Origin of the sequence: Abiotrophia sp. HMSC24B09 (assembly GCF_001815865.1) — a bacterium.
In the GTDB taxonomy this organism is placed as follows: Bacteria; Bacillota; Bacilli; order Lactobacillales; family Aerococcaceae; genus Abiotrophia.
This window is the reverse complement of record NZ_KV822211.1, coordinates 56,614-111,809: the sequence shown is the minus strand read 5'-3', so window position 1 is coordinate 111,809 and position 55,196 is coordinate 56,614. Positions and strand designations below refer to the sequence as shown.

Sequence of the window (55,196 nt, the reverse complement as noted above, 5' to 3'; positions counted from 1 at the left end):
TCACCACGTGACAACTTCTATATATTAGCATGAATCCTTCTCTTCGTCAATACTTTTCCTACATTTTTTTCGCCTTTTATTAACTTTTTCTCCACCTACTATATCTAGTAGTTTTAATTTTTAGTCTTCCCTAAATATAGTGCTATAATTCTTTTTTTCTTAACTACTTTGCCTTTGGCTCCGTATAGCTATTCTCTACATTTTATAGCTTAAGCCATTGTGTATTACCACAATATATTGCCTATTCAATATATTAAAGGGGAAGCCCTAAAGCTTCCCCTTCAAAATTAATTGAATAGTCTGGTAAAGAACTGCCGAATTCCTTCTGCTAGACCGCTGAAGAAACGGCCAAGCCCGCGCCAAAACTTGGTCATAAAACCTGCTTCCTTAATGTCATGGCTGAGCTTGACACTGACACGGTTGGTCTTACTTGTAGGAAGAAACTGCATAGCATGTTGCTTAATAACTGCCTGCACCTGTCCAATTGCTTGTCCACCCGCTTGCGGCGCCTGAATATTCCAACCATTGTCAATGGCTGTCACTAGGTTAGAATCTGGCTCAAAGAGATAATCAATGCGAGGCGTGGTATCAACAATAGGAATTGCGAGGTCTAAATTTTCGCCATAATAGGCCTGTACTTGCTCAGGTTCACCATCGTGAGCTAACAATTGAGTAATCTGCGTGACCGAATCTCCTGTAGAGATAACGCGTTTAAGCTGATAGGTCCCATATACATAATCTAACAGTTTCTTACTATCATGATAGCTTTGAGCTGACTCGCTATTTCCTAGTGTGAGAACAATAACGCGAAAATTATCGCGCGCCATGGTCTGGACCGTTCCATAGCCATCGTGAGCTGTCGAGGCACTGACTAGCCCATCAACTTGGTCATATTCATAGGCTTGGCCGGCTAACATTTGGTTGCTGTTATGCATCTCAAACTGATCATCAGTCCCTTGGCGGAAGAGCTTAGCACCTATTTTGGTATTGTCTAAGAGTTCAGGATGGCGACTGACTAATTGGTAGCTTATAGCTGCTAGAATGATAGCATTGAGCTTATTCTGCTGCTTGCTTGCCACACCTTCCTCTTGTTCTACAAGGCCCGTTAGATTAACAAGCTCAGGAACTAGGGCCTGCCACTCTCCTCGGTCAACCTCATCAATCTTTTCTGAATCCACTAGTATGGATTGAACCTTGGCTTGCATTAAGTCTTGGAAAGCTTCTTTGCTACCTGCTGTGTGCTCAGCTAGGGCTAGGAGAGCCCCGTTAGCAGAGCCAATTTCAACCGCCTCTAAAAGTTCGGCGACAGAGTAATCTAAGTCTTGTCGTAACGGTACATTGGACAATTCATAATTCTGACTCAGGGCATAAGCCTCATCAGATAGAGTCACACGATCATTCAAATGAATGCTCTCTTGGTCTAGCGCATCATAGATGATTAGCAAACTAAGCAGCTTGGTCAAATTCCCTACTTCTAATAGTGCCATTGGATTCTTCTGATATAAAATTTGTCCACTAGCAGCATCTACCGCAATCGCAGACTGAGCGTTGAGATTTGGCTCTGTCCCAACTGCTTGAATAGCAGTTGTGGCTATAGCCTGTAGACCTAGCCATAGACCTAAAAAGGCTAGGAAGAGATTACGTTTTTTCATAGTACACCTTATTGTTGGGGGGATTTTTGGGGGATTTCAATAGTAAAAATCGTTTCTTTGCCTTCTACCTCGGCATAAACACGGCCATGGTGAAGTTCAACGATATTACGGACGATGGCTAATCCTAAGCCTGTTCCAGGTTGGTTAGCACTGCGTGACTGATCAGCCCGATAGCTTCTTTGAAAAATGTCTTCTAATTCAGTCTTATCAAGCGCTTGTCCGTCGTTTTTAACTTTAAAATAAATATAGTCTTCCTCTTGATAAGCTAATAACTCAATATAATGTGCGCCAGCACCATATTTAAGTGCATTGGATAAAAGGTTATGGAAAACTCGCGCCATCTTATCGACATCAAAGCTAGCAAGCAAGTTCTGCGGCCGGATATCCAAGCGTAGTTCAATGGCTTTTTCTCTGGCGTTGAGTTCGAAGTCAGCCACTAACTGTTCCATGAAACGTAGTACCTGAACCTGAACTGGTTTGATTTCCGTTGTCGTCTGACGAGTAGCTGTATAAGTAAAGAGGTCCTGAACCAAGCTCTGCATCTGCTGGGCCTTCCGATAGGCAACGTGGGCATAACGGGCTAGTTCTTCCTGACTATGATATTGTTGGTTCTCAATCAAACCTAGGTAACCTATGACAGAAGTCAAAGGCGTACGGATATCATGTCCTATATTAGTAATAAGCTCATCCTTCGACTTTTCAATCTTCCGTTCTTCTTCAATGGCCTTGACCGTGCTATCTACCAAATGATTGATTGAGCTGACCACTTCATCCATCTCACCTAAGTCTGTCTGAGGAATACGAATCTCATAGTGGCCTTGCGCAATATATTTAAGATAGTCCAGAATGTGAGCTAACTTCATTTGATTAATGCGTCGCTTGACCCGCCAATTGGTGACAAGGATAGCAACCACACAGGAGGCAAGAGAAAAAATATAGACGGAGACAATAATTTGCTGGCGTGTTAAGCCTAGCATATGGCGTAGCGTGGTATCTAGGCCAAAGAAGTTTAATTTATAATCAATGGCTTGGCGATAGATCAAGAGAGCGCTGAGATAGAGTAAGAAGATTAAACTCATGGTAATAATGGCTTCTACAATGAGTTCGCTCCGCTCGCTGCGCGTCAAGCGCATGCTGAGTTGTTGAGGCGATTTTTTATCCTTATCCTTCAATCTTATAACCTACTCCCCATACGGTCTGAATGACACGTTCACCTTCTGTGGCCGCTTCAATCTTATCCCGCAAATGGCTGACATGGACCATAACCGTCTTGGCTGACACAATACTTTCTTGGTTCCAAACGGCTTCAAATATTTCTTCGGCACTAAAGACTTGGTTGGGATGGCTAGCTAGAAGATAAAGAATACCAAATTCTAAAGCCGTCAACTGAATGTCCTTATCCGTTAAGGTCTTTACTTCGTGGGAAGCGCGTCGAATAATTAAAGGACCAATCTCAATAACATCTGGCTCTGCCACTTCCTTCTGATAGGTAGACTGGCGACGCAAGATGGACTTGACCCGCGCAATAATTTCTAATGGGTTGAATGGCTTGGTGACATAGTCATCAGCCCCACTGGTCAGTCCTTGAATCTTGTCTTGATCTGAACTTTTGGCGCTCAACATTAAGACGGGTGTCTCATAATTTGCGGCACGTAACTTATCCAGGACCTGCATACCATCGACTTTTGGCATCATAATGTCCAAAATGATGAGGCCAATTTCATGGTCCACATCGTTTTTAATGTAACTTAAGGCTTGATGGCCGTTATAGGCCTTAATTACGTCGTAACCTTCATTATGAAGATAAATATTGAGTAATTCAACAATTTCGCGATCGTCATCTGCTACCAAAATTCGCATCTTGCTGTCCTCACTTTCTTATCAAGTCTCCTTCATTATACATCAAACCAGATGCCCTGTGTCTTAAGTTTTATTAAAAGTTATAGACAAAGAAAAGATGCCCCTAGAGGCATCTCATTTAAAATCTTTAGCTACGAGAGTAGTTAGGTGATTCCTTGGTGATTTGAACGTCGTGTGGGTGAGACTCAATCAAGCCTGCACCACTCATGCGGATAAATTGCGCATCTTCACGTAGGGATTGGAGATTTGGTGTTCCACAGTAGCCCATACCTGAGCGAAGGCCCCCAATCATTTGGAAGACAATATCCGCCACGCTTCCCTTGTAGGCAACGCGACCTTCAATCCCTTCAGGTACACGTTTGTTGGCTTCGTTGGTGGCTTGAAAGTAACGGTCGCTTGAACCTTTTTCCATTGAAGCTAAGCTACCCATACCACGATAAACCTTGAAACGACGGCCTTGGTAGATTTCAAATTCACCTGGTGACTCGTCCGTACCAGCCAACATGCTCCCTAGCATGACCGCATGGCCGCCAGCGGCAAGGGCTTTAACGATATCCCCTGAATATTTAATCCCACCATCTGCAATAATAGCCTTGCCGTATTCTTTGGCAGCTGTCGCACAGTCATAAATAGCAGTTAATTGAGGCACACCAACACCGGCTACAACCCGGGTAGTACAGATAGAACCTGGTCCAATCCCGACTTTAACGACATCTACCCCTACTTCAAAGAGGTCCCGAGTGGCTTGAGCAGTTGCCACGTTACCAGCGATGATGGTGACATCTGGGAAGGTCTCACGAATTTCCTTAATCTTACGGATAACCCCAGCACTGTGGCCATGGGCAGTATCAATGACCAAAGCATCTACTTGCTCAGCAATGAGGGCACTTGCACGATCGAAAGTATCACTGGTAATCCCTACAGCTGCCGCAACTAAAAGGCGACCGTGTTGATCCTTGGCAGAGTTAGGGAATTGAATGACTTTCTCAATATCTTTAATGGTGATTAAGCCGGATAGTCGACCTGATTCGTCGACAATTGGTAATTTTTCAATCCGGTGTTGATGAAGAATCTTTTCTGCCTCTTCTAGGGTCGTCCCAACCGGAGCAGTTACCAATTTTTCATGCGTCATATATTCCACAATCTTATGGCTATAATCTGGAATGAAACGGAGGTCACGGTTGGTAATAATCCCGACTAACTTACGGCTTTCAAGGCTCTCTACAATCGGTACCCCACTAATCCGATAACGGCTCATTAATTCTTCCGCATCCTCAATCGTATTGTCAGGTGTTAAATAGAAAGGATCGATGATGACGCCATTTTCTGAACGTTTTACCTTACGAACTTCTTCAGCCTGTTCTTGAATGGACATGTTTTTATGGATGACACCCAGTCCACCTTGACGGGCCATAGCGATTGCCATGGTCGAATCCGTAACAGTATCCATGCTAGCACTAATAATTGGAATATTCAATTTTAGATTAGGCGCTAACTCAACTCTTAAATCCACATCATTTGGCAATACCTCGCTGCGCGCTGGCACCAGCAAGACATCGTCAAATGTGTATCCTTCACGTACAAATTTTGTTTCCCAACCTGACATTCTATTTCCTCCTTTGACTTCTCAGCAACAGTTATTTTTAATAAAATACCACTTTCGCCCCTTAGGAGCAAGCCTAAAGGCTCATTCTTTGTAAATTCTAATCTTGTTGCTTTACTTTAATCTCCTAGATCTTGCATACTAAAAAACCGACTCAGCTTACGACTGAATCGGTCTTTCAATTTTGTTAGAAAAGGCCACCCTTGATATTCCACCGCTTTTTGAGATAGAAGCGCAAGAGGAAGGTTAAGCCCCCTATAATGAAGTAGATATCATATGGAAAGACTGGGTTGATAGCCGTTGGGAAGATGACGCTCGAGATGCTGACAGCAACAATCCACCCTAGCATAGCCAGAGAAGACACAGAGAAGTATTTAAAGTAGCCGCGCTTGCCTTTAGGCGCATCCATGTCTGGTAGCACCTTGGACACAATCAGCATGGCAATCCCTGCCACTAAGTAGTTAACGATTAAGGTGATTAAGCCCATATTGTTGATTGTTGCTTCACTATGTTCCCCTTGACGCATAAGCGAGAAGCCCGTAATCAAAGTAAAGACAGATCCTAATAGCAAGCCACCATCGAGGGCAATCTTCCAATCGGCCGAGCGCTCGCCTTCGTCATCACTAGGAAACTGTTGTTCTAAGATAACAGCCGTACATTCAGTCGGCGTGCCGTATAATTGACGGGCAGTCTGCCCGGTCTGTTGACCCTCTTCCAAGGTTTCGCACATTTCTTGGTAGATTTGTTGTCGAATAGACTCGGTTAGATTAGCAGCTGCTAAGTTTCTGTCCAGGGTCAACATATATTGTTGGTTGCGTTTGGTTAAACGGCCAAAAATTTCTGACTCTGTTAAGCTGGCAGAAGCCTCCTCAACTGCAACCTCTGCTTCCGTCTCTACTTGCTCTGTTTGTTTAATTTCTTCAGTCATGATTTTTCCTCCTATAGGCTATACGTTAAAGCGGAACAGCATAATGTCGCCGTCTTGTACAACGTATTCTTTACCTTCTGAACGTACACGACCTGCTTCTTTGGCGGCCTGCATACTTTGGTAAGTGACTAAATCTTGATAAGAAACCGTCTCAGCTCGGATAAAGCCACGTTCAAAGTCAGAGTGAATAATCCCAGCTGCTTGTGGCGCCTTCATACCTTGTTTGAAGGTCCAAGCTCGAACTTCTTGTTCCCCAGCCGTAAAGTAAGTGGCTAGTCCTAAGAGGCTATAGACATGTTGGATAAGACGGTCCAAACCAGATTCTTGCAAACCGAAGTCTTCCAAGAAGACAGCCTTCTCTTCATCATCCAATTCAGCAATTTCTTCTTCCAAACGCGCACAAATTGGTACGACATCTGCACCTTGGCTAGCCGCTAGCTCGCGCACCTGAGCTAAATATGGGTTATCCGAAGGATCCACCACTTCATCTTCACCAATATTGGCAACGTAAAGCATCTTTTTGCGTGTCAAGAGGAAGAGGTTGCGTACATAAGGTAGTTGTTCATCGTAGAAGTCAACAGAATTAGCCAGTTGATTGTCTTCTAGCGCAGCTTTTAACTTTTCTAGAACCTCTAATTCCGCTACTGCATCTTTATCTTTAGATTTAGCTAGTTTGGCTACACGTCCAATGCGCTTATCGATGGTTTCCAAATCGGCCAGAATCAATTCTAGGTTAATAGTCTCAATATCTGAAAGTGGGTCTACCTTACCTGAAACGTGCGTAATATTGCCATCGGCAAAACAACGGACCACGTGACAAATGGCGTCAACTTGGCGAATATGGCTTAAGAACTTGTTACCCAGCCCCTCACCACGGCTTGCACCTTTTACAATCCCTGCGATGTCAGTAAATTCAATCGCCGTTGGCACTGTCTTTTTAGGTTTAACAAGTTTGGTAATTTCAATCAGACGTTGATCAGGAACTTCAACAATCCCGACGTTTGGATCGATGGTAGCGAAGGGATAGTTAGCCGCTTCGACACCTGCTTTTGTAATTGCATTGAATAGGGTAGATTTCCCAACGTTAGGAAGACCTACAATACCGGCTGTTAATGCCAATGTCATTCACTCTTTCTTTAGCTAGATTTTTTCGGGCGCTTTTTCTTTGATTTTCTTAAGTCGTTTTTCAAAGTCGCGCCGGGTTAAGGTCACAATATGTCCGCAGTGACAGCATTTGATTCGGATGTCCATGCCCATACGGATAATCTGCCAACGGTTAGTTTGGCAAGCATGAGGCTTTTTCATCTCGATAATGTCATGAAGATCATAGTCTTTTTGCATATGGTTTCCTCCTAGGCTTGAATTTGTAGCAAATCTAGGATACGCATGAGGTCAGATTCATCCATGTATTCAATCTCAATCTTACCCTTGTCACCCCGCTGTTGAATCAAGGCCATGGTGCCAAAACGTTCTTGCAGTTTTTGCTCGCAAGCTAAGATATAAGATGGCTTTTTGTCTGCTTTCTTGGTCTTTTTGATTTGTTTGGCTTGGGACTTCTCATTGAGTTGTTGTACCAAGTCTTCTAACTGACGGACTGTTAGTTGTTCCTTGATGACACGTTGTGCTAGGGTCACCAACTGCTTCTTATCCTTAAGTGACAGCAGGGTTCTTGCTTGGCCCATAGATAGTGCTTCTTTTTGAACCAATTTCTTCACTTCATCTGGTAAAGTTAAGAGTCGTAGATAATTGGCAATATAAGGCCGACTCTTTCCCATACGTTCAGCCACTTCTGCCTGGGTCAAATTCAACTTGTTCATGAGCATGTCGTAGGCTTCCGCCTCTTCCAGTGGACTCAAGTCCTCCCGTTGCAAGTTTTCCAAAACGGCAATCTCAATCATAACCCGTTCATCAAGTTGACGGACAATGGCCGGAATGGTGGTGAGCCCCGCTAGACGACTAGCTCTAACCCGACGTTCGCCGGCTACTAGTTCATAGCCTTTGATGGCTGACTTACGGACGATGATAGGTTGGAAGACGCCATTATTCCGAATGGAGTCGGCCAATTCATTGAGGGCATCTTCATTGAAATGCTTACGCGGCTGATGAGGGTTAGGGCGAATAGCCTCTAAGCTGATTTCTTCAACTTGTTCGAACTCAGATGGCGTTTCTTCTAAAGGGGTAAATAAGGCATCCATGCCCCGACCCAAACCACTTCGTTTTTGCTTAGGTTTTGGTTTATTAGCCATTTGCAGCCACCTCCTTGGCTAAGTCCATATACATTTCAGCTCCACGAGATTTTGGATCATAGTCAATGACTGACTGACCATAGGATGGCGCTTCAGAGAGTCGGACATTACGTGTAATGATTGTCTGATAGACTTTTTCTTGGAAATATTTACGCACTTCTTCAACCACTTCATAACCCAAATTGGTTCGAGCATCCAACATGGTCAAGAGTACGCCTTCAATCCGAAAGTTCTTATTATAGGTACGTTGAACCAAGCGAATAGTGTTCAAGAGTTGGCTCAAACCTTCTAAGGCATAGTATTCGCACTGTACTGGAATCAAGATGGTATCACTCGCTGTAAATGCATTGAGCGATAACTGGCCGAGTGATGGTGGACAATCTACTAAAATATAATCGTAGTCAGCCTTAATAGGTTCAATAGCCTGTTTGAGCCTTGATTCGCGGTGGTCTGCTGTTGCCAGTTCAATCTCTGCCCCAGCTAATTGGAGGGTAGATGGTAAAATCCAGAGATTCTCGCGAGAAGTAGGCAAGATAGCTCCCGCTGCTTCAATTTGATCGACTAGGACTTCGTAGACGCTTTGCTTAACGTCAGCTCGTTCAATCCCTAAACCACTGGTTGCATTCCCCTGTGAGTCCATATCAATAATCAGGACTTTCTTGCCTTGGAAAGCCAGGGCAGCTCCCAAGTTGACGGTAGTCGTTGTTTTACCAACGCCACCCTTCTGATTTCCGATTGCAATCATTCTTCCCATAGCTTACCTCCTAGGCTTTTATTGGATTTTTGGCAGGTTTACCTGCCTTACGCGGATACTTATTAGGCGTCTCTTTTGTTTTTTGAATCAGAATATAACGACGGTCTGCTGACTCAACTGGCAACTGGTCTTCCGTTACCTTGATTAGCTTGGCACCTAGAACACGAATGGCTGCCCCTGCTTCTTCTAGCTCCTGGTCTGACTTCTGTGCTTTCAATGCCAAGAACTGGCCTCCAATCTTAACTAAAGGAAGGCAGTATTCTGCTAGAACATTGAGGCTTGCGACCGCCCGAGCTGTTACTAAATCAAACTGCCCTCGATAGACAGGATTTTGTCCTACATCTTCAGCACGTCCATGGACACAGGATACCCCTTCTAAGCCAAGTTCCTGAGCCAAATGATCAATAAAAGTCAGACGCTTCTGGAGTGAGTCGACGATTGTCACTTGCAATTCCGGATGAGCGATTTTTAATGGAATACTTGGAAATCCTGCGCCAGCCCCAACATCACAGAGTTGAAGAGCGTAATTATCCAAGGGCATATTCCATAGAGCCATTAAGCAGTCATAAAAATGCTTGAGGTAGACTTCTTCACGTTGGGTAATGGCCGTTAAATTCATTTTCTCATTCCACTCAACCAAGAGTTGAAAATAGCGCTCAAATTGGGCAATTTGCTGGTCATTCAGCACTAGTCCATGTGCGGCGCATTGGGCAATAAATGTCTCTGGATTCATGGATGAGAGCCTTCTTTCTTGTGAATAATCCGTGAAACAAAAAAGTTTCACAACCACTATTTACTTTACCGTATATCCGAAAAAATAGCAACTGATAGCTGCCCATTTTTGTCTCTAATTAGGTCGAATGTTTCACGTGAAACAATAAAGGGACTGACCTAGTCAGTCCCTTTAAGATGTACACTTAGGCTTCTACAACATGAACGTTAAGTTTGGCGGTCACATCATGATGTAACTTAGCTACTACATGGTGGTAGCCTAAGGAAGCTAAATTTTGTTCCAGCTGAATCTTGCGTTTATCAATACTGAGGTTATACTGTTTTTTAAGTTCTTCAGCGATTTGTTTCGATGGGATCGTCCCAAAGAGACGACCATCTGCGCCTGACTTTGCTTTAATTACAATCACAGTTTTTTCATCTTCGAGTTTTTCTTTAAGGTCTTTTGCTTGAGCCAATTCTTCAGCCTCTAAGCGAGTCTTAGCTTTATTTTCAGCATTTAATTGATTAACTGCAGCATTATCAGCAAGTTTAGCTAAGCCATTCTTGATTAAGAAGTTACGGCCATAGCCCTCCGATACTTCAATCAATTGACCCTTTTTTCCTTGTTTTTTTACGTCTTGTAGTAAGATTACTTTCATCAACTTTCCTCCTTATTACGTTGAATGGTCTCTACTAAGTCTTGATAGACTTGATCAAGACTTGATTCCTTTATTTGAGTTGCAGCAGTAGTCAAATGACCACCCCCACCCATTTCTTCCATCAAGGTCTGGACATTAAGCCCACCCATGGAACGGGCACTAATCCCGATTGTTTGATCAGGGCGCTCAAATATAACAAAAGAAGCTTCTACTTTTTTAAGTGTTAGCATGACATCCGCTGCTTGAGAGGCTGTCACATTGTCATAAACTTTTCCCTCTTGAGCCTTAGCTACAATAATATCTTCACCGATATAATGGGCCTGAGCTATAATCTCGTTGCGCTCTAACAATCGCTTAAGGTCTTCCTTAAGCAACTGCTGAATTAAGTGTTCATTAGCACCACGAGACTTAAGATAACTTGCTGCATCAAAAGTTCTCGACCCTGTGCGACTGGCAAAGTTATTAGTGTCCACAATAATACCAGCTAAGAGGGCTGTTGCCTCTGTTTTGTTCAGTGTTTCGTGACTGTTCCGCATATAGATGAAGAATTCCGTAACTAACTCTGATGTTGATGAGGCATAAGGCTCAATGAAGGTTAGGACTGGCTTAGTAGGGAAATCTTCACTTCGGCGGTGATGATCAATGATGACCACCTCATGCTCATTCACTAGTGGGCCAGCAGCAGATAAGCTAGGTCTGTGGTGATCCACCATGACAACGAGAGTACGATTATCAACAATCTCTTGAGCTTCCTCTAAACTAATGAATAGATTGGAGGCCTCATTCTTGATTGCAGGAAATTCAAGAAGCTGAGCCACATCATCAGATAACTCCTGGCGATCAAGGATAATTCTAGCAAATTTACCCTGTTGACTTACAATTTTATGAATCCCTAAGGCTGACGCAACAGCATCCATATCAGGATATTTATGGCCCGCAATAATCACACGGTTGGCTTGTTCGACAGAGGTCAGCAGGGCCTGATAAACCAATTTAGAACGTGTAATTGAGCGTTTTTGGTTAACGTTCAACTTACCACCATAAAAACGGGCTTGACCGTTGTGTGAGCGAACTACAGTCTGATCACCCCCACGCGCTAAAGCTAACTCTACATTAAGTTGAGCTTGATTGGCTAGTTCATCAAGCCCATAATAGGTGTCCTCTGAGTATGCAAGCCCTACACTTATCGATACAGGGATTGACTGTTTAGCTTCTGTTTCTTTTATGCTTTCTAGCGTTTTGAATTTATCCTTCTCCAACACATCTAGGGCTGCTTGATTAGCTAATATTAAAAACCGATCATCTTCTAAACGTTTGAGATAAAGGTTGAATTGATTAGCCCATTCTCGCAAACCATTTAATAGTTTAGCATCAAAGAGCGAAGTCTCACTGTCATCCATGGACTGTACTAATTCATCGTATTCGTCAATGAGCAAGTAGCCAAAGACTATACGATCATACGCTCTTTGAGCTACCATCTCATGTTCAGGTGTTTGATCAATAAAGTAAATCGCCTGATAGGACGGTTGATGTAGATAACGATAATACTTTTGATTTACCTCAATAGTTTGCCATTGTTTTTCTGGATTTTCTTGGTTTATTATTTCTCCTAAACCTTGATGTAACTTAGCAAGTGGCTGTCCCAGAAGTTGTAGATTCCCATAATGATGCTGAAACTCTGGGTTAACCCAGGCTACCTCGTGCTTATTATTGTAGATAAGCACCGCAATAGGAGCACGATACAAGGCATCTTCTTGCGCTAAGTGCAAGGTTGGTGCCACACTAGAGTACTGCTGTTCTAAATATTGCATGTAACCTTCAAAATGATTAAATCCAATCAGTATGAATAAGAACATTAACACTAGCATCAGAAGTGCTATCCAGGGCATATAAGCAAGCGTTGCTAGAATAATAGAGAGATAAAAGACGGTAAAAAACAATACTGGCCACTTCATTGAAGAGCGGTCCAACAGTTTTATAAACTGCCTTATTCTATCTTTTTTCACTGTCCACCTCCTAGTAGTTTTATTCTCCTCTATTTTACCACATTTATTCTAGTTTCTCTAGTTGACGAGGAATGTTTCACGTGAAACAAAAAAGACTAGAACCGAAGTTCTAGTCAGTAAAATTAGTCTTGTACAGTAAATGGTAAAAGACCCATAATCCGTGCACGTTTAATAGCAACGGTTAAAGCACGTTGGTGCTTCGCGCAAGTCCCAGTTACACGACGTGGTAAGATTTTCCCTTTTTCAGAAATGAAACGTTTGAGTAAATCTACGTCTTTGTAGTCAGGATGATCGATATGGTTTGCGCAGAAGAAACATACTTTTCTACGACGGCGACGGCCGCCACGGCGTTGTTGTTGTTCAGCCATATGTCATACTCCTTATTAATTCTTAGAATGGTAAATCATCTTCAGAAATATCAATTGGGTAACCTTCATCCATGAATGGAGAAGTACTTGATGAAGAAAATGATTGATTATAGTTATTTTGATTCATTTGTGGCTGTGATTGGTATCCGCCTCCACCACCTGCACCATAAGCACCTGCTTGATGATCAGTATTTGGACTAGAGACAGGGCGTTGTTCAGTCACAGAGCGAGATTCTAGCAAGTCGAAGTTGTTAACAACCACTTCGGTTACATATACTCGTTGACCTTGTTGGTTATCATATGAACGTGTTTGAAGACGTCCATCAATAGCAATCAAGGAACCTTTACGCGTGAAGTTAGCTAAGTTTTCAGCTGCCTTCCGCCAAATCACACACGAAATGAAGTCCGCTTCACGTTCACCTTGTTGGTTAGTAAAATTACGGTTAACCGCAATGGTAAAAGAACCGACTGCAGTGCCAGATGAGGTAAAACGTAATTCAACATCACGGGTTAAACGTCCGACTAATTGTACAGTATTCATGTTGGTTCCTCCCTCAAGATGTTTCACGTGAAACAATTAAGCTTCGACTTTGACGATCATGTGACGTAAGATGTCACGGTTGATTTTCGCAAGACGGTCGAATTCGTTAATGCCTTGTGCGTTTTCAGCGACAACATTCACGATATGGTAAATACCTTCTTTGTAGTCGTTGATTTCGTAAGCAAAACGTTTTTTCGCCCAGTCTTTCGATTCAACAACTTCAGTACCGTTCTCAGTTAAGATTGAATTGAAACGCTCGACCAATTCTTTCTTAGCATCATCTGTTAAATCAGGACGGATGATGTACAAGATTTCGTATTTAGTTGCTTGACTCATTGACTGCACCTCCTTTTGGACTATTGGCTCATAAAGAGCAAGGAGAGTATGGAAATAGTCACATACTCACATCTATTAATTATACGCGAGCCTAGCAAGAATTGCAAGCTATAATCAGAAGAATCTCCCATAAGTCTATTAACAAAAATATCCCCCAAAAAGGGGGATGGAGTTACTTAGCATTCCTGACGACACAACTTATAGCAAAAGTTCCCAATGATGGCCATGGCGATGGCACGCTGCAAGTATGGATTTCCTAAAATGGATAACCAAAGGCTGGTGCTTGATCCTATCGTGACTTCTATCAAAAGACTTAAGAGAAGGACAACAAGTAAAACCATATTGATTAGCCGATTAGGACGAGTACATGACATAAGAGTTTCCCCCTATTCTTTTTCTAATCCATTGTGACGATAGAGTAGAACGAAAACCAGACTAAGACCTAACAACCAAGCTAAAGCTACTAAGACTTCTCGCAGAGGTAAGCTAGCATCAGCAAAGTTACGCGCCCAACTGAAGAAGAAGTTAGTGTATAGATAGGGCGCAACCTTAGCCAAAGGTTCACTAAACATGGAATAGAAAGGAACTAAGATTAAAATCATCAAAGGGAAAATACTGTAGGCTGTAGCCTCAGATGAATTTTTAGCGAAAATTCCTGAAATAAAGCCAATAATAGATCCAGAAACAATGGTTGATAGGCTGACAATCCCATACTTAAGAAGAGATAAATCAGTAAAGCTCATACCTGATAAAGGAATCAAGAGGTAGCTGAGTAACATTAAGAGAACAACCGTTGGCAGTAGGGTAGCAATGAGAAATTCTAAGCTTGTTACCGTTGAAGTCATCAAGACCCGCAAGGTTTTCTTTTCCTTTTCCTCAACTAAGCTCATCATGCCAGTCATGGCACTTCCCATTCCTGCGATAAAGATGAAACCCATGGAAATAATCATGATACTACGTACATTTCCTTGAGCAAATTCATCCGTTCGAGGTAAGATAAAATTCATAGCAACCGGCATGATCATACCCATTAACAAAATAGGTAAAATCTGCATATTAACAACGATTTGGTAAATTTTGAATTTTGAAATAGTCCAGATTTTGTGTAAGTTCATCATAGTAATTCTCTCCCTGTCTTAGCAATAAATACTTCTTCTAACGTTGGTTCATTGGAATGGATGGTTTCGACTAAGTCTTGGCTTAACCATTCATTCAGTTGCGCAATCCCTGCCGGATCCTGATTAATAACTACCTGACTCTTGTCTTTTAAGCCTACTTCTAACTTGCGTTCTCGCTTAAAGTTTAAGCAAGTATTTCTTGGCGTATCGAGCGAAACAATCTTCCCATCATTGAGGAGAGCCACTCGATCACAGAGTTTAGTCGCTTCTTCCATATTATGTGTTGTGAGGAAGATGGTGGTCCCTTCAGCTTGCACTTCCTTCAGTAACTTATGAATGGCTTGAGCAGTTGCTGGATCCAAACCGGAAGTTGGTTCATCTAGGAAGAGCACCTTAGGCGAATGGAGAAGGGCACGGGCCAATACTAGACGCTGACGCATCCCTTTCGATAAACGGCGGGCAAGTTTCTTCTTATCTTGAGCCAATCCAACGCGTTCAAGTAAGAAGTCAATCCGCTTCTTATCAACCTTAAGTAGATCGGCGAAAAACTTCATATTATGATAGACAGAAACATTTTCGTAGAGACCTGAGTTATCCGTGACGATTCCGACTTCCTGATAGATATCTTGAGTCAGAGCATCAGTTGCTATTCCTAATAATTTAGTTTCACCTGAGCTAGCGAGTAGTTGACCAGTTAAGATTTTAATGGTGGTTGTTTTACCTGCACCTGATGGTCCTAAAAATCCAAAAATTTCTCCAGATTCAACTGAAAAATCTAAATGATTGAGCGCGGTTTGATTTTTAAATTGTTTGACGAGGTCGCGTACCTCGATAACAGATGTGTGTGACATGTGACTGCCTCCTTCTGGTATTTGCTTTGATGACTATAGTCTACACCGACTTTTGACTTTTGACGTAAAAAATCGCCCAAACGTACGGCCAAAAAGTCAAAAAGAGGCCCACTCGGCCCAAGTGTGGAAAAAACGGGCTGAGTGGTACCTCATAAATGGCTATAATTCAATTAATTGTCGCAAAGAGTCCAATCGACTACGCGACAGAGGTAAGAGTGTTTCTTTAGGCTTCTTGAGAATCAAAGTATAAGAATTCTTAGAATAGGACACCAATTCGTTAATTCGCTGGAGATTAACCAGGTAAGATCGATGACATCTGAAGAAGCCAAAGTGCTTCAACTTATCTTCTAAGTCAGACAAGGTCATGGCAGTCGGATAAGAATCACCATTAACTTGAACAGTCGATACGCTATTAATGCTTTCAATATAATCTATTTCATTTGGATTAAAGTAAACAGTCTTATCACTAAGTTTGCAGGCAACCTTAAAGACGCGGTTGAGCTCAGTCGCCGTTAATTCCTCTGCTTCCTTACCTTCTGAATCCGATTCTTCCTCTGAGACATCTACCAATTCTAATCCATTTTGAACCTGGTAACGATAGGTCACGATATTAAGGAGAACTAATTCTTCTAGCGAGGTAGCCGTAATCAAGAGGGTTAGGGAGAGAGACTTGATATAATCCAAAGCCTTAAGATATAGACCTACACCGTCATGACTTAATAGCGAAATGGGGCTTTCTAGGTAGAGCAAATCTGGTTGCTTAAGAGTGGCTCGTAGCAACTGCAAGCGATGACGCTGATCAGACGTCAAATCCTTGATACGATAATTTACTAAATCCGATAAGGCGAAGGCCTCATAGAGCTCTGACAAATTTCCAGCATAGCCAGTCAAACGACTAAAAAGAGTGACAGCTACTTTAACTGTCTGACCTTCATAGACTCCGTCATCTAAGCGACAGCTTGCCATCGACTTAAAACTACGGTTGATTTGACCGCTAGTTGGTCGCTCGCGCTCCACCAAAAGCTCATAGAATATTTGCCGTTCATCTTGCGTGAACTTAATTCCTAGATGCTGCCTTGCTTCAATACTAAAATTCAAATCCTTGAGTAACATGCCATTCTGCGACTGCTTCATCACATCTTGCCATTCACATAACTTCATGGCCTCATCCTCCTTTTATAGATAGAGTCGATTCCGTTTTTGTCGATAAGAAATTGTCAAAACAATCAGACTAGCTAGTAGCCAAACGCCATAAACCAACAAATCCATCCCCAAACCGCCATAATCTAAATGAAGTAACCAGGCATTGGCACGTCCAGTATAAAAATAAGGCATCAATCCTGCTAAATGGTCATTCATTCTACTAAATAAAGGAATAAAGGCTATGGCTAACATGGGGACTATACTTGCAGCATTTGCTGTTGCAGACCGATCAAAGATTAAACCAAAAATCAATCCCAAGATACTAGAAATTAGAAAGCACATACCAAAATGGAAAATCATGCCAAAAATAGAGCCTAAATACTGATAATCTAGGTTCATTAAAGGCAAGCTTATCATTACTGTCACCCACATAGTAATCTGTGTCATAATTACTAGGGACAGTAAATAAACCCAAGGCCTAACATGACTATCTAATAAAATACGTAAAGTTTTATGCTCCTTATCCTCAGTTAAATTCAACATAGCAAGCGTAATAGGAGACACGCTACCTAAAAAGGAAAAAAACATAATCATAACAAAGCCTTGTCGTTCTATAGAACTCACATCGTTTGGAAGAATAAAATTCATTATTACTGGATATAAAATCGTTATATATATCATAGGTGATATTTTGACAGACGCAAAACTCTGCTTAAATTTTACTCCAACCAGAGTCCAGACTTGTTGCCAAGTTTTCATGGGATAATCCCCCTCTCTCAAAACCTTTCTCTAAGTCTTAATCTTATCCCTTCTTAACTATCATGTCAAATTATGCTAAGACAACAAAAGAAGTTGGCTCCCAATAAAGGGACCCAACTTCTTGATTGAACTTCTTATTCTTCTTCAGAATCCGAGTCATCCTTGGCTTCTTCGGTATCTACTTCCGTTTCAGCCAGTTCTTGAGTTTCTTCACCTGTCTTCATGATCTTGGTAATAGAACTTACCTTAGCTCCATCATCTAGACGAATCATTTTGACCCCAAGGGTAGCGCGTGAAGTGACAGAGATGCTAGCAATATTGAAGCGGATTACAACCCCTTGATCGGTCATCACCATGAGGTCTTCATCACCTTCAGTCGCTACAATACCAGCCAGCTGACCAGATTTAGCAGAAATATTAGAGGTCTTAATCCCTTTACCGCCTCGGTTCTTAACAGCATACTCACTAGCTGGGGTTTGCTTACCATAACCACGCTCGGTTACAACTAAAACATTGGATTCAGGATTTAAGACGGCAGCCCCAACGACATAGTCACCCTCACGCAGTTTCATCCCACGTACACCAGTCGCTGTCCGGCCCATGATACGGGCATCTGTTTCTGAGAAAGTCATAGCATAACCATTGTGACTTCCGATAATAATGTTTTGCTGACCATTCGTCACTAGGACGTTGATTAATTCATCGTCTTCGCGCATGTTAAGGGCAATCAAACCATTATTGCGGATGTTGGCATAGGCGTTAACGTCAGAACGCTTCACAATCCCATTCTTGGTTACAAAGAAGAGGTATTGATCTTCTTGACTTGGATGAAGGGCAATGATTTCCTTAACGTATTCTTCCTTCTCGATATTGAGGAGGTTGACCACTGGAATCCCCTTGGCAGTCCGACCATATTCAGGAATATCATAACCTTTACTTTGGTAGACTTTCCCTTTATTGGTGAAGAAGAGTAGGCTGTCGTGAGTCGAGCAGGAAACGAGGGTTTGGATATTGTCGTTATCACTCATCCCCATGCCTTTGACCCCACGGCCACCACGATTTTGCACTTGGAATTCATCCTGGGTCATACGCTTGATATAACCATTAGAGGTCAAGGCAATCAAGACATCTTCTTCCTCAATCAAGTCTTCATCTTCGATGCTGGTCAATTCGCCAACACGTAATTCCGTCCGACGCTCACCTGGGAAGCGATTCTTGATATCTGCCAATTCGTCTTCAATAATAGCCATAATGTTGGCCTCTGAACTCAAAATTTCAGTTAAACGACGAATTAATTCCATCAAATCGTTATATTCTGCTTCAATCTTCTCACGTTCCAAACCAGTCAAGCGAGCTAGACGCATGTCTAGGATTGCTTGGGCCTGAATTGGCGAGAATTCAAAACGTTCAATTAACTGAGCCTTGGCTACTTCTGTATCGTGAGAGCCACGAATAATGGCAATAATCTCATCAATGAAGTCTAATGCCTTACGCAAACCTTCTAAGATGTGAGCACGATCTTCGGCTTTGCGTTTTTCAAACTCAGTCCGACGACGAATAACTTCGATTTGGTATTCCAAATATTTGGTCAAGATTTCCTTGAGGCTCATAATCTTTGGAACACCTTTGTCAATGGCTAACATATTGAAGCCAAACGTAACTTGAAGGGCAGTGTATTTATAGAGATTGTTGAGCACGACATTGGCACTGGTGTCGCGTCTTACTTCTACGACAATCCGCATACCTTCACGGCCTGATTCATCGGCTACATAGGTAATCCCTTCAATTTTCTTCTCTCGTGCTAATTCGGCAATCCGCTCTACTAACTTAGCCTTGTTGACCCCATAGGGAATCTCGGTCACAACAATTCGTTCCTTGTCATGGGCCATTTGTTCGATTTCGACGCGACTGCGAACAATAATCTTGCCTTTACCAGTTTGATAGGCCTTGCGGATACCTGATTTTCCCATGACAATCCCGCCTGTTGGAAAGTCAGGTCCAGGTAAAGCTTCCATCAGCTCATTAACTGACACCTCTGGATTTTTCATCAAAAGACTGAGGGCATCAATGGTTTCGCCTAAGTTATGAGGCGGAATATTGGTTGCCATCCCGACCGCAATCCCGGCTGCCCCGTTGACTAAGACGTTAGGGAAACGAGAGGGGAGGGTTACAGGTTCTTTTTCTTCTTGAGAATAGTTGTCCTTGAAATCAACGGTATCCTTATTGATATCCTTGAGCATTTCCATGGCAATCTTAGACATACGCGCTTCAGTATACCGCATTGCCGCTGCCCCGTCGCCATCGACAGAACCAAAGTTACCATGCCCATCAACTAGTAGTTCCCGATAACTAAAAGGTTGGGCCATCCGGACCATGGCTTCATAAATCGCCGAGTCCCCGTGTGGGTGATATTTACCCATAACGTCCCCGACGATACGAGCAGATTTCTTATAAGGTTTATCCGGAGTAACTCCCATTTCATTCATCCCGTAGAGAATACGGCGGTGAACCGGCTTAAGTCCGTCACGTACATCAGGCAAGGCCCGAGAAACAATGACGCTCATAGCATAATCTAGGAAGGAAGTCCGCATCTCGTTAGAGAGATTGACTACCTCATAATTATGCGGTGTATGATCAAAGCTTTCACTCATACTATTAGTTCCTTTCTCCTTGTCGCAGCCTGCTAGATATCAAGGTTTTCGACATAGACAGCATTATCTTCAATGAAGGCCCGCCGTGGTTCTACATCGTCACCCATCAACATTTCCAGGACGGCTTCCGCTTCAATAGCATCTTCCACCGTCACCTGTAACATACGGCGATTTTCTGGATTCATGGTTGTTTCCCATAATTGGTCTTCGTTCATTTCCCCAAGACCCTTATAACGCTGAATAGTGTAGCGCGCGTTAGGATTTTCTTCTTGCCACTCCTTGAGTTCTGCATCAGTATCTAGGTAAATAGCACGCTTACCTTGTTTAACTTGATAGAGCGGTGGTTTAGCAATATAAACATAACCTGCATCTAAAAGTGGACGCATATAGCGATAAATCAAGGTCAGGAGTAGGGTTCTGATGTGAGCCCCATCAACGTCCGCATCGGTCATGAGAATAAGCTTATGATAACGAGCTTTAGCGACATCGAATTCTCCCCCGAAGCCAGTCCCCATAGCAGTAAAGAGGGAACGAATTTCTTCGTTATTAAGGATTTTATCCATGGACGCTTTTTCAACGTTAAGGATTTTACCACGAATAGGTAGAATGGCTTGGTACATACGCGAACGACCCTGCTTAGCCGAACCGCCGGCTGAGTCCCCCTCAACGATAAATAATTCGCAGAGTTCCGCTTCACGGCTAGAACAGTCAGCTAATTTACCAGGTAGGTTACTAATTTCCATAACTGACTTACGTCTTGTCATTTCCCGCGCACGTTTGGCCGCCATACGAGCCTTAGCCGCTAAAATCCCTTTATCGACAATAATGCGTGCCACTTTAGGATTTTCCATAAGGTAAACATCAAACCCATTGGAGAAGAGTCGGTCTGTGATGGCTCTTACTTCGGAGTTACCTAATTTTGTCTTGGTTTGCCCCTCAAATTGAGGATCTGGGTGTTTGATAGAGAGAACCAAGGTTAAACCTTCACGGACATCTTCACCGGTTAGATTCTCGTCATTATCCTTGATTAAGTTCATCTTACGTGCATAATCATTGATAACCCGCGTTAAACCCGTCTTAAAGCCGGCTTCGTGAGAACCCCCTTCATGGGTGTGAATATTGTTGGCAAAGGACAAAATGGTTGTATGATAACTATCCGTATACTGCATGGAAATTTCGACTTGGATATCATCGACTTCGCCTTCAATGTAAATTGGTTCTTCAAAAATTGGCGTCTTATGTTGATTAAGATGTTGTACATAGCTCTTAATCCCACCTTCATAGTGGAAGCTATCTTTTTCTTCTTGATCCAGACGCTTATCTTCAATGGTAATCCGCAAACCCTTGTTAAGAAAGGCTAACTCGCGAATCCGTTTCTTCAAACGATCATATTCAAAGACCGTTGTTTCAGTAAAGATAGCAGGGTCTGGTAAAAAGTTGACCTTGGTCCCTGTTTCTGTAGCTTGACCGATAACTTCGAGGTCGCCTTCAACGGCTCCACGATGGTAACGTTGTTGATAGAGTTTCCCGTCACGCGAAACTTGAACGGTTAATTCAGTAGACAAGGCGTTTACGACAGATGCCCCCACACCGTGGAGACCACCCGACACCTTATAACCGCCACCGCCAAATTTACCACCGGCATGGAGGACCGTAAAGACTGTTTCAACCGCTGGACGGCCTGTTTGAGGTTGAATATCAACAGGAATCCCCCGCCCATTATCTTGAACGGTAATACTATTATTGGCTTCAATGGTTACTTCGATATGGTCACAATAACCAGCCAAGGCTTCGTCGATTGAGTTATCCACAATTTCCCAAACTAAATGGTGTAAACCAACAATCGAGGTAGACCCGATATACATACCGGGACGCTTGCGGACGGCTTCTAAACCTTCTAAGACCTGAATCTGACCCGCATCATACTGTTGGGGTGCTTGCATTTGTTCCGTCATAGTGTTCTCCTTTACTGATGTTACCTGCTGAGATATAGAAAATCTCGGCATAAGGCAACTGATGTAGTTTAAGGCCCTTAATCGTCGCAGTCGTCAGGATGGTTTGGACCTTATCTTTAATATAAGACATCAAAATATGTTGGCGATCGTCATCTAGCTCTGATAAGACATCATCTAAGAGTAGAACGGGATATTCGCCTCGTGCTTGTTTAATGAGCTCAATTTCAGCCAGTTTTAAACTCAAGACAATGGTACGTTGCTGACCCTGAGATCCGAAGAATTGGGCTTTTTTATCATTTACATAGGTCATAAAATCATCGCGGTGAGGCCCAAACAAGGTCGTTCCTTGATCACGCTCACGACTGGCATAAGTGCTAGCTTGATCGAGGAGTTGCTTGATTCTTTCCTCTAAGGTTAAAGGCTGATAAACTTGGCTACCATTGACATATTCAAGATGCAACTGGTCACGACCATTGGATAGATTCTGATGGATAGGACTAGCGATTTGCCCTAATTTTTCAAGAAATTCCATGCGATATTGAATCAAATGAGCACCTTCTTGGCATAGTTGCTCAGTCAAAATTTCAAAGAAGACTTGATCGAATTTCTTGCCCCGTCCCTCCTGCTTGAGATAGCTATTACGCTGTTTAAGCAAACGCTGATAGGTTAAGAGGTGATTAAGATAAATGGGATTGGCCTGACCTAACTCGATGTCTAGGAAACGACGCCGTAAATTAGGTGCCCCCTTGATTAGTTGCATATCTTCTGGCGCAAATAGCACCGTATTGAATTGCCCCACAAAATGGCTAAGCTTCGATTGATCCAGATAATTAACCTGAGCTACCTTGCCTTTTTTGGTCAAGGTTAAAGCCAGGGGAATTTCATAGTTCTTGGTTTCAATAACCGCTTCAATCCGTGCCTGTTCTTGGTCCCACTCAATCATTTCGCTGTCATGATTCGTTCGATGACTTTTAGCCAAGGACAAGAGAAAAATCGATTCTAAGAGGTTAGTCTTGCCCTGGGCATTTTCACCTGTCAGAATAGTTAAACCCGGTCCTAGGCAAAGCTCAATCCCTTGGTAATTACGAAAATGGCTTAACTTTAAGGTCTTAAGCTTCATCTGCAACCATCAAGGCATCAAAATCCAAAGCCGGAATGGTGACCTGATCCCCTGGATAGAGCTTGCGTCCTCGGCGTGTTTCTTGCTCCTGATTCACCAAGACCTTTTCTTCTGACAGAAACCATTTGGCTTGGCCACCTGTTGCAATGATGCCTTCATTTTTCAATACCTGTCCTAGGGTAATGAAATCTGACTCAATGCTTATTTCTTGTCTTGCCATTTTATCACCTTAACCTATCTTGATTTTAGACCTTTACCCTCTAATTATACTCTTTTTTCTCGATTTAAGCAATTTTTCTGGCAAATAAGCCCAATAGTTAGCTAAATAAAAAAACGCCTAAAAAGGCGCTTTTTTTTAGTTTTAGATTTTAAGCGTGGTGAGTACGGATTGGCGTTAAGAGTTGAATCAAGTCATTGTGACCTTCTTCAACTTTATCTTCGCGGAGCAATAATGGCCGTTCACCTGAGATAAAGCCTAATTTAATGGTGGTATCACCAAATGATTTGACGGCATCACGCATATAATCAGGGTTGAAGGCAATTGTTAAGTCGTCCCCTTCCAAGCTATCATAGCTTAACTCTTCGGTAGACTGACCAATTGAAATACCTTGTACTAGAAGCGCCACACTGCCTTGACTCATTTTGAGTTGAACCACATTAGACTTAGCCACATGAACTAAGAGCGCTGCCCGCTCCAAAGCCTGGCTGAAGGATTGGGTGTTGACGGTTAATTCTGTATTGTAAGTAGTTGGAATTAAGCGGCTAGTATCTGGGAAAGTTCCCTCTAGTAAACGAGAGTAAATGACTAGATTATCAAAATGGAAAACTAGTTGCTGAGCCATAACATAAAAAGTCACATTAGTTTCGTCATCTAAGATACGAGTCAACTCAATCACTGTTTTCTTAGGAATGGTAATATTCAGCCCCTTGAGACTTGGATTGAGATCCTTAATTGGAATATCGCGTTTACTCAAGCGATGACTATCAGTTGCGACCCCAGTCAAATAACCATCATGGAAAGAAAGATTCAAACCAGTTAAAATTGGACGGTTTTCTTGGTTAGAGGCAGAGAAGATAGTTTGGTTGATTAACTTCTTAAATAGTAGACCTGGTAAGGTGACAGGCTTATCTTCATCTGTTTCCGGTAAGACAGGGTATTGGCTACTGTCGACCCCTTGGATAGTAAAGACCGCTTTACCTGATGTTAATTGAACATTATAGTGGTCTTGAACTTCAATCTCTACCTGATTAGTTGGTAGCTTGCGCACAATATCAATGAAGAGGCGTGCTGATAAGACAATACTACCTGGTCTAGTAACTTGAAGTTGGGCTGCCTCTTGGCTTGTTTCAATGACACTTTCAATGGAAATGCTAGCGTCACTACCAGTTAAAATCAATCGATCTGATTTTAGTTCTAACTTCATACCAGTTAAGACAGGAATAGCTGCTTTACCTGGAATAGCCCGTGCTACATGGTTGAGTTGATTAATGAAGTAATCACGGTTAATCGAAAAATGCATAGTGGGTCGACTCCTTTTATTCATAAATATAATAAGATAAATATATATAGTCTTCTTCATCATAAGGCTTGTGGATTCTGTGGAAGACTGTTTTGAGTGGGAAGATAAAGGGATTTTTGCATGTGGAAAACCCTGTGCATAATTATCCACAAGTGTTTAGACTTATCAACAAGCTTACTGACCTAGTTTTTGTTTGAGCTCACTGAGCTCCTGTTTTAGTCGAGCATTATGTTGTAATTCGTCATTGATTTTCTCATAGGCATGGATAATGGTGGTGTGATTACGCTTGCCGAAGGCTTCACCAATTTTAGGGAAGGAGACATCCGTTAATTCACGACAGAGATACATGGCAACTTGACGGGGATGAACGATTTCCTTAGTCCGTTTCTTACCCTTTAATTCATCTATTTCGACATTATAGTAGCGTCCAACCTGGGTGACAATCTCATCAATGGATAGCTTATCGCCCATAGTTGGAGTTCCATTGAGGAGACTAGATAGGGCTTCGGCCGCTAAATTAGTGGTAATTTCGCGGTTGTGGATAGTCGCATAGGCTGTGACCCGCGTCAAGGCACCTTCTAGTTCCCGGATATTGGTATTCACATGGCTGGCGATATATTGCAGGGTATCGGCCGAGAATTCATTACTTGCTTTCTTGCGTAAGATAGCAATCCGCGTTTCGAAGTCTGGTGGCGTAATATCAATCTGTAAGCCCCAAGCAAAGCGACTAATCAGTCGATCTTCTAAGCCACTTAAGGAACTTGGCAGACGGTCACAGGTCATCACAATCTGTTTGCCGTGATTATAAAGCTCATTAAAGGTATGGAAGAATTCTTCGCGCGTCTTGTTTTTATTACTTAAAAACTGAATATCATCAATCAAGAGCACATCAATCTTCCGGTACATATGGCGGAATTCTTCGATTGTATTTTTCTCTAAAGCGGTTATAAAGTCATTAGTAAAGGATTCAGTCGTGGCATACTTAATCTTAGCATGCGGTTGGCGGCTAAGGATTTCGTTCCCAATAGCCTGCATGAGGTGAGTTTTACCTAGCCCTACGCCCCCATAAATCAGGTAAGGATTGTAAGTCTCTCCCGGCGCGTCACAGACGGTCAAGGCTGCTGCATGGGCCATTTTATTGGCCTCCCCGATGACAAAATTAGAGAAGGTATAGTTAGGATTTAATTGGGAGCGACTGTAAGAACTCGGTTCATTGGGTTCCATCTCCAAGGGAGAAATATGGACAGGTGTTTGGACTACTGGAGTATTTACCTGCTGCTTAGAAGGAGATACCACATATTTGGCTTGGTACTGACGACCAAAGGTAGATAAGGAAAAATCTACTACGACATTCTTAAGCTTCCCTTGTTCCCAGAAGTTCCGAATAAGACTATTGGGAACGCGCAGTTTAAAGGAGTTTTCTGTTAATTCCATGATGTCAGCACTAGAAACGAAAGCTTCAAAAGTCTTTTCGTCTAAACCACCATAGTGGCGTATATATTCTAGGAGTTCTTGCCAAAAGAGCTCTTTCTCTTCCATTGACGGGGTCACCTCTTTCATAAGCAGAATCAATCACTTCTATTATAGCATAATCGGCTTGCTATCTCTAGTTTCTGTGGATAAGTCTCTCTATCCACATATGAACGGAAACTTATCCACAGGTGCATGGAAAGTGTGGATAAAGGCCATTTAGAGAGAAAATCACAGTTAGGTGTGCATAAGTGAAAGTCATACAAACCTTATTATATAAGCTTTTAGGGTAATTATCAACTTCTTTCTGTGCATAAGTCGCTAAAATGTGCATAAGTTTAAAATTTGTGGATAAATCCAAAATAGCTTGTGGATATAGTTAAGACTTATGAACAAGTTATGATACTTATCCACATATTTGTGCACAGCGAGTCGGATTCAGTGCCTACTTAAGACAGAGAAAGTTTAGCAAAAGTTACAAAAATCCTTGACTTTCAGCCCTAACTTCATTAAACTAATCTAGTACTCTACACAAGAATGCAGCAGGAGGTGGATCGCATGAAGAGAACTTACCAACCAAAGAAACGTACACGTAAAAAAGTGCATGGTTTCCGTAAACGTATGAGCACTAAAAACGGCCGTAACGTCTTAAAACGTCGCCGCCAAAAAGGACGCAAACGTCTAGCTCAATAATTATGAGACCTTAACAGGCCGCTTCTAAACCAGAAGCGGCCTTTCTTCTTATATATAGTAAACTACCTAAAGAAAGGACCCTATCATGACCCCAGAAGCTATTCGAGATTTACTTAAGCGACGTTATGCCTGCCGTGACTATGATCCCAATCGTAAGATTTCTGACCAGGATTTCCACTTGATTTTAGAAGCTGGCCAATTAGCCCCTAGTTCTTATGGTTTTGAGCCTTGGCACTTTCTAGTCATTGAATCGGAGTCACTCAAGCAAGCCTTGGCTCCCATCGCCTTGGGTGCTCAGAAAGCTTTAGCGTCAGCTAGCCATTTTGTCATCATTTTATCGCGCACGCAAGCTAGTTTACGTTATGATGCGCCTTATATTGGTTACATGATGCGGGAAATTCAAGGACTGCCAGAGGACTTCTGTGAATTTAAGCAACAACGCTTCGAGACCTTCCAGAAGGAAGATTTTGACTTATTGAGCACTGAACGTGCCACTTTCGATTGGGCCAGCAAGCAATCCTATCTGGCACTAGCACAGATGATGCAGGTTGCAGCCTTGCGAGGCATTGATTCTCTAGCTATGGAAGGCTTCAATCGTCAGGCAGTGACTGATTTGTTAACTGAACGTGGTCTAATAGATCCTAGTGAATGGGGAGTCTCTGTCATGGTGTCTTTCGGCTATGGACTTGGCTCAGTTCCTCGAAAGACTCGTCAGTCACTGGATCAATTAGTGACTTGGGTTAAATAAATGATGAACTTTTGAGGAGAGATGATAATGGCTGGGATTTGGCTTTTGTTGCTATTCTTAATAGTAAGATTCGGATTATTAGCAATCATAAAGAGGGAAGCGATACAGCGAGCTGCATATTTTGCTCCACTACAAAAATCAGAAAAAATAGCATATTACATTTATCAGGTGTCCAATATTGGATTGTTCATATGCTTAATAGTCTCATCAGTAAAAATTGAGGATTCACTTTTATTTTATTGCGGAACTGTCTTTTTTATAGTAGGTATCCTATTATGTGCAATTTCTCTTGTATGCTTCGCATTGCCAGATATTAATGGGTTAAATATTAACGGTATTTATAAATTTTCAAGAAATCCGATGTATGTGGCCTATTTTATTTGTTTCTTAGGAATGTCTTTCTTAACACAGTCTGTACCAATGTTGATAATAGTCTTAATCTTCCAGATTTCGGCACATTGGATTATTCTCTCTGAAGAAAGATGGTGTCTAGCAAAGTTTGGAAAAAGCTACAAGGACTACATGAAAAGAGTCCGGCGCTATATTTAAATAATTCTGAGTTACTTAACTTAATTTAAAAATCACTTATCTATTCATTGTGATTTCTAGTCTCACCTAATAGATTGGAAGGAGGAAACCACAGTGAAGATTCGAGTGAAGTTAGAATTAGAAATTGGGTAATGAATAAAAGCTGTGAATGCTATCATTCACAGCTTTTGTTTTCTTCATAGAATTTCCGAAATTGATGACTAGTCTCCTCGAGCCCATATAGACTAAGAGAATCAATGATGCGTTCAATTTTATCTACATGTAAAGAGTGTGGAGTAGCTCGATAGGCTAATAGTTCTTGGTAAAATAGCGCATGTATTTTTTCTGGAAGATTTTCGTATAAAGTAACTTCTTTATTTATGATTGTTAGACAGTAGCGAGCTAATTCATCTTCATTCTCTCTGATACAAGTATAAATTAAATTGTTTAGAATTGCTAATATCATCATTCGTTGTTTACTTGTATAAGCATCAAGATTTTTTCGAAGTATAGAAAAAATCATTTGACGGTTAGCTTCTAGGTCATATAAATCCATAATATTAGTATATAAAGATAATTTATAGCTATCCCAGTTTTCAGCGTTGAAAAGCTTATCTTGCAGAAAATGTTTGGTATTTTCTGCAACCATGGATATATCATCGTTTAAGTCGGCCAGATAAACATCAACAATTGCCGTAAGTAAATCTTTTTCAAGTTGATTAAGACTATTATCACCTTGAAATTGACTTTTCAACTGAATTAGATTTTGACTTTGATAGCGTGTATAGTATTGAAGAATTTGATGCTGCGCACGATCAAAACCAAGTGAATCGCTTGAAATATTAACAGATCTTACAAATTTCGTGATATCAATGCCATGTGTATTAAGAATATTAAATAAATCTTCAGCTGAAATACGGTGGATACCTTTTTCTACCTTCGAGTAAAACGAAGGAGTCACGATACCGACGGACATTTCTTCCATTGTTAGGCCTAATTTTTTACGATAATAATATAGAGCTTCACCAATTTCCATCTGTAATTCCCCTTTATGTCGTATACGACATTTTTATCTATGATTATAGTTTAAGCGATAGAATTAATAATGTAAATGTGAAACAAAATAGAAATTTGACATAAAGAGAAAGTAGGGAATATAAATGAAACAGCTCATCAAACATTTTTGGAAGGAAAATCTCCTAATGCTAGTCATCTTGTTAGGTAATGCGCTCGCGCTAACGGCGACTAGCTTGATGCAAATTTTTATTTTAGATGCGCTTATTAGCTTAAATCTTATCAATTTTTTGCAGACGATGGGCTATTTATTGATGGCCTATTTGATAATGCTAGGAATGACTTACTTAAAAATAAGATATCAGAGCAAATTAATTCAGCAGCAAACAACCTTTCTACGGGTTAAAGTACTGAAAAAAATTAGCCAAATTAGCTATGAAGATTTCAAGTCTAAGGAATCTCAATCATATGTTTCTTGGTTCACCAATGATATGGACTTAATCGAAAAACAGTCTTTGGTTCCCCTGTATGCCTTGATAGGAGGAATTATTAATGCCATTACATCTGGAATTGCTCTCCTAACTATGCATTGGTCTTTAATTGTTTTAACGGCGAGTCTGGTTCTTGTATTACTTTTTATCCCCAAATTATTTTCTAGGAGGATGGAAGGTACCACTCGTCAAGTGGCTCAAGCAAATGAGGAATTCATACAGAAGATTGGTAACTATTTAATGGCCTATGATACAATTTTTTCTTATCGAAAGTTTTCTTATATTATCAAGAGGACAGAACAGGCATCAGATCATCTGGCTCAAGAAAAAAATAATTATCAGAAAGAAATTGGTTGGGTGACTGTGATAAGCGGTCTAGGAAATATATTGAGTCAGTTCTCTCTTTATGCTTTGACTGGTTATTTAGCAGTTCAACAAATCGTTACAATTGGTTCTTTATCAGCAACTGCTTCTTTAGCGGGTGATATTTTTAATACAGTAAGTAACATTAGCCAGTATCTTGCCATTATCAAGAGTAGCAAGCCTATTTTCGATAAATTTGAGGCATTAGAACCAGCTCATTATATTTCTCAAAATCTAACACCTATAGACGAATTAAGCCTAGAAAATATTAGTTTTGCCTATCAAGAGAATCCATTATTTACTGGTTTATCATATCGGTTTAAGATGGGAGGAAAATACGCCATTATTGGAAATAGTGGTTCAGGTAAATCTACTTTGTTGAACCTATTAGCAGGTAAAAATAGGCACTATCAAGGGACTATACGCTATGGAGAAAATAGTATTTTAGATGTAGATTATGATTCACTTTATGAAAATATGATTTATATTAATCAGCACGATAGTCAAATTGAGGGTACTATTTTAGAAAATTTGACTTTTGGAGAAGAATTATCGGTCGACTACATATATAAAATTTTAGAGGCTCTTGATTTAAAACAAGTAATCTCTCAGCTTCCAGACGGATTAAATACAAAGATAGGTGACAAAGGCAGTCTATTATCTGGCGGACAACTCCAACGACTTTCTATTGCCCGTGCCCTTTTACATGATAAACCTATTCTTTTATTGGATGAAAGTACATCTGGATTAGACCAAGAAACTATGCTAAAAATAGAAAATTTACTTATCCAACAAAAACATAAAACGCTTATCATGGTTACACATCACTTACATCCAGAAATCCTTCAACAGCTTGATGGAGTTCTTCAACTAACTTAAAAAATAAACTAGGCTACGAGATTTATTAATCTCGTAGCCTAGTTTTATAATATTAATGGTGGGCAATCATTTCATCGATGATTTCATAGACATCAAGATCGCTTGGGTAGTAGGTTGGCCAATTTTCCATTTCTTCCAATAATTTTTCGTGGTCTTGGTCACCAGCAAAGATATGGAAGTGTTCGGCTTTGGTAGGCCCAATCTCATGGTCAGAGAATTGAATGTGTTTAGGTGCTCCTTGGCTGTCACCTTCGGCTGTGAAGAGGTAGCGGACACCTTTCTTACCGGATTTATAGGTCAGAATCTTATAGCCATCGTAGCGGTAGGTTGCCGTGCTAGCTTGGTCACCTTTATAGAAGGTAATTTTGCCGCTATCGCCGTCAATCACGATTCGAGTGACATCTGTCTTGTAACCCGCTAGGTAGTATTCCTTATATTCTTCGAAAGTCTTGGTTGCGCCTTCTGCCTTAGACTTGTAGCGCATGACCATATCCAGTTCTCCGCTTTCCATATAAGGATAGACAGATTGCCAGTCACCACTGTAGTCGCTTAAGGTTCGGTCAGAGACTTGACTGTCTTCAAAAACACCTTTCTGATGCGGTTTTACTTCATGGTGGGAATGGTTACCGTGGGCAAAAACAGAGACGGGGCTCACTGCTAGTGCAAAGAGACTCAGTAATAAAAATAAAGTACGTTTCATATTCTTCTCCTTTATAAAAGTAATGGTTACTTTTTATAGTATAAAGGATGAGATCATAAAAAGCAACCATTACGTTTTATAAACTTAAGTAAATAGGCATAAGCTTACAAAAGATGAAAAGAAAAACCGCTCCAAAACACAATTATAGATGTAAAAGCTTGCAAAATACGGTATAATAGTGGAGAAATACTTTGCACCTGAGGCAGAATAAGGAGAGACCATGAAGAAAGCTTATCGAATCAAGAAAGAACGTGAATTTCAACATGTCTATCACCATGCCCAGACTTACGCCAACCGGCAGTTAGTGCTTTATGTCTATCCGAAACCTGAACAAGCACATTTTCGCGTCGGATTATCGGTTGGAAAACGTATCGGGAATGCTGTCATGCGCAATAAGGTCAAACGTTATCTCCGTCAATCCTTGCAGGATTTAGAGCATGAGATCCCCCACGACTATGATTATCTTCTCATTGCTCGACCTGATATTAAAGACAAGGATCAGGCTACGGTGCGTCAATCCTTGCGTCATGTCATGACCGTTGCAAAGTTATTATCATCCCATTCATAGGAGGTTTCAATGAAAAATTTATCGCGATGGATGAAAGCAGCCATGCTTTTGGCCTTGCCAATCTTCTTAGCGGGTTGCGGTGCCACATCAAATGTCGATGCCAACAGTAGTGGTGTCTGGGATGGCTACATCATCTACCCCCTCTCTCAATTCATTATTTGGTTATCCAATTTACTGGGAGGCAGTTACGGCTTAGGTATTATTCTCTTTACCATTATTATTTTGGTCGCATTAACCCCTCTGACCAAGATGCAGATGGATTCGCAATTCCAAATGGCTGAAATCCAACCTGAAATTGAAGAACTGAAAAAACAATTCCCTAACCGAGATCGTGCGTCCATGGAAGCCCTCCAGCAGGCTCAACAGGATTTGATGAAAGAACGCGGTGTTAACCAATTTGCAGGATGTTTACCGCTTCTCATTCAATTGCCAGTCATGTTCGCTCTCTATCAGGTAATTGCTCGAACTGAAGTTTTACGGGATGGCCACTTCCTCTGGTTAGCCTTGGGTAAGGCAGATCCATACTTCATCTTACCAATCTTAGCAGCAGTCTTAACTTGGTATAGCTCATACTTAACAGTCAAGGCTAATCCTATCCAAAATGGCGCCAGCAAAGCCATGACTTATGTGGCACCTGCCATGATTCTCTTGGTATCCTTCAACTTCCCAGCAGCGGTTACTCTCTACTGGGTGGTATCCAATGCGGTACGGGTTGTCCAAACCTTTATCTTCTATAATCCATACAAGATTATTGCCCAAAGAGAAGCAAAACGCCAAGAAGAAAAAGCCCGTCAGCGTCGTTTACGTAAAGCGCTGAAGAAGGTTAAATAGTTAGTATAGGTAAAGGAGCGTTCTTTTATGTTAGATAACAGTGTTACGATTAAAGCACCTAGCGTGGAACAAGCAGTCAAAATCGGCTTATCAAAACTTAATATCACTGAAGATCAAGCGGTGGTAACTGTCATTAATGAAGGTAAGAAGGGTCTCTTCGGCTTTGGTAAACAAGATGCCATTGTTGAAATTAGTGCCAAAACTAAAATCTCGCTCAACGACTTAGCTGAAGAAACCACAGAAGTTGAAGAAGTGGCAGCAACTGTAGCTCTTGAAAGCCAAACAGTTGCTGAGCCAACTGTGCCAAGCCAAGAAGTGAGTCCACTTATTGAAGAAGCTGCTCTTGTGGAAGAAACAGAAGAAGTGGTTGAGTCCGAAGAAAAAACCGAAGGTTCAGTTAGCCTCGAAGCAGTGGCACGTTACCTTGAAGATGTCATTAAGGCTTTTGGCGCTGAAGCAAAGGTTAGTGTAGAAGCAAGTTCCCGCGAAGTACATTTCAATATTGAAACAGACAAATCTGGTTTGATTATCGGGAAGCACGGTAAAATCATTGATGCCTTGCAATCCTTGGCTCAAGTGATGGTTCACCGTGGTCATCATCGTCGCGTAGCAGTTCTGCTTAATGTGGGTGACTACCGCGATCGTCGCGCAGGCATCTTAGAAAGTATTGCGGATCGTACGGCACGCCAAGTCCTTAAGACTAAGCAAGCGGTGATTTTAGATCCTCTACCAGCTTTCGAGCGTAAGCAAATTCACTCTCATCTCAGTCAAATCGAACATGTTAAGACCCATTCTGAAGGGGTTGAACCTAACCGATATTTAGTGGTTGAGTATGAAAACTAAATGAAAATAATAAAGTAAAATCAGCTGTAATTGACTCATAAGTCAGTTACAGCTGATTTATTATGGAAGTATGTTTTCACAATAAGAAAACTCTTACAAAAAAGGGTTGCATTCACTGTGATAAGTGATACAATGAAATTATAAATTTGTACAGACAAGTTTAAAAGGAGGAAAAAGGATGTCAAACTTCAAACAAGATGCGACGCAATTATTGTCCTTAATTGGTGGCAAGGAAAACATCTCAGCAGTGACCCACTGTGCAACACGGATGCGTTTTGCCTTGGTTGACCCTAGTCAGGCAGATGTTAAGGCAATCGAGGCGCTACCATCTGTCAAAGGTAGCTTTACTCAAGCGGGCCAATTCCAGGTCATTATTGGTAATGCGGTCTCTGAATTCTACAAAGAATTCCAAGCGGTCTCTGGTGTAGGTGAGGCTAGTAAGGATCAAGTCAAGGCTGCTGCTAAGAAGAACCAAAGTCTCTTACAGCAAGTTATGACCACTATGGCAGAGATCTTCGCCCCAATTATTCCAGCCATTATCGTAGGTGGCTTGATTTTAGGTTTTCGTAACATCCTAGGAAATGTGCCACTTGAATTTTTAGGACAGAAATTTGTGCATGGACAAGCACAATTTAATCCAGATGGCACTATACTCTATAACACAATTGTCAATGTTTCCAAGTTTTGGAGTGGGGTTAATGACTTTTTATGGTTACCGGGTGAAGCAATCTTCCACTTCTTACCGGTAGGAATTGTCTGGTCGGTTACACGTAAGATGGGGACAACTCAAATTCTGGGGATTGTCCTTGGGATTACCCTTGTATCACCAAAACTGTTAACTAGTGCTTACGATTATGTTCAGGCATCAAAAGACCATACACTTAAATTCTGGGACTTTGGATTCTTTAAACTTAATGCTATTGGTTATCAAGCTCAAGTAATTCCGGCTATTTTAGCAGGTTTGGCTCTATCTTATCTTGAAATCTTCTGGCGTAAAGTGGTGCCTGAAGTTCTGTCCATGATTCTAGTGCCATTCTTAGCCCTAGTTCCTGCAGTAATCTTGGCTCATACAGTTTTAGGTCCAATTGGTTGGACAATTGGTGACTGGATTTCACAGGTTGTTAGAGCAGGTTTGACCGGCACTTTCTCTTGGCTCTTTGGTGCTATTTTTGGTGCCTTCTATGCGCCGCTTGTTATCACCGGTCTTCATCACATGACTAACGCGATTGACTCAGAACTCATCGCTCGTTTCAATGGGACAGGTCTTTGGCCAATGATTGCCCTCTCTAACATTGCACAAGGTTCCGCTGTTTTAGCTGTCTGGTGGTTGACACGCAAAGATGAAGAGCAAAACCAAATTACAGTGCCGTCCACTATTTCATGTTACTTAGGGGTTACTGAGCCAGCCCTCTTTGGGGTTAACCTAAAGTATCTCTATCCATTTCTTGCCGGCATGATTGGCTCTAGTATTGCGGGTTTGATTGCAACGACTTATAAGGTTACATCTAACGCTATTGGAGTCGGGGGGTTACCAGGATTTCTCGCAATTCAACCGGGATCTATGGCTATGTTCTTTGTCTGCATGGCAGTCGCTTTAGTGGTCCCATTCGTTGTAACACTCTTCTTCAATCGTCAATTCAAGTTTTTGGAAAACAAGGCTCTTGACTTTGATATTCCATTCTTTAACAAGTAAAGGCTATGGGGCTAGGATAATTATCTTAGCCCTTTTGAAAGGAGGTTCTTATGCGTTTATCGAAAAAGGTTGTCTATCAACTCTATCCTAAATCCTTCAAAGATACGACAGGGAATGGGATGGGGGACCTACGTGGTATCATCGAAAAACTAGACTACTTAGCGGGTCTAGGTATTGATTTAATATGGTTGAACCCTTTTTACCCTTCCCCACAACATGATAATGGCTACGACATTTCGGATTATTGTGCCATTGACCCGGCCTTTGGGACTATGGCAGATTTTGAAGAGTTAGTGGCGGAAGCTGGCAAACGAGATATTGGACTCATGCTCGACATGGTCTTAAACCATGTCTCGACAGAACATGAATGGTTCAAAAAAGCCTTGGCTGGGGATCCTAAGTATCAAGCTTACTTCTATTTAAGACCTGCTAAGGCTGACGGTAGTTTGCCAACCAACTGGGAGTCTAAGTTTGGCGGACCTGCCTGGGAAAGGTTTGGCAAGACTGACTTATATTATTTACATCTTTATGATGTGACGCAGGCAGATTTAGATTGGCACAATCCTCAGGTTCGGCAAGAACTCCACCAAGTGGTGAATTTTTGGCGTCAAAAAGGGGTAAAGGGTTTCCGATTCGATGTTTTGAATGTTATTGGCAAGTCAGAAGAATTGGTTGATAGCCAAGCTCCTGGTTCTAGTCAGGAGAAGTCCCTCTATACAGATACGCCTATTGTGCATACTTGGATTCGGGAATTGAACCAAGCTACTTTTGGGCAGGATCAAGAAATCGTCACAGTTGGGGAGATGTCTTCTACTACAATTGAAAATGGGATTAGCTATACTAACCCTAAAGATCAAGAACTGTCTATGATTTTCTCCTTCCATCATCTCAAAGTTGACTATGAGAATGGGGAAAAATGGTCCAATCCAGCTTTTGATTTCATAGAGCTTAAGCGCATTTTAGATGAGTGGCAAACAGGCATGTCTGACGGACAGGGATGGAATGCCCTCTTCTTCAATAATCATGACCAACCTCGATCTAACAACCGTTTTGGAGATGTGGTAAATTATCCTTATCAAACCCAAACCTTGCTTGCAACAGTTACCCATTTATTGCGTGGGACGCCTTATATTTATCAGGGTGAAGAAATTGGCATGACTAACCCAGGCTACCAAGAATTGACTCAATACAATGATGTAGAGACACACAATAACTATCAAATCATGAGGGATAAGGGTTATTCCCATGAAAAAGCCATGACCATCATTCAGGCTAAATCCCGCGACAACAGTCGCACACCTATGCAATGGGATGGGACAACCCATGCAGGCTTTACCAAGGCTACGCCATGGCTAGAAGTTGCATCTAACTATCCCACTATTAATGTTGAGAAGGAATTGGCGGAAGGTAAGATTTATACCTATTATCAAGAGCTCATTCGCTTGCGCAAGGACTATGATGTGATTTCAGATGGGACTTACAGCGGTTTATTCTTGGATCACCCTAGTATTATGGGCTTTGTAAGAGAGTATGAGGGTCAACAATTACTAGTTCTAGGACATTTTTATGACGGAAATGTAGAAATTGAATTACCTCAGGCCTTTCGTGGTCGAACAGCGACTAAGTTGATTGGCAATGGACCAGTCCAATATGCTGATAGATTGACTTTAGGAGCTTATGAAGCTGTTGCTTTCTTATTTGAAACAGAATAAGCTAAGTGTTAAAGGACAAATTCCCAGGGATTTGTCCTTTTTATCTGCCAGGTGGTATTAGATAGAAATGAAGAATGGTAAAATCCTTTCTAGCATGGTAAAATAAGACGAATATGCTAGAGAAAAACATAAAAGAAAGGGGCAGCAGCATGAAAAGAGGGATTCTTCTTGTTGGATTTGTATTGCTATTAAGTGCTTGCAAGCAAGAACCTATGATTCACATTAGTCCAGATGTTCAGGCATCAATAGACAAGAAAGCTGCTGACCGCCAAGGGACAGCAACGAACGAATCGTCTGAAACTAGCTCTACTGTTGCAGAGAACACAGGAGAATTCGACACGTCATCATGGCACAAAGCACCGGATGGAACACAATATGAGATAAGTCATTATGCGCCTAATGGTATCAATCAACTTAAAGAGTTTGATACGCGTGATGGTTTACAAATAGTGTACACAGATTATGTAGACACTAACCGTCAACTATGGCAAGTGCGGACCCTCTTACCTAATGGTCGGGCCAACGTGTCAGTTTATCAGCTAACCAAGGAAGGCTGGCAGATATCTTGGCAAGCCCAGGATACTTTGGATACTAGCAACCATCTAGAACAAATTAGTCACACCCACCGTATCCCTTATTTGATGGCTCCCCTTCAAGTGGGAACGATGTGGCAAGATAGCCAAGGAAGTCGTTCCACTATTACTAATCTCTACCAATCAGCCACAATAGGTTCTAGCAATTATGAAGATGTTATTGAGGTAACGACCTTTCAATCTGATCAAGAGTTACATACCTACTATGCCAAGAATCAAGGTTTGATTATGTCTAGTCAGAAAGCCATCAATAGTGGTGGGGAAAATATTACGCTCACACTTAAGGCTAACCAGCATCAGGTTAGCATCACGCAACCTATCAATATAGCCAAGCCAAGTAATCAGATGAATCCAATTTTGACTAAGGGGACGGGGCACTTAACTTGGCAGACTAATCAGAATCCAGGTAAAACTTTTACAGAATTGTTCCGCAAAGAAGGATGGATTAATTCATCTGTTGAAGTCAAAGATATAAAAATTGAATCGCAAACTGCCCTCGTAGACTTCACTCCTGGTATCGTGGCAGCCATGAATCAGCATACAGCACGAGAAACGGCTGTTTTACCGGCTATTGTCCAAACAATCGCTGATTATTATGGGGTCAAACAGGTCAAGCTGACAGTAGGCGGACTTATTTTAACGCCAGATACCTTGCCAATGCCTGATAATGGTATTTGGGAAGTAAATCCGAACTGGTTAGGGACAAATCCTTAAAAAAATGCGAAAAAAAACTGGATAAACTCTTTCACAAAGTAACAGATTATGCTAGAATACGTATCGAGGTGTAAAAATGAATAAATTTGAAAGAGTCTATCTAGACATCAAGCAAAAAATTGAAAATGGGACCTACCCCATTGGTGAACTAATCCCTACAGAACATGAACTAGCAGAAACCTATGATGTATCCCGTGAAACTATCCGTAAAGCACAAAAACTCCTATTGGAAAATGGCTTTATTCATAAGAAACAAGGTCGTGGTTCTACCGTTTTAGACTTTAACCGTTTTGTCTTTCCATTTTCGGGTTTGGTCAGTTTCAAAGAGTTACAAGCTGATCAAAATATGAAAGCTGAAACCCGGGTAATCCGTAATGAAATCGTGAAGGCGCCAGACTTTCTTATTGGTAAAGAAGGCGTGACTGAGAATGAACGCTTTATTTACTTATTGCGTACGCGGATTATCGCTGGCGAAGTCATGATTATTGATGAAGACTGGTTCCGTTGCAGCGTGGTGCCATCTATCCCAAGCCGCGTGGCTAAAAACTCCGTCTATGAGTACCTAGAAGGTCAGTTAGACTTAGATATTAGCTATGCTACCAAGGATATGCGAGCTGAGATTGTTTCTGAGCTAGGCTTGGAACTCATGAAGTTAACACCTATGGACTATGTCATTAAGACAGACAGCTTTGTTTACTTGGAAGACACTACCTTCTTCCAATACAGTATTTCTCATACGCGACTGGAGAAGTTTCACTTCCAAGAATTCGCACGTCGTAGACACTCAATTAAATAATGAAAAAAGAGACAGGATTTATGCCCTGTCTTTTTACTATATTATATAGAAGAAAAAAAGCCCCTGAAAGGGGCTTTTCTTTTAGTCTTGAGATGGACGATCTTGTAGGCGAGCAATCTTGCCTTGTTGGATGTAGACTGACAAGATGGCAATGTCTGCTGGGTTAACACCACTGACCCGACTAGCTTGTGCAAGAGTAGTCGGCTGAATTAATTTTAGGCGGTCACGCGCCTCGTTAGCCAAATTCAAGATAGCGTCGTAGTCAATATCTTCAGGAATGCGTTTTTCTTCCATGGCCTTGACTTTTTCGACTTTTTCGATGGCCTTTTGGATATAGCCTTCATACTTGATTTGAATTTCAACTTGTTCAGCTTCTTGGCGTTCCAATAGGCCCTCTGGCCGAGGAATAAGCGTCACTAAATCTAAGTAGCGAATCTCTGGTCTCTTGAGCAGATTGAAAGCGCTGATTCCGTCTAAGAGGGACGAAGAGCCTACACGCTCAAAGAGTTCCTGAAGGCCGGGCGTCTTAGGCGTCAAGGTGATTTTCTTCAAGCGTTTGATTTCAGCGTCAACCAGAGCTTTCTTAGCTAGATAGGCTTCATAGCGTTGGTCATCGACCAAGCCAATTTGGTGGCCAATTTCCGTCAGACGCAAATCAGCATTATCGTGGCGTAGCAAGAGACGATACTCTGCCCGGGAAGTTAAGAGACGATAAGGCTCTGTGGTTCCTTTAGTAACTAAGTCGTCAATCATGACGCCAATATAGCCGTCACTCCGTTTGATGATGAGTGGGTCTTGCCCTTGGACTTGACGAGCTGCGTTAATGCCAGCAATAAGGCCTTGGCCAGCCGCTTCTTCGTAGCCACTAGTTCCGTTCATTTGGCCTGCCGTATAGAGGCCACGTACTAATTTGGTTTCTAAGCTAGCACGCAATTGATGCGGGATGACCACGTCGTACTCAATAGCGTATCCTGGTCGCATGAGTTTAGCATTTTCCAGACCCGCTACAGAATGTAGCATCTGAAGTTGTACATCTTCAGGCATAGAGGTGGATAGGCCTTGAATATACATCTCATCGGTCGTTAGACCTTCTGGTTCAACGAAAATTTGATGGCGAGGCTTATCGCTGAAGCGCACAATCTTGTCTTCGATAGAAGGACAATAACGTGCCCCTACCCCTTCCACGATGCCGGTAAACATAGGCGCGCGATGCAGGTTAGCCTTGATAACTTCATGGGTATCTTGGCTGGTATGGGTCAGCCAACAAGGGACGAAGTCAGGTCGGTAGTCAGCATCTGGCGTTAGGAAGGAAAAATGGTTGGGTTGGCTATCACCAGGTTGAATCTCCATGGCGTCATAGTTAATGCTAGATTTATGGATACGCATAGGTGTTCCAGTTTTGAAACGGGCTAACTCAAAGCCCAGTTCCAAAAGGTGTTCAGAGAGTTTCTGGGATGGGAGGGTATTGTTGGGGCCAGATGAATACTTAAGTTCACCAATGATGATTTGGCCGCGTGAAGAGGTCCCAGCAGTTAAGACAACGGCATCCGCACTATAGCGGGCGCCAGTCGAAGTGACAACGCCACGGACTTGCCCTTCTTCTACTACTAGGAGGTCAACTAGGCCTTGTTTAAGGTCTAGGTTAGGGCAGGCTTCAATGGTTTGTTTCATAGCGGTCGCATAGGCATGTTTATCCGCTTGGGCACGTAAGGCTTGGACGGCTGGTCCCTTCCCAGTGTTGAGCATGCGCATTTGGATGTAGGTCTTATCAATATTGCGGCCCATTTCGCCACCGAGGGCATCGATTTCGCGAACGACAACACCCTTGGCAGGCCCTCCTACAGAAGGGTTACAGGGCATAAAGGCTACCATTTCTAAGCTAATGGTTAAGAGCAGGGTGCGACAGCCCATACGAGCTGCCGCCAATGCGGCTTCTGAACCGGCATGGCCAGCGCCGACAACAATGACTTCATAGTGGCCAGCAGAGAATTCTTGCATGGTTTTGACTCCTTTGTAGTTTATGGATGATTATAAAAAATAACTTCGTGATCAAGTAGTCGATTATCAGGGGAATAGCTGAATTTGGCTGAAAAGAAGGGTTTCTGCTCTAAAATCCAAGTTAAGAAAATATGATCCCCTTCCCAACTAGGCCGGCTAAGGACTTGGTCGTAGGGTACCCACTCTAGGGTACCTTCATTGCAGTCAATGACTTGGCCCTCAAAATGACGGGCTCGAAAGACATAAGTGTACCAGTCATGGCCAGGCGTAAATTCCGGGAAGACGATAATGCCCACTAATTGCGGCTGATGGAGGGTCAGGCCGGTTTCTTCCTTGGATTCGCGAATAACGCATTCCTCTGGGCTTTCACCGGCTTCTAATTTGCCGCCGACGCCAATCCATTTGCCTTCATGGACATCATTGGGCTTCTTGTTGCGGTGGAGCAATAGCAGAGAGTGGCCATTGTCGATATAACAGATAGTGGCGAGTTTTGGCATGATGTATCCTCCTTATTTACCTAAGCAGAATTGGCTAAAGAGCTTGGTTAAGAGCTCATCTTGAACACTGTCACCAGTGATTTCGCCCAGGGCATCCCAGGCACGGCTATAGTCTATCTGAATGAGATCCACTGGTAGGCTCATGGCACAAGACTGGATGACTTCATCTAAACTGGCTAAGGCTTGGTTGAGCAGATGGGTGTGGCGACTGTTCAAGAGATAGTTGAGGTCGGTAGACTGGAGATTACCGGATAAGAAGCGTGCTGAAATAGCATCTTCAAGGGCGGTTAAGCCGTCCTCAGTTAGGACAGAGGTTTTAATAATGTCCGAATCATCTTGCAGATAACTTGCTAAGTCTTCAATGGTCCATTGGTTAGGTAAATCTTGCTTATTTAAGAGGATGATGCGGGCCTTATTTTGTGTCAGCTCTAAAAGTTCTAAATCCATTGGATCTAGGGCTTGGGCCTGATTCAAAATAAGGAGAATCAGGTCTGCCGATTCGATCATGGCGCGGCTCTTTTCTACCCCGATTTGCTCGACTACTTCATCCGTATGGCGAATACCGGCCGTATCGATAATATGGAGGGGGACACCTTTAATAGAAATATATTCTTCGATGGTGTCACGAGTGGTGCCTGCAATATCGGTGACAATGGCTTTATCTTCGCCAATTAAGTAATTAAGAAGACTGGATTTACCAACATTAGGACGGCCAATGATAGCAGTTTTAATCCCTTCACGGAAAAGCTTGCCTTGGGTGGCCTGGCGTAAAATCGCGCGGACTTCGCTTTGCACCAATTCTGCTGTGGAGGCCAGTTGCTGGAGAGAAAGTTCCTCAACATCATCGTATTCTGGATAATCGATGGTGACTTCGACCTGGGCCAAGGTGTTAAGCATGGTGTCGCGTAGCTGACGAATTTTGTGTTTGAGGCTACCTTGAAGCTGGCTCATAGCTACATCTTTGGCACGACTAGTCTTGGCGCTGATTAAATCCATGATGGCTTCAGCCTGAGATAGGTCAATCCGGCCATTGAGGAAGGCGCGCTGGGTAAATTCCCCGGCTTCAGCTAGGCGAGCTCCTTGGGCTAAGCAAGCATTGAGGATGGATTGGATGGCAACAATCCCGCCGTGGCCGTTGATTTCGACGACATCTTCTGTCGTATAAGAACGTGGGGCTTTCATGACGCTGGTCATGACTTCATCCAAGACTTGGCCTGACTGGGGATCTTGGATATGGCCATAGTGAATGGTGTGACTAGCCACTTGGCTGAGGTCCTTTTCTGGAAAGAGTCGGTTGGCGATGGCGATGGCTTCTGGTCCAGACAGGCGGACTAGGCCGATAGCGCCCTCGCCTAGGGCAGTTGAGATGGCGACAATGGTATCTTGGGTGTACATGGCGGGCTCCTTTCTCTTGTCACAAAAAAAGTGCCTAGACTACCCCCTTGGATATGGCCAGTTGGGGTAGTAAGCACTTTGACTGCTACTATCAATTCATCTGTATTATATAGAATTTAAGGGGATTTTGCAAGGGTATATCGCCCTACTTGAAAAGGGCTAAGACATTTAGTAAACTACATATGAGTAGAAAGAAGGGAACCTAGTGACAGAATTAAATCTTAATGAGCAACGAATAATGCCTCATAATATTGAAGCTGAACGTGCGGTGCTAGGTGCTTTATTCCTAGATCCACGTAAAATCGGGACCGTCCAAGCCATTATAAGTGAAGATGACTTCTATAAACGATCCCACCAATTGATTTTTAATGCCGTTGATGTGGTCTTCGACCGTAACGGGGCCTTGGACTTCGTCATGGTGGTCAACCAACTGGAAGCCTATGATGCCCTAGAAAATGCGGGAGGCGCCAGCTATCTGGCAGAATTAATCGAAGCGACACCAACGGCAGAACACGTGGAGTATTATGCCAATATTGTCAAACAAAAATCGACCTTGCGACGTCTGATTGCGGCCACCACAACCATTAGTTCGGAAGCCTATGATGAGTCTGATAGCGTTGAAAATATTGTAGATCGCAGTGAGAAGCTGATTCTCTCAATCGGGGAAGGTAGCCAGGTTAATAAGCCAAAAGAAATGCGCCACCTAGTGGTGGAAGCCTATGACCGTGTAGTTAAGCTTTCGGAAGAAAAACGCGACATTACGGGGCTAGCTACGGGCTATCATGATTTGGACAAGATGACTTCAGGCTTCCAAGGAGATCAGTTAATTATTATCGCCGCCCGTCCTTCCGTAGGTAAGACGGCCTTTGCCCTCAATATTGCCCAGAACGTTGCCACTAAATCCAAGGTGCCGGTTGCCATCTTCTCCCTAGAAATGGGGGCGATTGACTTAGTCTATCGGATGGTCTGCGCAGAGGGAAATATCTTTGCATCCAACATGAAGACGGGTCAACTAACCGAAGATGAGTGGTCTAGCTTTACCATTGCGACCGATACCCTAAAGAATGCTAAGATTTTTATCGATGATTCGGCGGGGATTAAGGTCTCCGAAATTCGGGCTAAATGTCGCCGACTCAAGCAGGAAAATCCTGACTTGGGCTTGATTGTCATCGACTACCTGCAATTGATCGAAGGAAACGGCCGTGAGAACCGCCAACAAGAAGTTTCTGAGATTTCACGCCAACTCAAAAAAATAGCCAAGGAATTGCATGTGCCAGTTATTGCCTTGTCCCAGCTCTCACGGGGCTTGGAACAGCGGCAAAACAAGCGGCCAATTTTAAGTGATATCCGGGAATCCGGGTCTATTGAGCAAGATGCGGATATTGTGGCCTTCCTCTATCGTCACGATTATCACCGTCATGACGAGCCGGGCGATGAGCCAGACCATGATGATTCCTTGCCAGATAATACGATTGAAGTGATTCTAGCCAAGAACCGGTCAGGGGCCCGGGACACCGTCAACTTACTCTTTAAGAAAGAGTATAACAAGTTTTCTAACTTGTCTTATCGCCCAGAAGATCAAGTAAATTATCAATAAAAAATAAGGCTGAGACTCAAGTTTCAGCCTTTTGATTTCCCATTATATCATATATGATATAATGGGAAATTTATCTACTATTAATTGCTTAATCAGCTAAAATCCAAGCAGAGACAGAGCCGCCATGAACTGGGAAATCAGCCCAACCGTCTTCTTCGATGGTGATGCTGGCTTCATGGTGTTCTAAGCCATCACGGAAAGTGCGGCCAGCCCATTCAGAACCCAAGAAGAGGCGCTTGCTAGCATCGTCTTTGTTGGAGAGAATAACTGCCAATGGCCGGCCATCATTTTCTTCATTACCAGCCCGAGTCCAAGCAATACAGTTAGGATCATCGAGATAGTCAGTTTCTTGACCATAGGCATGGTAAAGCCGTAGGTTGAGCAATTTATCGATGACTTCCTGGAAGGATTCTTGGGCAAAGTCCCCTTGGATACCCATGTAGTCGCCATAGAAGACACAAGGTAAACCGGATTGGCGCAAGAGAATCATGGCATAAGCCAGAGGCTTGAACCATTCTGCTACGGTCGATTCAAGTGCTTGACCCCGTTGGGTATCGTGGTTATCAACGAAGGTAACCGCCGATTCTGGGTAGTTTTGCATGAGAGTTTGGTCGAAGATCTTACTCAAGTCGTAATCTGCCCCGGCTTGACCGGCATCGAAGAAGTTCTGGTGGAGCTTGACGTCTACTAAGTCATAGTGAAAGTCAGTTTTCTCCAAATATTGGCTATTGGCTTCTTCGTCGCCATTCCAGAATTCACCGAAGACATAGAAATCATCGCCATAGTGTTCGGTTAAGTCCCGGATAAAGTTCTTCATGAAGAAGGAATCGATGTGTTTAACGGCATCTAGGCGGAAGCCGCGAACTCCGGTTGTTTCAATAAACCAATGGGCCCAATCATAGAGATGTTGGACCACTTCCGGATGCTTGAAGTCGATGTCATCATACATAAGATAGTCATAGTTACCGTTCTCGTCGTCAACGAGCGTGTCGTCAGCCCAACCCTTATTATCCCCTTGAATCAGATAAATACCGGATCGGTTACGGCCAGCGTCATAGTCGGTCCCTGTAAAGTGATACCAGTGCCAGGTGAAATCATTGTAGGCTTTCTGGCGACCATCAAAGGTGAAGCAAGTCCAACCTTCAATTTCGAAGGGTTCAGAGATGGCTTCTTGACGATTGTTAGGATTCATCTCAATGACCGTAAAGCGTTCCTTGTGGTCGGCGCCGGCCTTGTGGTTGAGGACGATATCAGCGATGGGGTCAATCCCATTAGCTTTTAAAGTTTCAATCAGAGCGAGATAGTCGTCTTTAGTTCCGTATTTAGTAGGGATGGTCCCCTTCTGGTCGAATTCTCCCAAGTCAAACAAGTCATAGACGCCATAGCCGACGTCGTCTTTGTTGGTGCCTTTGAAGGCAGGTGGGAGCCAGATTTTCCGAATGCCCTTGGCAGCCAATTCTGGAGCTAGTTGGGCAAGTCGATTCCAGTGCTGGTGGTCACTCGGCAGATACCATTCAAAAGCTTGCATTAAAGTCTGGTTTTGCATGGTGCGAGCCTCCTTTTACAATTTGTATGGCTCTATTCTAGGACGATGGCAGACAAAAAGCAACTGATACCGGTCCCTAAATGACGGATGTTAGGGACTTGTCACAGATTTGAGGTGCAATTGTCGTCAGTTAGACGCCAAAACCCTCCTCAGATGAGGAGGGCCGGAGCGGTAGACCAGTTAAGCTTAAGCTTCTTCGCGAATTACTAATTCGGTTTCTGGATCGAAGAAGTGAGCCTTGTTCATGTTGAAACCGAGTTCTACGGTTTCACCTGGGTTGTGGTAGTCACGTGCATCCACACGAGCGATGAATTCAGTGTCCCCAACTTTAGAGTAAAGCATAGTTTCTGCCCCTAATAATTCAGATACGACAACTTCTGAACGAACTACTGATTTTGGATAGGAGTCTAAGAAGATTTGTTCAGATTGAATGTCTTCTGGACGAATACCGAAGATGACTTCCTTGCCTTCGTAACCACGTTCTACTAAGTAACGACGTTGTGGATCTGTTACTTCTAAGGTTAAGTCGTGGCCATTGCTAATCATGCCGTTTTCGAATTTAACTTTGAAGAAGTTCATGGCAGGAGAGCCGATAAAGCCAGCAACGAAGACGTTGTTTGGAGTATCGTAAACTTCTTGTGGGCTACCGATTTGTTGGATAATCCCATCTTTCATGATGACAATCCGGCTAGCCATGGTCATAGCTTCGGTTTGGTCGTGGGTTACGTAGATAGTAGTGGTGTTCAAGCGTTGGTGTAATTTAGCAATTTCAGCACGCATTTGTACACGGAGTTTAGCATCCAAGTTAGAGAGCGGTTCGTCCATGAGGAAGACTTTAGCGTCGCGGACAATGGCACGACCCAAGGCAACACGTTGACGTTGACCACCAGACAAAGCAGCTGGTTTGCGGTCTAAGTATTGAGACAAGCCTAAGATTTCAGCTGCGTTCTCTACACGTTGTTTGATTTCTTCTTTTGGATATTTACGGAGTTTCAACCCGAAAGCCATGTTGTCGAAGACAGTCATGTGTGGGTAGAGGGCGTAGTTTTGGAATACCATGGCGATGTCGCGGTCTTTAGGCGCTACGTCGTTCATGAGGCGGTCGCCAATCCATAATTCCCCTTCAGAAATATCTTCCAAACCGGCAATCATACGTAATGTAGTAGACTTACCACAACCAGAAGGACCAACGAAGACGATGAATTCGCGGTCTGCGATGTCTAAGTTAAAGTCAGTAACGGAATAGAAGTCGGCATTATCATATTTTTTGTGGATGCCTTTTAATTTCATTTCTACCATAGGAAAATTCGCTCCTTATTGATTGATTTTATTGACATCTACAGTGTAATTGAAAACGGTTTACAATTCCATTGACAAACTGCACAAATTTCTTCGGCAGATTGTACAAAAAGTAAAAGGTTTTCTAAAAAGAGCAAGAAAGTGTGATTTTTCAAGCACTTTTATTGCTTTTATTACCCTATTGGCCGGGAAATTTGGTAAAATAGAGATGATTCAGTAGAAAAGGGGTGTCTTATGACCCAGGAAAGAAAACGTGGCTTTGAAGTCATCACTAGCTACCAAGATAAAGCCATCCAACTGCCACAGCGAGCGACCCATCATGCCGCTGGTTATGATTTGGAAGCAGCAGAAACCATTGTAGTTCCGTCCTACTGGCGACAAGTTTTCCGCTATTTAGCCATGGAAATGAAACAATGGATTCATGCCAAACCAACCCAAAAGGAGCCAGCAGAGGATCCACAGCGCTTGTTGAAACCAACCCTTGTGCCTACTGGGCTTAAGGTTTATATGCAGGAAGACGAATACTTACAAATTGTTAACCGCTCTAGTAACCCGCTCAAGCGTTTCTTGCAGGTTCCTAACGGAGTGGGCGTCATTGATGCAGACTACTATAATAATCCTAGCAATGAAGGGCATGTCTATGTTCAACTTAGCAACTTTGGGCTCTTTGACCAAACCATCCAAAAAGGTGAGCGCATTGCCCAAGCCATCTTCTTACCTTTCTTGAAGGCAGATGGCGACCATGGTGGGCAGGCTGCCCGCGAAGGGGGCTTCGGCTCCTCTGGTCATCACCAACAATAGGCTCTAAGGACTAGAGCCAAAGAAAGAAGGAAAGCTATGGCCAAGAAAAAAGTAAGCTACGAATGTATGGCCTGCGGCTACGAATCGGCCAAGTATCTGGGCAAGTGCCCTAACTGTGGCGCTTGGAATCAGATGGAAGAGCAGATTGTCCAATCGACCATTAAGACCGAGAAAAGTCAGTTTAAGGTTTTGACCCAGCGCGGCGAAGGCGCCAACCGGGCTCAACGCCTAGAAGAAATCACCTACAAGGCTGAAACGCGGACTCATACCAATTTCCAAGAGTTCGACCGGGTCTTGGGGGGCGGGGTGGTAGCCGGCAGTTTGGTTCTGATTGGGGGCGATCCTGGGATTGGTAAGTCTACCCTCTTGCTCCAGGTCTCGATTCAACTGGCTAATCTAGGTCAGACCGTCCTCTATGTTTCTGGGGAAGAGAGTCTCTCCCAGATTAAAATGCGGGCGGAACGCCTATCACTCAAGGACAGTCATTTCTATCTCTTATCAGAGACGGACTTAGCAGTTATTGCTGGCGAAGTTCAGCGTATTGCGCCAGATATTTTGATTATTGACTCTATCCAGACCATGCAACTGGCAGATCATACTGGGGTGGCGGGAAGTGTTTCCCAATTGCGGGAAGCTACCGCTATCTTAATGCGGATTGCCAAGGATAATAATATTGCGACCTTTATTGTTGGGCACGTGACCAAGGAGGGCAATATTGCAGGGCCTCGGATGTTGGAACACATGGTGGATACCGTTCTCTACTTTGAGGGCGAGCGCCATAATCGTTTCCGGGTCTTGCGAGCCGTAAAAAACCGGTTTGGCTCCACACATGAGTTAGGGGTCTTTGAAATGCTGGAAGCAGGTTTGGAAGAAGTAACAAACCCTTCGGAGCTCTTCTTGGAAGAGCGTTTGGCTGGCGCGACGGGCTCGACTGTCGTAGCCTCCATTGAAGGGACGCGACCGATTTTGGCGGAAATCCAGTCCCTGATGACTCCAACTGTCTATGGTACAGCCAAACGAACCTCGTCGGGGATTGACTATCAACGCGTGTCACTGCTCTTGGCAGTTATGGAAAAGCACTGCGGTCTGCTGGTGCAAAATCAGGATGCCTTCTTCAAGATTACAGGTGGTGTTAAATTAGACGAGCCGGCCATTGATTTGGCCATTGCGGTCAGCATCGCGTCTAGTTATTGGAATCAGGCCACTAAGATTGAAGATTGCTTTATCGGCGAAATTGGTCTGACGGGAGAAATCCGACGGGTTAGTCAAATCAAAGAGCGTCTCAAGGAAGCTGCCAAACTGGGCTTTAAGCGAGCCTATATTCCCAAAAATAATCTAGCGGGCCTGGATCAGACACTAGCAATCGAAATTGTGCCAGTGGCCACTATCCAGGAAGCCATTCATAAGGTCTTCCCCCGCCAATAGGGGGAGGCCATCATTAAAAAAAATAGGAAAGGAGGAAGGTTTATGTTTAAACGTATTGTCTTAATGGTTTCAGCCATTATCGGACTGAGTTTTGGCGTGTCCTTTGGGGCTTCTATCTGGCCGTGGTTACATTTAACGCAAGTTTTCTTGCAGAACACCTATTTTAACGGTTTATTATTCGCAATTATTTTCGCCCTCTTGGGAAATCTCGCCTCACCTTTGTTAGCTCGTTGGATTCGCAAGACACAAGAAATCTTAAACAAACAAACCACCTCAACCATCTTTTTCGGGACTATTGGTGGGGTTGTCGGTCTGATTATCGGCTATCTCATTTCACTCCCCTTCTCTAATTTGCAAATTCCCTTTATCTCTAACGCCCTGCCTTTGGTTTTATCGGTCATCCTATCCATTGTTGGCTACCAGACTGCAACCAGTCGGCAGGATGAATGGCGGACGATTTTTAGTCGCTCTGCTAGCAAGCGGGAAAAACAGGAAAGCCGTATCTTGGAGCGCAAGGCTGGTGAGAATTTCCACCGCTACAAACTTTTAGATACTAGCGTTATCATTGATGGTCGGATTACCGACATTGCTAAGACCCACTTCTTAGAAGGGGTACTGGTGATTCCTAATTTTGTGCTTAAGGAATTGCAGTTCATTGCGGACTCAGCGGATTCGCTCAAGCGTGCTCGCGGTCGCCGAGGGCTGGATATTCTCAACAGCTTGCAAAAAGAATCACTCATCCCAATCGAATTTTATGATGGGGATTTTGACGATGTGCCAGAGGTTGACAGCAAATTAATCCGTTTGGCAAAATTAATTGATGCAGCCGTCGTCACAAACGATTATAATTTAAATAAGGTCTGTGAATTTCAGAATGTCACCGTCTTTAATATCAACGCCCTGGCCCTAGCAGTCAAACCCGTCGTGATTCCTGGCGAAATCATGGAAGTCACGGTGGTTAAGTCCGGGACCGAGCGTAAACAAGGGGTTGCCTATTTGGATGACGGGACCATGATTGTGGTCGAAGACGGGCAACATTATATGAATGAGCGACTGAAAGTCATTGTCACCAGTGCCCTGCAAACTAGCGCTGGGCGTATGATTTTCGCTAAGCCCGCTCACTCGCAAGATAAAATCGAAACCAAGCAGTCACATTACTAAGGAAAGAGGAAACTACATGACTTCAAAAGTACGTGTGCGTTATGCACCAAGCCCAACAGGAGAATTACATATCGGGAATGCGTGGACTGCGCTCTTCAACTATCTTTTCGCGCGCCACTATGGCGGGGACTTCGTCATTCGGATTGAAGATACCGACTTAAAACGTAACCTGGAGCATGGTGAGAAGAGCCAGCTAGATAACTTAACCTGGTTGGGAATGGACTGGGATGAAGCGCCTAATAAGCCAGGCCAAGTGGGTCCTTACCGTCAGTCAGAGCGTCTGCATATTTACAATCCACTGATTGACCAACTATTGGCAGAAGGCAAGGCCTACAAGTGTTACATGACGGAAGCAGAATTAGAAGCAGAACGTGAAGCCCAACAAGCCCGTGGCGAAATGCCACACTATGGTGGTCAACACGCTCACCTAACTCCTGAAGAAGAAGCCGCCTTTGAAGCAGAAGGTCGTGTGCCAGTTATTCGTTTCCGTGTACCAGAAGATGTGACTTATGAATTTGAAGATTTGGTTAAGGGTCCGATTACCTTCGAATCACGCAGTGTCTCTGGTGACTGGGTTATCCGCAAACGTGACGGCATGCCAACTTATAACTTTGCGGTAACGGTCGACGACCACCTTATGGGCATTACCCACGTACTGCGGGGGGACGACCACATCGCTAATACACCTAAGCAAATGATGATTTATGATGCTTTCGGTTGGGACTACCCACGTTTTGGTCACATGACCTTAATCGTTAATGCTGAGACTCATAAGAAACTCAGCAAACGTGACGGTGCTATCTTGCAATTTATCGAACAATACCGTAACCTGGGCTATTTACCAGAAGCCATCTTCAACTTTATCGCCCTCTTGGGCTGGTCTCCAGTCGGGGAAGAGGAAATTTTTGGTCGTGAGCAGTTAATTGAGCTCTTTGACTATGAACGTTTATCTACCTCACCAGCTTCCTTCGACACCAAGAAATTGGAATGGATTAACAATACCTATATGAAGCAAGCAAGTCTTGAAGAAGTGACGGCACTGGCCTTGCCACATCTGATTGAGGCAGGTCGTGTATCGGCTAATCCATCAGAAGAAGAGTTAGCTTGGGTGACCAAGGTCGTCTCGCTTTTCCACGAACAAATGTCTTACGGGGCAGAAATCGTATCTCTGTCTAGCCTCTTCTTCAACGATAGTTTGACGATTGACGAAGAAAGTCGTGAGGTTTTAGCAGGCGAGCAAGTGCCGACTGTCTTGGCGGCGGTTCGCGAGAAGTTAGCAAACTTAGAAGACTTTGAAGCAGCGAATATTAAAGCTTGCATCAAGGAAGTGCAGAAGGAAACAGGCGCCAAAGGGCGTGGCCTCTTCATGCCAATCCGGATTGCTGTGAGTGGCCAAATGCATGGGCCAGAATTACCTGCATTAATCGAGGTCTTAGGCAAAGAAAAAGTTCTATCCCATATTGACCAAGTAGCAGCGCTCTTGGCATAAAATTCAAGATGACTAAAAGAGGCTGGGGCACTTGCCTCAACCTCTTTTTCTAGTTAAGTCAGATGGATGATTCAAGTTTGGAGGTCGTGAACATGCATATTCCCTTGTATGAACCTTTAAATACGCTCAATCCAATTGGACAAGGAATTTGGATGGTAGATGGTAATCTGATTCAGATGTCAGTTGGTTGCGGGAGCCTGCCCTTTTCGACGCGTATGACAGTGGTCCAATTAGCGGATGGTAGCCTGTGGTGTCACTCACCCATTGCGCCCAATGAGAGCCTGTTTCAAGCCTTAGATTCCTTGGGACCAGTGGCTCATTTGGTATCTCCTAACAAAATTCATTATGCCTACATTCCTGATTGGCAGCGGCGTTACCCTCAAGCTAAGGCTTGGGGTAGTCCAGGTGTTGAAGAGCGGGCTGCAAGTCAGAAAATCGCTCTAAACTTTGATGCGACTTTGGAGAATCGGGCGCCGGAAGATTGGGCGGGCCAACTAGATCAATTAATTTTTTCTGGTAGTCGTGCAGTCGAGGAAGTGGTCTTCTTCCATCGAGCGAGTCAGACCTTGATCGTGACGGACTTAATCGAGAATTTTGAAGTTAACCAGATGCCTCATGCCATACAGCGTGGCTTTTATCGATTTGCGAGGATTGCAGATCCTGATGGCCAGACGCCAATTGATTTTCGGATGAGCTTTCTTGGTCGTCGTGCTCAAGCTAAGGCTTGCATGGATCAAGTCCTCGCCTGGCAGCCGGAGCGAGTCATCATGGCCCACGGCCGGCCTTATTTAGAAAATGGAACAGCAGAATTAAAGCGCGCTTGGCGCTGGATACAGTAAGGAGAGTGGACATGGAACATTCTACTTGGCATCAAGCCATTAAGGAAGAACTACCAACGGGTTATTTCAGTCAAATTAACCGTTTTATGGATCAAGTTTATAGCCAAGGAAGAATCTATCCGCCGCGTGACCGAGTCTTTAATGCCATCCAAATGACTCCCCTAGAGGATGTCAAGGTGGTTATTCTGGGGCAAGATCCCTACCATGGGCCAGGTCAGGCACAAGGATTAAGCTTTTCTGTACCTAATGATTTGCCTGCTCCCCCTTCCCTTCAGAATATTCTCAAAGAATTAGCGGATGACATTGGCGTCAAGCCCAATCATGACTTATCGGCCTGGGCCCAACAAGGCGTCTTGCTGCTAAATACCTGTTTGACCGTTCCAGCAGGTATGGCTAACGGCCATGCAGGTCAGATTTGGGAGCCATTTACCGACGCCATCATTCGGGTCGTCAATCAACAGGAGCAGCCGGTTGTCTTCATTTTGTGGGGAGCCTATGCTCGCAAGAAAAAAGCTTTGATTACCGCTAGCCAGCACTTGGTGATTGAATCAGCGCACCCTAGTCCCCTATCTGCTTATCGCGGTTTCTTTGGCAGTCGACCTTTTTCACGAGCCAATGCCTTTTTAGAGGCGCAGGGTCAGACCCCAATTAATTGGCTTAGCTAGGGCCTTTTTACTATTTTAACGCAAAGGAGCAATACTATGGCAATACAAGTCTATAATACCTTGACACGACAGAAGGAAGTTTTCCGTCCTATTAAAGAGGGGCAAGTAGCTTTCTATGTCTGCGGTCCGACCGTCTATAACTATATCCATATCGGCAACGCCCGTAGCGCGGTAGCCTTTGACACCATCCGCCGTTACTTCCAGTATCGAGGTTATCAAGTCAATTATGTCAGCAACTTTACTGACGTCGATGACAAAATTATCAAGGCAGCGATTGCCGAAGGTTCAACTCCCGAAGCCATTGCTGATAAATATATCGCGGCTTTCAAGGAAGATACCGGGCAACTCAATATTCAACCGGCGACCGTTCATCCACGGGTTATGGAAAATATTGAGGAAATTATTGCCTTCGTCCAGACCTTAATTGAAAAGGGCCATGCCTATGAATCAGAAGGTGATGTTTACTTCAAGACGGAATCCTTCAAGGACTATGGCCATTTATCTGACCAATCGCTAGAGGACCTACTAGTAGGCGCAAGCGAACGTTTGGATCAGGTAGTTGCAGAACGCAAGGCCAATCCTCTGGACTTCGCCCTTTGGAAGACTGCCAAGCCTGGGGAAATCGCCTGGGATTCGCCGTGGGGACCGGGCCGTCCAGGCTGGCATATTGAATGTTCAGTTATGGCGACTAAGTATCTAGGTGATACCATTGATATTCACGGGGGCGGGCAAGACCTCACCTTCCCTCACCATGAGAATGAGATTGCCCAGTCTGAAGCTTGCACCGGCCATACTTTTGCCCATTACTGGCTCCACAATGGTTTTGTGACCATTGGGAAGCAAGATGAGAAAATGAGTAAGTCCTTGGGGAACTTCGTCCTCCTGCGCGACTTGTTAGAAGCCTACAATCCTATGGTCATTCGCTACATGTTGGCGACAACCCACTATCGTCGTCCTTTGCGCTATGATGAGGCTGTGATTACCGAAGCACAAGCTAATGTCAACAAATTACGGGAAGCAATTCGTCGACTTAAGCACCGTCAGGACCAAGCTAGCGCAGACCTTGA

General features: G+C 43.2%; 51 protein-coding genes (1 of these 51 running past the window's edge). 19 read left to right on the top strand and 32 right to left on the bottom strand.

The window, feature by feature from the left end; all coding sequences use genetic code 11:
* Positions 1-287: 287 nt before the first annotated feature.
* From HMPREF3093_RS08150 to dnaA, 25 genes are all read right to left on the bottom strand, one after another.
* On the bottom strand, positions 288-1,652 hold the full coding sequence (locus tag HMPREF3093_RS08150; RefSeq protein WP_070756484.1) for a D-alanyl-D-alanine carboxypeptidase family protein: 1,365 nt from the start codon (positions 1,650-1,652) through the stop codon (positions 288-290).
* Positions 1,653-1,660: 8 nt separating this feature from the next.
* On the bottom strand, positions 1,661-2,824 hold the full coding sequence (locus HMPREF3093_RS08145) for a sensor histidine kinase (RefSeq protein WP_083316329.1): 1,164 nt from the start codon (positions 2,822-2,824) through the stop codon (positions 1,661-1,663).
* Entirely contained in the window at positions 2,814-3,512 is a 699-nt protein-coding gene (locus HMPREF3093_RS08140; protein ID WP_023392597.1) for a response regulator transcription factor, read from the bottom strand. The genes HMPREF3093_RS08145 and HMPREF3093_RS08140 overlap by 11 nt, the downstream gene beginning before the upstream one ends.
* 127 nt (positions 3,513-3,639) lie before the next feature.
* Positions 3,640-5,118: an IMP dehydrogenase gene (gene guaB, locus HMPREF3093_RS08135; protein ID WP_070756483.1), complete on the bottom strand. Its 1,479-nt coding sequence runs from the start codon at positions 5,116-5,118 to the stop codon at positions 3,640-3,642.
* Positions 5,119-5,302: 184 nt separating this feature from the next.
* Positions 5,303-6,043 carry a DUF1129 domain-containing protein gene (locus HMPREF3093_RS08130; RefSeq protein ID WP_083316328.1) on the bottom strand — a complete coding sequence of 247 codons (741 nt, stop codon included), beginning with the start codon at positions 6,041-6,043 and terminating at the stop codon, positions 5,303-5,305.
* An 18-nt stretch (positions 6,044-6,061) separates the two neighbouring features.
* Positions 6,062-7,162: a redox-regulated ATPase YchF gene (gene ychF / locus HMPREF3093_RS08125; RefSeq protein ID WP_070756487.1), complete on the bottom strand. Its 1,101-nt coding sequence runs from the start codon at positions 7,160-7,162 to the stop codon at positions 6,062-6,064.
* A gap of 21 nt (positions 7,163-7,183) precedes the next feature.
* Positions 7,184-7,384, bottom strand: a complete 201-nt coding sequence (locus HMPREF3093_RS08120; protein ID WP_023392593.1) for a DUF951 domain-containing protein — start codon at positions 7,382-7,384, stop codon at positions 7,184-7,186.
* 11 nt (positions 7,385-7,395) lie between these two features.
* Entirely contained in the window at positions 7,396-8,289 is an 894-nt protein-coding gene (locus tag HMPREF3093_RS08115; protein ID WP_070756482.1) for a ParB/RepB/Spo0J family partition protein, read from the bottom strand.
* Entirely contained in the window at positions 8,282-9,043 is a 762-nt protein-coding gene (locus HMPREF3093_RS08110) for a ParA family protein (RefSeq protein ID WP_023392591.1), read from the bottom strand. Before HMPREF3093_RS08110 ends, HMPREF3093_RS08115 begins: the two co-directional genes overlap by 8 nt.
* 10 nt (positions 9,044-9,053) lie before the next feature.
* Positions 9,054-9,776, bottom strand: coding sequence for a 16S rRNA (guanine(527)-N(7))-methyltransferase RsmG (gene rsmG / locus HMPREF3093_RS08105; protein ID WP_070756481.1), 723 nt, complete (start codon positions 9,774-9,776; stop codon positions 9,054-9,056).
* 184 nt (positions 9,777-9,960) lie between these two features.
* Positions 9,961-10,413: a 50S ribosomal protein L9 gene (gene rplI / locus HMPREF3093_RS08100; RefSeq protein WP_070756480.1), complete on the bottom strand. Its 453-nt coding sequence runs from the start codon at positions 10,411-10,413 to the stop codon at positions 9,961-9,963.
* Positions 10,413-12,224, bottom strand: coding sequence for a DHH family phosphoesterase (locus tag HMPREF3093_RS08095; protein WP_180363292.1), 1,812 nt, complete (start codon positions 12,222-12,224; stop codon positions 10,413-10,415). Before HMPREF3093_RS08095 ends, rplI begins: the two co-directional genes overlap by 1 nt.
* A gap of 317 nt (positions 12,225-12,541) precedes the next feature.
* Entirely contained in the window at positions 12,542-12,787 is a 246-nt protein-coding gene (gene rpsR, locus HMPREF3093_RS08090; protein WP_023392587.1) for a 30S ribosomal protein S18, read from the bottom strand.
* A gap of 22 nt (positions 12,788-12,809) precedes the next feature.
* Entirely contained in the window at positions 12,810-13,328 is a 519-nt protein-coding gene (gene ssb / locus HMPREF3093_RS08085; protein ID WP_070756478.1) for a single-stranded DNA-binding protein, read from the bottom strand.
* 36 nt (positions 13,329-13,364) lie between these two features.
* Entirely contained in the window at positions 13,365-13,664 is a 300-nt protein-coding gene (rpsF, locus tag HMPREF3093_RS08080; RefSeq protein WP_070756477.1) for a 30S ribosomal protein S6, read from the bottom strand.
* Between the two features lie 386 nt (positions 13,665-14,050).
* Positions 14,051-14,782 (bottom strand): ABC transporter permease, encoded by a 732-nt coding sequence (locus tag HMPREF3093_RS08075; RefSeq protein ID WP_070756476.1) that lies wholly within the window; start codon positions 14,780-14,782, stop codon positions 14,051-14,053.
* Complete coding sequence (locus HMPREF3093_RS08070) at positions 14,779-15,633, bottom strand: ABC transporter ATP-binding protein (RefSeq protein ID WP_070756475.1); 855 nt, start codon at positions 15,631-15,633, stop codon at positions 14,779-14,781. The genes HMPREF3093_RS08075 and HMPREF3093_RS08070 overlap by 4 nt, the downstream gene beginning before the upstream one ends.
* Positions 15,634-15,792: 159 nt before the next feature.
* Positions 15,793-16,794 (bottom strand): LytTR family DNA-binding domain-containing protein, encoded by a 1,002-nt coding sequence (locus tag HMPREF3093_RS08065; protein WP_070756474.1) that lies wholly within the window; start codon positions 16,792-16,794, stop codon positions 15,793-15,795.
* 15 nt (positions 16,795-16,809) lie between these two features.
* Positions 16,810-17,535 (bottom strand): ABC transporter permease, encoded by a 726-nt coding sequence (locus HMPREF3093_RS08060; protein ID WP_070756473.1) that lies wholly within the window; start codon positions 17,533-17,535, stop codon positions 16,810-16,812.
* 134 nt (positions 17,536-17,669) lie between these two features.
* A complete protein-coding gene (gyrA, locus tag HMPREF3093_RS08055) occupies positions 17,670-20,186 on the bottom strand; it encodes a DNA gyrase subunit A (RefSeq protein ID WP_070756472.1) in 2,517 nt (838 codons plus the stop codon).
* A gap of 32 nt (positions 20,187-20,218) precedes the next feature.
* Positions 20,219-22,141 carry a DNA topoisomerase (ATP-hydrolyzing) subunit B gene (gene gyrB / locus HMPREF3093_RS08050; RefSeq protein WP_070756471.1) on the bottom strand — a complete coding sequence of 641 codons (1,923 nt, stop codon included), beginning with the start codon at positions 22,139-22,141 and terminating at the stop codon, positions 20,219-20,221.
* On the bottom strand, positions 22,107-23,261 hold the full coding sequence (gene recF / locus HMPREF3093_RS08045; protein ID WP_070756470.1) for a DNA replication/repair protein RecF: 1,155 nt from the start codon (positions 23,259-23,261) through the stop codon (positions 22,107-22,109). The genes gyrB and recF overlap by 35 nt, the downstream gene beginning before the upstream one ends.
* Positions 23,251-23,481 carry a S4 domain-containing protein YaaA gene (gene yaaA, locus HMPREF3093_RS08040; protein ID WP_023392577.1) on the bottom strand — a complete coding sequence of 77 codons (231 nt, stop codon included), beginning with the start codon at positions 23,479-23,481 and terminating at the stop codon, positions 23,251-23,253. Before yaaA ends, recF begins: the two co-directional genes overlap by 11 nt.
* Positions 23,482-23,629: 148 nt before the next feature.
* Positions 23,630-24,781, bottom strand: a complete 1,152-nt coding sequence (gene dnaN, locus HMPREF3093_RS08035; protein ID WP_070756469.1) for a DNA polymerase III subunit beta — start codon at positions 24,779-24,781, stop codon at positions 23,630-23,632.
* A gap of 174 nt (positions 24,782-24,955) precedes the next feature.
* Entirely contained in the window at positions 24,956-26,320 is a 1,365-nt protein-coding gene (dnaA, locus tag HMPREF3093_RS08030) for a chromosomal replication initiator protein DnaA (RefSeq protein WP_070756468.1), read from the bottom strand.
* Between the two features lie 489 nt (positions 26,321-26,809).
* Between dnaA and rpmH the strand changes: the two genes are divergently transcribed.
* The 3 genes from rpmH (at position 26,810) to HMPREF3093_RS08015 (ending at position 28,241) form a co-directional block, all read left to right on the top strand.
* A complete protein-coding gene (rpmH, locus tag HMPREF3093_RS08025) occupies positions 26,810-26,944 on the top strand; it encodes a 50S ribosomal protein L34 (protein ID WP_023392574.1) in 135 nt (44 codons plus the stop codon).
* A gap of 85 nt (positions 26,945-27,029) precedes the next feature.
* Positions 27,030-27,692, top strand: a complete 663-nt coding sequence (locus HMPREF3093_RS08020; protein WP_070756467.1) for an NAD(P)H-dependent oxidoreductase — start codon at positions 27,030-27,032, stop codon at positions 27,690-27,692.
* A gap of 27 nt (positions 27,693-27,719) precedes the next feature.
* Entirely contained in the window at positions 27,720-28,241 is a 522-nt protein-coding gene (locus tag HMPREF3093_RS08015) for a methyltransferase family protein (RefSeq protein WP_070756466.1), read from the top strand.
* A 154-nt stretch (positions 28,242-28,395) separates the two neighbouring features.
* On the opposite strand, the gene HMPREF3093_RS08010 is transcribed toward HMPREF3093_RS08015, so the two are convergent.
* Positions 28,396-29,256, bottom strand: coding sequence for a helix-turn-helix domain-containing protein (locus tag HMPREF3093_RS08010; protein ID WP_070756465.1), 861 nt, complete (start codon positions 29,254-29,256; stop codon positions 28,396-28,398).
* 124 nt (positions 29,257-29,380) lie between these two features.
* On the opposite strand from HMPREF3093_RS08010, the gene HMPREF3093_RS08005 reads away from it, so the two are divergent.
* On the top strand, positions 29,381-30,967 hold the full coding sequence (locus HMPREF3093_RS08005; RefSeq protein ID WP_070756464.1) for an ATP-binding cassette domain-containing protein: 1,587 nt from the start codon (positions 29,381-29,383) through the stop codon (positions 30,965-30,967).
* A gap of 52 nt (positions 30,968-31,019) precedes the next feature.
* Here HMPREF3093_RS08005 and HMPREF3093_RS08000 read toward each other — a convergent pair whose 3' ends face one another.
* Positions 31,020-31,667, bottom strand: coding sequence for a metal-binding protein ZinT (locus tag HMPREF3093_RS08000; RefSeq protein WP_070756463.1), 648 nt, complete (start codon positions 31,665-31,667; stop codon positions 31,020-31,022).
* A 220-nt stretch (positions 31,668-31,887) separates the two neighbouring features.
* Between HMPREF3093_RS08000 and rnpA the strand changes: the two genes are divergently transcribed.
* From rnpA to treR, 7 genes are all read left to right on the top strand, one after another.
* Entirely contained in the window at positions 31,888-32,235 is a 348-nt protein-coding gene (gene rnpA, locus HMPREF3093_RS07995) for a ribonuclease P protein component (RefSeq protein ID WP_070756462.1), read from the top strand.
* Between the two features lie 9 nt (positions 32,236-32,244).
* The gene (locus HMPREF3093_RS07990; RefSeq protein ID WP_070756461.1) at positions 32,245-33,066 is read left to right on the top strand and encodes a YidC/Oxa1 family membrane protein insertase; all 822 of its coding nucleotides are present in this window, start codon (positions 32,245-32,247) and stop codon (positions 33,064-33,066) included.
* 27 nt (positions 33,067-33,093) lie between these two features.
* A complete protein-coding gene (gene jag, locus HMPREF3093_RS07985; protein ID WP_070756460.1) occupies positions 33,094-33,909 on the top strand; it encodes an RNA-binding cell elongation regulator Jag/EloR in 816 nt (271 codons plus the stop codon).
* A gap of 178 nt (positions 33,910-34,087) precedes the next feature.
* Complete coding sequence (gene treP, locus HMPREF3093_RS07980) at positions 34,088-35,602, top strand: PTS system trehalose-specific EIIBC component (protein ID WP_070756459.1); 1,515 nt, start codon at positions 34,088-34,090, stop codon at positions 35,600-35,602.
* A gap of 50 nt (positions 35,603-35,652) precedes the next feature.
* The gene (gene treC, locus HMPREF3093_RS07975; protein ID WP_070756458.1) at positions 35,653-37,314 is read left to right on the top strand and encodes an alpha,alpha-phosphotrehalase; all 1,662 of its coding nucleotides are present in this window, start codon (positions 35,653-35,655) and stop codon (positions 37,312-37,314) included.
* A 212-nt stretch (positions 37,315-37,526) separates the two neighbouring features.
* Positions 37,527-38,621, top strand: a complete 1,095-nt coding sequence (locus HMPREF3093_RS07970; RefSeq protein WP_180363291.1) for a GerMN domain-containing protein — start codon at positions 37,527-37,529, stop codon at positions 38,619-38,621.
* Between the two features lie 76 nt (positions 38,622-38,697).
* Positions 38,698-39,417, top strand: a complete 720-nt coding sequence (gene treR / locus HMPREF3093_RS07965; RefSeq protein ID WP_070756456.1) for a trehalose operon repressor — start codon at positions 38,698-38,700, stop codon at positions 39,415-39,417.
* An 81-nt stretch (positions 39,418-39,498) separates the two neighbouring features.
* On the opposite strand, the gene mnmG is transcribed toward treR, so the two are convergent.
* From mnmG to mnmE, 3 genes are read right to left on the bottom strand one after another with little or no spacing between them, the layout of a single operon-like run.
* Entirely contained in the window at positions 39,499-41,415 is a 1,917-nt protein-coding gene (gene mnmG, locus HMPREF3093_RS07960) for a tRNA uridine-5-carboxymethylaminomethyl(34) synthesis enzyme MnmG (protein WP_070756455.1), read from the bottom strand.
* A gap of 20 nt (positions 41,416-41,435) precedes the next feature.
* A complete protein-coding gene (locus HMPREF3093_RS07955; RefSeq protein ID WP_070756454.1) occupies positions 41,436-41,912 on the bottom strand; it encodes an NUDIX hydrolase in 477 nt (158 codons plus the stop codon).
* Between the two features lie 12 nt (positions 41,913-41,924).
* Positions 41,925-43,307 carry a tRNA uridine-5-carboxymethylaminomethyl(34) synthesis GTPase MnmE gene (gene mnmE / locus HMPREF3093_RS07950; RefSeq protein WP_070756453.1) on the bottom strand — a complete coding sequence of 461 codons (1,383 nt, stop codon included), beginning with the start codon at positions 43,305-43,307 and terminating at the stop codon, positions 41,925-41,927.
* Positions 43,308-43,512: 205 nt separating this feature from the next.
* Between mnmE and dnaB the strand changes: the two genes are divergently transcribed.
* Complete coding sequence (gene dnaB, locus HMPREF3093_RS07945; protein ID WP_257244569.1) at positions 43,513-44,904, top strand: replicative DNA helicase; 1,392 nt, start codon at positions 43,513-43,515, stop codon at positions 44,902-44,904.
* An 88-nt stretch (positions 44,905-44,992) separates the two neighbouring features.
* Here the strand turns inward: dnaB and HMPREF3093_RS07940 are convergent, their stop codons facing one another.
* Positions 44,993-46,450: an alpha-amylase gene (locus HMPREF3093_RS07940; RefSeq protein ID WP_070756451.1), complete on the bottom strand. Its 1,458-nt coding sequence runs from the start codon at positions 46,448-46,450 to the stop codon at positions 44,993-44,995.
* A 186-nt stretch (positions 46,451-46,636) separates the two neighbouring features.
* Positions 46,637-47,749, bottom strand: a complete 1,113-nt coding sequence (locus tag HMPREF3093_RS07935) for an ABC transporter ATP-binding protein (protein WP_070756450.1) — start codon at positions 47,747-47,749, stop codon at positions 46,637-46,639.
* Between the two features lie 234 nt (positions 47,750-47,983).
* Between HMPREF3093_RS07935 and HMPREF3093_RS07930 the strand changes: the two genes are divergently transcribed.
* The 7 genes from HMPREF3093_RS07930 to cysS form a co-directional block, all read left to right on the top strand.
* Complete coding sequence (locus HMPREF3093_RS07930) at positions 47,984-48,550, top strand: dCTP deaminase/dUTPase family protein (RefSeq protein WP_070756449.1); 567 nt, start codon at positions 47,984-47,986, stop codon at positions 48,548-48,550.
* Positions 48,551-48,586: 36 nt separating this feature from the next.
* Positions 48,587-49,975, top strand: a complete 1,389-nt coding sequence (gene radA / locus HMPREF3093_RS07925; protein WP_070756448.1) for a DNA repair protein RadA — start codon at positions 48,587-48,589, stop codon at positions 49,973-49,975.
* Positions 49,976-50,017: 42 nt separating this feature from the next.
* Complete coding sequence (locus HMPREF3093_RS07920) at positions 50,018-51,136, top strand: PIN/TRAM domain-containing protein (RefSeq protein WP_070756447.1); 1,119 nt, start codon at positions 50,018-50,020, stop codon at positions 51,134-51,136.
* Between the two features lie 16 nt (positions 51,137-51,152).
* Positions 51,153-52,625 (top strand): glutamate--tRNA ligase, encoded by a 1,473-nt coding sequence (gene gltX / locus HMPREF3093_RS07915; RefSeq protein ID WP_070756446.1) that lies wholly within the window; start codon positions 51,153-51,155, stop codon positions 52,623-52,625.
* Positions 52,626-52,711: 86 nt separating this feature from the next.
* Positions 52,712-53,464, top strand: a complete 753-nt coding sequence (locus HMPREF3093_RS07910; protein ID WP_143227694.1) for a DUF4336 domain-containing protein — start codon at positions 52,712-52,714, stop codon at positions 53,462-53,464.
* 11 nt (positions 53,465-53,475) lie between these two features.
* A complete protein-coding gene (locus HMPREF3093_RS07905) occupies positions 53,476-54,129 on the top strand; it encodes a uracil-DNA glycosylase (protein ID WP_070756444.1) in 654 nt (217 codons plus the stop codon).
* Between the two features lie 36 nt (positions 54,130-54,165).
* Positions 54,166-55,196: the 5' portion of a cysteine--tRNA ligase gene (cysS, locus tag HMPREF3093_RS07900; protein ID WP_070756443.1), read on the top strand. It continues 394 nt past the right edge of the window; the window shows 1,031 of its 1,425 coding nt (coding positions 1-1,031); the start codon lies at positions 54,166-54,168; its stop codon lies beyond the right edge, outside the window.

Coding starts and splice junctions, on each gene's coding strand:
- HMPREF3093_RS08065 (WP_070756474.1), bottom strand. CDS start 16,794: ATGAAGTTATGTGAATGGCAAGATGTGATGAAGCAGTCGCAGAATGGC.
- HMPREF3093_RS08005 (WP_070756464.1), top strand. CDS start 29,381: ATGAAACAGCTCATCAAACATTTTTGGAAGGAAAATCTCCTAATGCTA.
- HMPREF3093_RS08120 (WP_023392593.1), bottom strand. CDS start 7,384: ATGCAAAAAGACTATGATCTTCATGACATTATCGAGATGAAAAAGCCT.
- HMPREF3093_RS08110 (WP_023392591.1), bottom strand. CDS start 9,043: ATGGGAAGAATGATTGCAATCGGAAATCAGAAGGGTGGCGTTGGTAAA.
- mnmE (WP_070756453.1), bottom strand. CDS start 43,307: ATGTACACCCAAGATACCATTGTCGCCATCTCAACTGCCCTAGGCGAG.
- ssb (WP_070756478.1), bottom strand. CDS start 13,328: ATGAATACTGTACAATTAGTCGGACGTTTAACCCGTGATGTTGAATTA.
- HMPREF3093_RS08010 (WP_070756465.1), bottom strand. CDS start 29,256: ATGGAAATTGGTGAAGCTCTATATTATTATCGTAAAAAATTAGGCCTA.
- yaaA (WP_023392577.1), bottom strand. CDS start 23,481: ATGGCAAGACAAGAAATAAGCATTGAGTCAGATTTCATTACCCTAGGA.
- rplI (WP_070756480.1), bottom strand. CDS start 10,413: ATGAAAGTAATCTTACTACAAGACGTAAAAAAACAAGGAAAAAAGGGT.
- HMPREF3093_RS07955 (WP_070756454.1), bottom strand. CDS start 41,912: ATGCCAAAACTCGCCACTATCTGTTATATCGACAATGGCCACTCTCTG.
- recF (WP_070756470.1), bottom strand. CDS start 23,261: ATGAAGCTTAAGACCTTAAAGTTAAGCCATTTTCGTAATTACCAAGGG.
- HMPREF3093_RS07920 (WP_070756447.1), top strand. CDS start 50,018: ATGTTTAAACGTATTGTCTTAATGGTTTCAGCCATTATCGGACTGAGT.
- HMPREF3093_RS07930 (WP_070756449.1), top strand. CDS start 47,984: ATGACCCAGGAAAGAAAACGTGGCTTTGAAGTCATCACTAGCTACCAA.
- gyrA (WP_070756472.1), bottom strand. CDS start 20,186: ATGAGTGAAAGCTTTGATCATACACCGCATAATTATGAGGTAGTCAAT.
- HMPREF3093_RS08070 (WP_070756475.1), bottom strand. CDS start 15,633: ATGTCACACACATCTGTTATCGAGGTACGCGACCTCGTCAAACAATTT.
- jag (WP_070756460.1), top strand. CDS start 33,094: ATGTTAGATAACAGTGTTACGATTAAAGCACCTAGCGTGGAACAAGCA.
- HMPREF3093_RS08020 (WP_070756467.1), top strand. CDS start 27,030: ATGACCCCAGAAGCTATTCGAGATTTACTTAAGCGACGTTATGCCTGC.
- HMPREF3093_RS07990 (WP_070756461.1), top strand. CDS start 32,245: ATGAAAAATTTATCGCGATGGATGAAAGCAGCCATGCTTTTGGCCTTG.
- HMPREF3093_RS07970 (WP_180363291.1), top strand. CDS start 37,527: ATGATTCACATTAGTCCAGATGTTCAGGCATCAATAGACAAGAAAGCT.
- HMPREF3093_RS07940 (WP_070756451.1), bottom strand. CDS start 46,450: ATGCAAAACCAGACTTTAATGCAAGCTTTTGAATGGTATCTGCCGAGT.
- mnmG (WP_070756455.1), bottom strand. CDS start 41,415: ATGCAAGAATTCTCTGCTGGCCACTATGAAGTCATTGTTGTCGGCGCT.
- HMPREF3093_RS08115 (WP_070756482.1), bottom strand. CDS start 8,289: ATGGCTAATAAACCAAAACCTAAGCAAAAACGAAGTGGTTTGGGTCGG.
- rpmH (WP_023392574.1), top strand. CDS start 26,810: ATGAAGAGAACTTACCAACCAAAGAAACGTACACGTAAAAAAGTGCAT.
- HMPREF3093_RS08095 (WP_180363292.1), bottom strand. CDS start 12,224: ATGCAATATTTAGAACAGCAGTACTCTAGTGTGGCACCAACCTTGCAC.
- gltX (WP_070756446.1), top strand. CDS start 51,153: ATGACTTCAAAAGTACGTGTGCGTTATGCACCAAGCCCAACAGGAGAA.
- HMPREF3093_RS08015 (WP_070756466.1), top strand. CDS start 27,720: ATGGCTGGGATTTGGCTTTTGTTGCTATTCTTAATAGTAAGATTCGGA.
- HMPREF3093_RS07935 (WP_070756450.1), bottom strand. CDS start 47,749: ATGGTAGAAATGAAATTAAAAGGCATCCACAAAAAATATGATAATGCC.
- gyrB (WP_070756471.1), bottom strand. CDS start 22,141: ATGACGGAACAAATGCAAGCACCCCAACAGTATGATGCGGGTCAGATT.
- treP (WP_070756459.1), top strand. CDS start 34,088: ATGTCAAACTTCAAACAAGATGCGACGCAATTATTGTCCTTAATTGGT.
- HMPREF3093_RS08000 (WP_070756463.1), bottom strand. CDS start 31,667: ATGAAACGTACTTTATTTTTATTACTGAGTCTCTTTGCACTAGCAGTG.
- rnpA (WP_070756462.1), top strand. CDS start 31,888: ATGAAGAAAGCTTATCGAATCAAGAAAGAACGTGAATTTCAACATGTC.
- dnaN (WP_070756469.1), bottom strand. CDS start 24,781: ATGCATTTTTCGATTAACCGTGATTACTTCATTAATCAACTCAACCAT.
- dnaA (WP_070756468.1), bottom strand. CDS start 26,320: ATGGAAGAGAAAGAGCTCTTTTGGCAAGAACTCCTAGAATATATACGC.
- HMPREF3093_RS08150 (WP_070756484.1), bottom strand. CDS start 1,652: ATGAAAAAACGTAATCTCTTCCTAGCCTTTTTAGGTCTATGGCTAGGT.
- HMPREF3093_RS08140 (WP_023392597.1), bottom strand. CDS start 3,512: ATGCGAATTTTGGTAGCAGATGACGATCGCGAAATTGTTGAATTACTC.
- radA (WP_070756448.1), top strand. CDS start 48,587: ATGGCCAAGAAAAAAGTAAGCTACGAATGTATGGCCTGCGGCTACGAA.
- treC (WP_070756458.1), top strand. CDS start 35,653: ATGCGTTTATCGAAAAAGGTTGTCTATCAACTCTATCCTAAATCCTTC.
- HMPREF3093_RS08075 (WP_070756476.1), bottom strand. CDS start 14,782: ATGATGAACTTACACAAAATCTGGACTATTTCAAAATTCAAAATTTAC.
- HMPREF3093_RS08060 (WP_070756473.1), bottom strand. CDS start 17,535: ATGAAAACTTGGCAACAAGTCTGGACTCTGGTTGGAGTAAAATTTAAG.
- HMPREF3093_RS07905 (WP_070756444.1), top strand. CDS start 53,476: ATGGAACATTCTACTTGGCATCAAGCCATTAAGGAAGAACTACCAACG.
- rpsR (WP_023392587.1), bottom strand. CDS start 12,787: ATGGCTGAACAACAACAACGCCGTGGCGGCCGTCGCCGTCGTAGAAAA.
- treR (WP_070756456.1), top strand. CDS start 38,698: ATGAATAAATTTGAAAGAGTCTATCTAGACATCAAGCAAAAAATTGAA.
- rsmG (WP_070756481.1), bottom strand. CDS start 9,776: ATGAATCCAGAGACATTTATTGCCCAATGCGCCGCACATGGACTAGTG.
- HMPREF3093_RS08130 (WP_083316328.1), bottom strand. CDS start 6,043: ATGACTGAAGAAATTAAACAAACAGAGCAAGTAGAGACGGAAGCAGAG.
- rpsF (WP_070756477.1), bottom strand. CDS start 13,664: ATGAGTCAAGCAACTAAATACGAAATCTTGTACATCATCCGTCCTGAT.
- guaB (WP_070756483.1), bottom strand. CDS start 5,118: ATGTCAGGTTGGGAAACAAAATTTGTACGTGAAGGATACACATTTGAC.